The organism is Alteraurantiacibacter palmitatis, assembly GCF_037154115.1.
GTDB classification, from domain to species: Bacteria; Pseudomonadota; Alphaproteobacteria; order Sphingomonadales; family Sphingomonadaceae; genus Alteraurantiacibacter; species Alteraurantiacibacter palmitatis.
In genome coordinates, this window is record NZ_JBANRO010000004.1 from 225,937 (window position 1) to 279,639 (window position 53,703).

Below are 53,703 nucleotides of genomic sequence, written 5' to 3' on the forward strand. Positions count from 1 at the left end.
TGGGCAAGCCTTGCGTCGGCACGGCGGCTTCGGGGCGCGGCCCTTCGACATGGATCACCGTGCCATCCTGCACATTCGATCGCGCGCCCACTTCGATGCGGTGAATATCGCCGCGCAGCACGCAATTGTACCAGATGCTCGCCTCGGCCCCCACGGTCACATCGCCGATGATGCACGCACCGGGCGCGACAAAGGCGCTGTCGTGAATGCGCGGCATCTTGCCGTCAAAGGGCAGGATCGTGGCACCGGGGAAGCGCGGATCGTTCACTGCTGCGCCTCCCACTCCGCGCGCGTGATCGCCCAGGTGATCGCATGGCAGAAGGGCGGATCATACCGCGTCTCGGTGAAATCCAGTTCGCGCCGCCGCACCATTCCCAGCCGTTCCATCAGGCCCCAGCTGGCGGTGTTCTCGATCAGGGTGAAGGCGACAATCCGCTCCGCCCCGAAACGGGTAAAGCCTGCCGCCAGCGCCGCCTCTGCCGCTTCCCTCGCATAACCCTTGCCCCAGGCATCTTCGCGAAAGCGCCAGCCGATCTCGAACTCGCCCGGAACCGAGCATCCGGGCGCATCGGCGCGCTTCAGGCCGCAAAAGCCCAGCATCTCGCCCGACAAATGCCCGCCATCGCCCTTGCGCTCCACCACCCAGAAGCAGAAGCCGTTGCGCGCGGCGCAGGTGGTAACGCGGGCGCGCTGCGCCGCCATGCCATCGGCGTCCAGAACCCCCGCCAGCCAGCGCATCACGCTGGGCGTGTTGGTCAGGCGGAAGAATTCGGGCCAGTCTTCGTCACGCCAGTCGCGCAGGACGAGCCGCGGCGTTTCCAGCCGGAAATTGGCCTGCGGGTCAGCCATTCAGCAGCCGCGCCGCCAGCGGCGCGTGGTAAGTCAGCACCCCCGATGCGCCCGCACGCTTGAACGCCATCAGCGTTTCCAGCGCCAGCGCATCGCGATCTCCCGCGCCGGCCGCCGCCGCCGCCGCGATCATCGCGTATTCGCCGCTTACCTGATAGGCGAACACGGGAACCTCGAACCGCGCCTTCACCCGCGCCACGATGTCAAGATAGGGCAGGCCCGGCTTCACCATCACGCTGTCCGCACCTTCGGCAATATCGAGCGCCACTTCACGAAGCGCTTCCTCGGCATTGGCCGGGTCCATCTGGTAGGTTTTCTTGTCGCCTTTCAACAGGCCGCCGCTGCCCACCGCATCGCGGAACGGGCCGTAGAAGGCGCTCGCATATTTGGCGGCATAGGACATGATCTGGACATTGGTGTGCCCGCCCATTTCCAGCGCCATGCGGATCGCCTTGATGCGCCCGTCCATCATGTCGGACGGGGCGATGATATCGGCCCCCGCCTCTGCCTGCGTCACCGCCTGATCGACCAGCACGGCCACCGTATCGTCGTTCAGCACATATCCGGCGTCGTCCACCAGCCCGTCCTGCCCGTGGCTGGTATAGGGATCGAGCGCAACATCGGTCAGAATGCCCACATCATTGCCGCAGGCATCGCGGATGGCGCGGATCGCCTGGCACATGAGGTTGTCGGGATTGAGCGCCTCGGCCCCGTCGGCGCTGCGCCGGTCAGGCGGGGTATTGGGGAACAGCGCCACACAGGGGATACCCAGCGCGACCGCCTCCTTTGCCCGTGCGGCAATGCCATCGATGGACCAGCGCGAGACGCCCGGCAAGGAGGCGATCGGCTCCTCCACCCCGCTGCCGCTGGTGATGAAGAGCGGCCAGATCAGATCAGCCGGGGTCAGCACGGTTTCGCGCAGGAGGGCGCGGCTCCACGCATGGGTGCGCGCGCGGCGCAGGCGGGTGGCGGGATAGGATGCAGTCATAGCGGCAAAGTCCTGCCGCAAAAGCGCGGACAGGGCAATCTTGGCAAGTGGCGGGCCAATCTCAGCTGACGATCTGCTGGCGCCGTTCCAGCCGGTCAATCTCGCGCGCGGGCTCCTCGTTCGCTGCGGCAGGCGCGGCGAGCGGCGCCAGCGCTGCACCGGGGGCCACCCCTTGCAGGCGGTTCAGCTGGGCGCGGAAATCGGCAAGTTCGCGGCCCGACAATTGTTCGCGGGTTACGAATTTCACGGTCGCCGGATCAATCGCCTGTCCATTGCGGTACATCTCGTAATGCAGATGCGGGCCGGTGGAGAGACCGGTGGAGCCGACATAGCCGATCACCTGCCCGCGCCGCACCTGCTGCCCGTGGCTTACCGCGATGCGGCTCATATGCGCATAGCCGGTGCCAAGCCCGCCGCTGTGCGCCAGCCGCACGAAATTGCCATGCCCGCCATTGCGCCCGGCAAAGGTCACGCGGCCATCGGTCACGGCATAGATCGGCGTGCCGTGCGCGGCGCGGAAATCGAGGCCCGCGTGCATCCGGCGATACCCCAGGATCGGGTGGCGGCGCATACCATAGCGCGAAGTGACCGGGCCGGGCACAGGGGCGAGCAGGCCTTCGCGCTGTTCCCCCACGCCGGCCGTGTCGTAATATTTGCCGTCACGGCCCCAACGCATCAGCTGCTTTACCGGGCGGCCGTTGCGCAGGATCCCGGCATAGAGCAATTCGCCTTCCTCCACTTCGCCGGTTGCGGCGCGCTTGTAATCCACGATCAGGTCGAATTCGTCACCGGGGCGGATATCGCCCGTCAGGCTCATTTCGGTGCCGATCACGCGCAGGAATTGCTGCACGCTGCGCGGCGGCGCGCCCGATGCGCGGGCGGAACGGTACAGGCTGCTGCCCACGGCCGCGCGGATGCGCAGCGGCGTGGTGTCCACCGCGATGGGGCGGGGGTCAAGCACCAACCGCCCATCCTTGCGCTCCACCGCCAGCGCCAGATCGAACCGCGCGCGGAAGGACAGCGCATCCACCGGGCGGCTTGCCCCTTCGGCCGGGCGGCGGCCCAGCGTGATATCGACCTTGGTGCCCGATTCAATCTCGGTCAGCGGAATGGCTGCGCCCACCATGCGGGTGATCTGCGCGGCTTCGGCATCGTCCACTCCGGCGCGGCGCAGCATCCGTTCGAAACTGTCGCCCTGCGCCAGCGTGGCGACCAGATCGAGGCGCGGGCGTTCGGGCGCGCTGGCGAGCGGGATAACCGCCGGCGTTGCGCCCATGCGCCGCCCGCTGTCGGCGCCCAGCGCCAGCGGCATGATCATGTGGCTGCGGAATTCGTCGCGCACATCGGCATCGATGCGCATCGCGGGCGCGGCCTCCACCTCGGAAAAGCCGGGAAAACCCGCAATGGCGATGGCCGACAATCCCACCAGCGTCGCCACCCCCCGCAGCCACCGGCGCGAACCGATGTCACGCGCCAGATCGGGTGCCAGATCAAGGCCCGACAGCCTGAGCGAGGCGTGCTCGCGCCATTCGTGGTAGCGGTCGGCAAAGCTGGCGATGCGCGCCTGCCGATGGGACGAAGGCCGGGGCGAGGAGGCAGCACCGCCGTGATCCACCGCATGGGCGAGCGAAAGCTGCGCGGAAGGCGCATGGCCTGCTCCTGCGGCTTCCATTGCCTCGTCCTTGCGGTCGGTAAACACGCGCGCCCTCCCTTGTCGTTGCTCCCATGCCGCATGGCGCGGGCGCGGGGCAACCCAGTCCGGCTGAATTTCTGGCGTTCTCCCATGCCCGCATAAAGTAAATTCCGCCTTAAGGTCGACCAGACGAGTCTCCTGCACGACGAACCGAATCCGTCAGACCGCGGGTTTTCCCCTACCGCCCCAAAGCCCAAGATTGCGCGGGCAGCCCATGGCCTTACAAGTGCCTGTTCTTGTGAGTTCGCGTGTCTCTGACAGCCGGATTCGCGCGATCCTGGGCCCGACCAATACCGGAAAGACCCATCTGGCGATCGAGCGGATGTGCGGCCATTCCAGTGGAGCAATCGGCTTCCCGCTGCGCCTTTTGGCACGCGAAGTCTATGACAAGGTCTGCAAGCTGAAGGGCGCGGGCCAGGTTGCCCTGATTACGGGCGAGGAGCGGATCGAACCGCCGAACGCCCGCTATCTCCTCTGCACCGCCGAAGCCATGCCGCGCAGCGCGAACGAACGCGCCTTCGTGGCGCTGGACGAGGTGCAATTGGGCGCAGACCGCGAACGCGGGCATATTTTTACCGACCGGCTGCTCAATGCGCGCGGGCGGGAGGAGACGATGCTGCTGGGATCTGCCACGGTGGAGCCGCTGGTGAAGGCGCTCATCCCTGGCGTCACGGTGGAGGGGCGTCCGCGTTTTTCCACGCTCAGCCACGCAGGCTCTGTCAAATTGTCGCGCCTGCCGCCGCGCAGCGCGGTGGTCGCCTTTTCGGTGGAGGAGGTTTACCGCGTGGCCGAATTGCTGCGCCGGTTTCGCGGCGGGGCGGCGGTGGTGATGGGCGCGCTCAGCCCGGAAACGCGCAACCGGCAGGTGGCGCTGTTCCAGTCGGGCGAGGTGGATTACATCGTCGCCACCGATGCGATCGGCATGGGCCTCAACCTCGATGTCGCCCACGTCGCCTTTGCCTCTTTGTCGAAATATGACGGGGTGCGCCACCGGCGGCTGCACCCGGCGGAAATGGCGCAGATCGCAGGCCGCGCCGGGCGGCATCACCAGGACGGCACCTTTGGCACGCTCAGCGGCGGCGGGGGCGGATCGGGCGGGCGCGACACTGCCTTTACCGACGAGGAAATCTACGCGATCGAGCAGCATCGCTTTGCCCCGCTCACCCGTCTCTTCTGGCGCGATGCGGAGCCGCGGCTCGACACACTCGATAATCTGATCGCGGATCTGGAACGCGGGCCGGATCATCCCGCGCTCGCCCCCGCGCCCGAAGCGATCGACCTTGCGGTGCTCAAGCGCCTGTCGGAAGATGCGGATATCGGCGGCGCGGTGCGGGGCGCCGCGCAGCTTCGCCGCTTCTGGGATGTGTGCCAATTGCCCGATTTCCGGCAACAGGGCGCAGAAATGCATTCGCGCTTTGTCGCGCGTCTCTGGCGTGACTTGAAAGACGGGCATCTGGGCGCCGATTTCGTCGCGGCGCGCATTACCGACCTTGGTGATGTGCGCGGCGATATCGATACATTGCAAGGAAGGCTCGCCGCGATCCGCAGCTGGGCCTATATCTGCCAGCGGCCCGATTGGGTGCTGGCGCGGGAGGAGATGGCCGCACGGGCGCGCGGGGTGGAAGCGCGCCTGTCGGATGCGCTGCACCAGCGGCTGACGGAACGGTTCGTCAACCGCCGGACAGCCATATTGATGAAGAGCATGGGGAAGGATGTGGGTTTGTTGCGCGTAGCACTTGAAGAAAACGGCCAGGTCACGGTTGAGGGGCAGGTGATCGGGCATCTGGAAGGTTTCCGTTTCGTGGTGGATGCCGATGCCACGCACGAGGATCGCAAGCTGATGCTGGCCGCCGCTGAAAAGCACCTGCCGCACTTGCTGGCCGCAAAGGCCGCTGCGCTTGTGGCGAGCGAGCTGGGCGAGCTGGAATTGGGCCGCGATGCCACCGGCGCGCCGGCGATCCTGCGCGATGGGCAGGTTGTGGCCCAGCTGGAGCGCACGCGCGAGCCGACGCGGCTGCGCCTTGTTCTTGCGAAAGACCTTGCGCCGCTCGATCCGGCGCACCGCGCGCGGCTGGCCGAAGCGCTGGAGGTGTGGCTCGAAGGCAAGCTCGCCCCGCTCATGCCAATGCGCGCGCTGGAGGAAGCCGCGAAGGATCCCGAGGTGGGCAGCGAGGTGCGCGCGCTTCTGCTTGCCCTGGTGGAGCGCAACGGATCGGTCCGGCGCGAGGAATCGGGCATTGCCGCCATCCCCAAGGAGAAGCGCCCGCTGCTGCGCCAGCTGGGCATTATCATCGGCACGCTCGATGTGTTCCAGCACGCTTTGCTGAAGCCTGGCGCGCGCGCGCTGATGGCGCAGCTCGGGCTGGACACGCGCCCGCTCAATCCCCGCATGGAGGCCGTAATCACTCCCGAAGGCCCGCTTCCTGCCGGCTATTGCCGCGCCGGCACGCAGGCCGTGCGCCTCGACATGGCGGAAAAGCTGTTCCGCAGCGCGCACGAAACGCGCGAGAAGGCGGGCCAGAAGCAGGGCGGCGGCGGCTTCCTGATGGATGCCGGGCTCGCCACCTCGATGGGGCTGGTGGCCGAAAACTACCTGAAGCTGATGCGCGAGGCCGGATTTCGCGCCACCGAGCCGCAACCGCTGGCCGAAGGCGCGCTTGGCCCGCCCGCACCGCGCCTGTGGACCTGGCGCCCTCCGCGCCGCGATAATCCGGCCAGCCGCCCCGCATCGGGCGAGGAACGCAAGCCCCGCCATCCGCGCGGCCCGCGCGGCGCCCACAACTCCGCTGGCAAACCCGCCGGCGCACCGCGGGACGCCAAGCCCGCGGCGCGCGGCACGGTGCGCAAGCTCGATGGCCCACCTCCCGGCGGGGGAGCCTTCGCAGGCCTTGCGGACCTCTTGCGAAAGTGAGGCCCGCGCCATGAGGCTCGACCTGCTGCTGGTGCGGCTGCGCTTTGCCGGCTCGCGGCAATTGGCGCAGGACTGGATCACGGCAGGCCATATGCGGCGCAACGGGCAAAGGGTGGTGAAGGCCAACCAGCCGGTTGCGCCGGGCGATGTGCTGACCCTGCCGATGCGACACTATGTGCGGGTAATAGAAATCCTTGCTTTGCCGCTGCGGCGCGGTCCGCCAAGTGAGGCGCAAGGCTGTTATCGGGTGCTTGACGCTGGCGCGCCAATCGCCATAGCAGGCAATCATGTGCCGCAAGCAATGGAAAGCGCGGCAGACCGGATCGAAGGGAAATCGCTCACATGACCTATGTCGTCACCGACGCCTGCATCAAGTGCAAGTACACCGACTGCGTCGAAGTGTGCCCGGTGGACTGCTTCTATGAGGGCGAGAATATGCTCGTCATCAACCCGTCCGAATGCATCGATTGCGGCGTGTGCGAGCCGGAATGCCCCGCCGAAGCCATCCTGCCCGATACCGAAAGCGGCACCGAGAAGTGGCTGGAGCTGAACGCCCAGTACTCGGCCGAATGGCCCAACATCACGCAGAAGAAGGATCCGCCGGCGGATGCCGATGCCTTCAAGGGCGTGGAAGGAAAGTTTGAAGCGCATTTCTCGCCCGAACCGGGCGAGGGCGACTAAGTCCTTGCCGTATAAGGATTAATTTCCGCTGCTATTGGCGTGGTGAACGCCCTGCGGTTGCTCCGTGGGGCGTTTTGCCATGCCTATGGCAATTTTGTGGCGAATCTGCTATATGATGCCCGGTCGTGCGGATCAGGTGATGATCGGCGCGTGCAGGAAGGCAGGTTTCCCCCACACTCAGCGATAACAGAACCGGGATAAAGGCCGCCGGCGGGTCGTGCGGTCTGCAAATCCCTGTCGCTGGGTTGGAAGCTGCCGGCAGAGAAAGGACACTACATGGCATCCAGTGCCCCCGCCTTCGATGTAGGCGATTATGTTGTTTATCCCAAACATGGCGTCGGACGCGTTATCGAGCTGCAGAGCGAAGAAATCGCCGGAATGCAGCTGGAACTTTATGTGCTCCGCTTCGAAAAGGAACGCATGACGCTGCGCGTTCCGGTCAACAAGGTGGAAGCGATCGGTATGCGCAAGCTTTCCAGCGACAAGACGCTGAAAGAAGCGATGGAAACGCTGAAAGGCAAGCCCAAGGTGAAGCGCACCATGTGGAGCCGCCGCGCGCAGGAATACGAAGCCAAGATCAATTCGGGCGACCTCGTCTCGATTGCGGAAGTGACGCGCGACCTGTTCCGCCCCGAAGACCAGCCGGAACAGTCCTATTCCGAACGCCAGATCTTCGAAGCGGCTTCCAGCCGTCTCGCACGTGAACTGGCGGCGATGGAAAAGACCGACGAACCCACCGCGCTGCGCAAGATTCTGGACGTGCTGAAGGAACACGCTCCGCAATATTACGAGAGCACGCCCGAAGACGCCTGAGGGTAACCCAGGGCGACAGAGCGTAACCAAACGCCACAAAAGGCCGTCCGGTGCGAACCGGGCGGTCTTTTGCTTGCCGTGAACGCACGCCGAGGTCATCATGCGCAGGTTCTCATTTGGGGTGTGCCGCTGATGCGCCTTTTCCGCCTGCTTGCCTGCCTGCCCATCGCCTTGCTGCTGCCCTCCTGCGTCAGCACCGTGGCCGATGTGGTGACCGCCCCGGTGCGCGCGGTGGGCGCGGCGGTGGATCTCGCCACCACCAGCCAATCCGAAGCGGACGAGAACCGGGGCCGCGAAATCCGCCGACGCGAGGAACGCCTGGGCCGCCTCCAGCGCGAATATGACGAAGAGGCCCGCCGGTGCGAGCGCGGGAATGACGAGGCCTGCCGCGAGGCCATCGCCATCCGGCGCGAAATCGACGCGCTCATCCCGACGATCCCGGTCGAGCCGGAACGCCGCCGCGATTAGCGCGCCGCGCGTGTGAGCCGATCGTTGATCGCCGCGCCGATGCCCTCTTGCGGCACCGGGGCCACCGCAATGCGCGGATGCGGCGCGGCGGCGGCCTGGTGCAGGCAGGCGTAAAGCCGCGCCGCTGCCTCGGCCAGATCGCCATGTGACGAGAGCGAGCAATCGCCCGCCACCGGGCCAAAACCGATGTGGAATTCGTCTGCCGCCGCCTCTGGCGCATTCAGCCGCACCGGCTTGCCCGGCGAGTAATGGCGCAGCATCTGTCCCGGAGATTCGATACGGTTGGGCGCGTCGAGACCCTTTGCAATCTCCACAGGCTCGCTGCCCAGCACGGCGGCAATCTGCGCCCGCGTCACCGGCCCTTCGCGCAGGAGGCTCCACCCACCCCCTTCGCGCAGCGCCACAATGGTGGATTCGAGCCCTTGCGCACAGGCGCCGCCATCCCAAATTGCCGCCACGCCTTCGGACAGCGAGGCCGCGACATGGGCGGGCGTGGTTGGGCTCACTCCCATGCTGCGATTGGCCGATGGCGCGGCCAGCGGCAGGCCCAGTTCGGCCAGCAAGGCGCGGGTCAGCGGATGGGCGGGCACACGCAGGGCCACGGTGGGCAGGCCGGCTGTCACCGCCGGCACAAGCCCGCCGCCCTCCCGCAAAGGCAGCACCAGCGTCAGCGGCCCCGGCCAGAATCGCGCCGCCAGCGCCTCGGCCCTCTCGTCAAGCACGGCCAGCTTCCGCGCCGCCGCCAGATCGGCCACATGGACGATCAGCGGATTGAAGTCGGGTCGCCCCTTGGCGCGATAGATGGCGGCCACCGCCGCTTCGCTGTCGGCCCGCGCGGCCAGGCCATAGACCGTCTCGGTCGGCACCGCGACGAGCCGCCCCTCGCGCAGCAGGGCGACAGCGCGGGCCATCCCTTCGGCATCGGGCGACAGGGTGAGAGGCGGGTTGATGGCCATATTCCACTCCCGCTAGGCCCGTCCTCCGCCTTCGCCAAGCCCCCACGCAACCGCAAACGGCTTGACGCCGCGCCCACATCGGGGCGAGTCAGGCGCAATGGATGATACGCTGCACCAGCTTCGCCGCATTGCCGACGCGCTCGACCGGCTCGCCCCGCCCCCGCCCCATGCGGCGGACTGGCACGATGCACCCGCCTATATCTGGAACGGACAGGCGCGCGCGGTGGGCCAGATCGATGCGCCGCCGCTGGATCTCCTGCGCGGCATCGACCAGGCAAAGGAGCGGGTGGCCGCCAATGTCGCCCGGCTGGCGCGCGGGGAGGCGGCGCACGATATGCTGCTGTGGGGTGCGCGCGGCATGGGCAAATCGGCGCTGCTGCGTGCATCGGTGAAGGCCGCGCAGGCCGAAGGCGGCAATATCGCGCTGGTGCAGGTGGCGAGCGGCGCGCTGGACAGCCTGCCGGCCTTGTTCACCGAGCTGGCGCGGGCGGGCCGCAATATGCTGGTGTTTATCGACGATCTGGGTTTTGCCGAAGGCGATGCGGATGGCCCGCGCCGCTTGCGCAGCTGGCTCGATGGCGGGGTGGAGGCGCGGCCTGCCAATGTGCGCCTTGCCGTCACCTCCAACCGGCGCGCGATTGTCGTGCGCCACGGGGCGGAGCAGGACGATCCCATCAACCCGCGCGATGCGGTGGACGATAATCTGGCGCTGGCCGACCGGTTCGGCCTGTCGCTGGGCTTCCACACCTGTTCGCAGGACGATTACCTTGCCATCGTGGCAGGCTATGCCGCCGCGCACAGCCTTGCCTTCGACGAAGGCGATGCGCTGGAATGGGCCAAACGGCGCGGCGCCCGCTCAGGCCGGGTGGCGTGGCACTTTGTTACCGAACTGGCAGGGCGGGCAGGCAAGACGCTCTGAAATCCGTCAGAACGAACCCTGCTAGAACGAACCGGGCATCAGATCGGCGGGCGGCTCCTCGAACGCGCGGGCCGGATCGCCGATCAGATTGCGGCGGGGCGGCAGGCGTTCGCCCCGGTTGCGCTGCGGCGCGGCTCCGGCTTCTGACAACGGGTTGACCACGCGCCAGATGATCCCGGCGGTATCGTCACTGACCAGCAGCGCCCCTGTCGCATCCCAGGCGACCCAGGTGGGCCGACCGCGCGTTTCCTTGTCATTGGCAAGGAAGCTTTCCAGCACCGTCACCGGCTTGCCCGTGGGGTTGCCGCGCTCATCAAACGCCACATAAACAACGTCATAGCCGCCGGGCGGAAAACGGTTCCACGATCCGTGGCGGGCAATAAAGGCCCCGCGCGCGAAGGCATCCCCCATCCGCACGCCTTGCTGCGTGAACACCATGCCCAGCGGCGCGGTATGCGCGCCCAGCGCATATTCGGGGACGCGGGTATAGCTGGTGAGGAAGCGCGGCATCCCCATCTTCACCCGCTCGTCCACCACATCGCCGTAATAGACCCAGGGCCAGCCGTAATGCGAACCCAGCGGCACATTCGTCATGTAATCGGGCACCAGATCGGAACCGAGCATATCGCGCTCGTTCACCGTGGTCCACATCTCGCCGCTCCACGGGTTCCAGGCGAGGCCGTTCGCGTTGCGCAGACCGGCGGCAAAGATGCGGGTCGATCCGGTTTCCAGATTGATCTCGTGTATGGCGGCGCGGCCTTCCTCGATCGCCATGCCGCCTTCGCCAATATTCGAGGCGGAGCCGACTGCGACATAGAGCCGCGTGCCTTCCGGATTGATCAGGATGTTGCGCATCCAGTGATTGCCCGCCGGCGGAAGATCGGCAATCTTCTCACCCTCGCCCGTCAGCGCGGTCGCGCCTTCTTCATAGGCAAAGCGCAGCACCGCATCGTGATTGGCGACATAGAGGGTGCCATCATGCCAGGCGAGGCCCGAAGGCGAGGACAGCCCCTCGCGCAGCGTGTGCCGTTCTTCCGCCACGCCATCGCCATCCCCGTCGCGCAGCAGCACGATCTGATCGGCCGAAGGGCCGCCCGCGCCCGCTTCGCTGAACAGGAAGCCCGCCACCAGATTGGTGAGCCAGCCCCCCGCCACTTCGCCCGGAGGCGCCTTGGTCAGCGTGACGAGCACATCGCCGTTCGGCATGGTGTAGATCACGCGGGGGTGATCCAGCCCTTCAGCGAAGCGTCCAACCGCCAGCCCATCGGCCGCTGTCGGCGCGCCGTCCTTGCCCCAGCCGATCGGCTTGGCAATGCCCACGGTCGGGAAGAATTGCGGCGCAGGTTCGGCCAGCACCGGATCGGTGCCGCTGGTTTCCTCCAGCGTGTGGAGCGCAGGCACCGGCCGCGTGATCCACCACAAGGCGGCACCTGCCACCACGAGGAACACGGCAAGGGCGATGGCGATCTTCTTGAAAGTGGACATGGCTACGCTGAATAGGGCTTTGCCCGCGCGGCGGCAATTGCTTTGCGAGGGGCGCGGGCCGCGCTAATGCATCGTGTATGTTCGATTTTTCCGCCCCCACCCATGCCGACAAGCCCGAACTTTACCGCGAGCTGCTGGCCGCTGCCGATGCGTTGACCGCGGGAGAGAGCGATTCGGTGGCCAATATGGCGAATATCGCCGCACTTGTGGCCGATATGCTGCCCGATCTGAACTGGGCGGGATTCTACCGCGTGGTGGAAACAGAGGGGAAGAAGGAACTGGTTCTCGGCCCGTTCGTGGGGCGGCCTGCCTGCATCCGCATCCCCTTTGGCCGGGGCGTATGCGGCACGGCTGCGGCCAGCGGCGCGGTGCAGGTGGTGGAGGATGTGCACGCCTTTCCCGGCCACATCGCCTGCGACGCGGCCTCCGCAAGCGAGTTGGTGGTGCCCGTGCTGCGCGATGGCCAGGTGATCGCGGTGATCGATCTCGACAGCCCTGCCCTGGCGCGGTTTGACGAACAGGATGCCGCCGGGATCACCGCATTGGCCGCGCTGATTGCGCCCCGGATTCAGGGCCGCATCTGACACGCCGATCAGACCCGTTTCGGGACAAGGGCGCAAAGGCGCTTGGGAATCACCGGCAATTTCGTAGTAAACAGGGGGTTAATGCAGGGATTGCGGTCTGGCGTTCCGGCCCACCCATTCCTGCATCCGCGATTTGTCGAGGGGCCGTTCCATGCCGAAGCGTCTTGCCGTTTGTGCCGCCACCACCGCCCTGCTGGGCCTTTCCGCACCCACCCTGGCGCAACAGGTCTGGGACGGGGAAGGCTATACCAGCGTGGTGGACCGGGCACTGCGCGACCGCGCGGATGTATCTGCTGTGCAGGACGAAGCCGATGCCGGAGTAAGCTGGGCGCGGGACAGCGTTCCAGCGCAGGTTCCGTCCTATGCCGCCCAGACCCATGCCCCGCAAGAGACGGTGGAATGGACACGCACCGAAGTGGCTCAGCCCACTTACCGCCAAACCGCGATCAGCGATGCGGATTACCGCGCAGCGCGCGCAGGCCGCGATGCGCCGGATCATCACCGGGGCGCGGGGCACGGCTATCCCGGCGCGCCCGCAACCACACCGCAGCTCGCCTATGGCCCCGCCGAACGCGCCGAATGGCTCGCCCAGTGCCGCGCCCTGCGCGCTGGCGATGCGCAGCCGGTCTATCATGTCGAGGAAGAACGCCGCAATGGCGGGCTGATCGGCGGCATTCTGGGCGCGGTGACCGGCGGGATCGTGGGCAACCGCGTGGCCGATGGCGACCGTTTGCTCGGCACGGTGATCGGTGCAGGCATGGGCGGCGTGGCCGGTGCGGTGATCGGGTCGGTAATCGACAATGCCGATCGCCGCCGCGACGATCGCCGTGCGGCCGAAGTTGCGGCAGCAAGCTACGCCCCCGCTTTCGACTATTGCGAGGCCTATCTGCTCAATTACGAGCGCGGATATGGCGTGCCCGCACAGATGGCCTATGCACCCGTCGCATTGGTTCCGGTGGCGCAGTACCAGCCGCAGGCGCACCGGCCGCAAGCCATGCATCGCCGCGTGATCGAGGAGGAGGTGCTGGTCGAACCCGCCCCCGCTTCCCGCCGGCAGATCCGCCGCGGGGCGCCCGCGCGGGAACCGGGCAAGCTGCTCCGCGCAAACTAAGCTGTTGACTTAAAACACTTTCGGGTGCGGCTTCAGATGCCGCTGCCTGTCAGGCGTCCGCAGATCAGGTCGAGCTGGTCGAGCGTGCGGTAACGGATCGTTACCGCGCCCGAACGCGGATCGGCATCGGCGGCGATCTTCACCGGCAGGCCAAGAAACTCCTCCAGATGGCTTTCCACCGCCGCGATATCGGCATCATGCGCCGGGTCACGCGGCTCGCGCGCGGTGCGGCGGCGCTGGCCCGGCCCATCCGCCGTGCGGGCGAGCTTTTCCACTTCGCGCACCGACAGCTTGCGCAGGATCGCCTGCGCGGCGAGTTCCGAGGCGTTATCGCGCCCGATCAGTGCGCGCGCATGGCCCATGTCGAGCCGCCCGGCTTCCAGATGATCGAGCACATCGTCGGGCAGGCTGAGCAGGCGCTGGAGATTGGCGACATGGCTGCGCGATTTATCCACCAACCGGGCAATATCCGCCTGCGTCATGTCCTCCAGCTGCGCCAGCCGCTGATAGGCGCGCGCTTCCTCCACGGGGTTCAGGTCTTCGCGCTGGATATTCTCGATCAGCGCCAGCGCCATCACCTCGCGCTCGGCCAGATCGCGGACAATGGCGGGAATTTCGTGCAATTGCGCCTTTTGCGCCGCGCGCCAGCGCCGCTCACCCGCCACCAGCTGATAGCGGCCCTCGCCCAGCGGCCGCACGATAACCGGCTGAATCACGCCGCGCGTGGCAATGGATGCGGCCAATTCTTCAAGCGCAGCCTCGTCAAAATGGCGGCGCGGCTGGTGCGGGTGCGGTTCAATGGCAGCAACGGGGAGGCTGGCCAGTCCCGATCCCTGCGCGGGCAGCGGAGCATTTGCACCACCCGTTTGCGATGGGGCAGCAGGCGCAACCAGCGGCTCTTCGCGGCGGGTTTCCCCCAGCAGAGCACCCAGGCCGCGCCCCAAGGCACGGCGGGGAGCGGGCTTGCCCGCGGCAACAGCTTCGGGCGAGTTATCCTGCGCGCTCATGCCGCAATCCTTTCCTTGGGCAGACGCCCGATCAATTCGCGCGCCAGCGCCATATAGGCCCGGCTGCCAGAGCTCGCATGATCGTAAATCAGCGCGGGCAGTCCATGGCTGGGCGCTTCCGACAGGCGGACATTGCGCGGAATCACCGCCTCGAACACCAGATTGCCGAGGCATTCGCGCACATCGTCGGATACCTGATCGGTCAGGCGGTTGCGCCGGTCGAACATGGTCAGAACGATACCGATTATGCCCAGATCGGGGTTGAAGCGCTGCTGCACCTGTTCAACCGTTTGCAACAGCTGGCTGAGGCCTTCCAGCGCAAAGAACTCGCACTGCAACGGCACGAGCAGCGTGTCTGCCGCGCACAGCGCGTTGAGCGTAAGAAGGCCCAGCGACGGCGGGCAATCGATGAAGCAGATATCGTGCCCGCGCCCACTTCCCTCAGCCGCCGCGGCCTTGTGCGCGGCAAGCGCCTGCGCCAGCCGGTGCGTGCGCCCCTCAACGCCCACCAGCTCCACTTCCGCGCCGCTGAGGTCGACCGTGGCCGGCAGAAGATCCAGCCCCGGAATGCGCGAGGCAACGACGCAATCATCCACCGGCATCTGGTCGACCAGCACGTCATAGCTCGACAATTCGCGCTGCGCCGCCGCCAGGCCGATGCCGGTGGAGGCATTGCCTTGCGGGTCGAGGTCGATCAGCAGCGTCTTCCAGCCGGTTGCCGCCATCGCCGTGGCGATGTTGATGGCGGTGGTGGTCTTGCCCACGCCGCCCTTTTGATTCGCGATGGCGATAGTGATCATCGGACTGGTGGCCTCCCTGTTCCGGTCACGATACCAGCCTGCGGATCGGTGCGCGAGTGTTCCACGTGAAACATGGCGCGGATCGATTCGGGCTGCATCGCAAGTTCTTCGCCCGCAGAGCGCCCCTTGGGCAACAGCCAGACGGTGTCCGGTGTGGAAAAGCGGGCGGATAAGCTGAGGAGCTTGTCCAGTGGAGCAAAGGCGCGCGCGCAGATCACCTGCATCGGCGCGGTCGGCACAGTTTCCAGACGCGACCCATGCACCCGGCATTGCGCGAGCCCGAATTCGCGCGCCACGCTTTCAAGCCATGCCACCCGCTTCTTGCGCGATTCGACCAGGTGAAAGGGAAGTTCCGGTCGTGCAATGGCAAGCACCAAACCCGGCATACCCGCCCCGCTGCCCAGATCCAGCCACGCCCCGCGCCGTTCCAATGTTTCATGTGGAACATAGAGCAGCAATTGCAGGCTGTCGGCGATATGGCGCTGCCACACCTGCGAAAGACTGGAAGCGGAAATCAGGTTCTGCCGTTCATTTTCCTCGGCAAGCATGGCAATGAAGCGCGCCAAACGGTCCATGGCGTCCGCATCGACCAGCGCCGCGCAAAAGCTGCGCGCATCGTCTTCGGAAGCGATCACGCCGCCACCCCTTCGTTGCGCGTGCCCTGCACGCGGCGCGCATAAACCAGCAGAGCGGCCAGCGCGGCCGGCGTAATGCCACGCAACCGCGCCGCGCTGGCCAGCGTATCGGGTTGCGCGCGCGAAAGGCGTTCGATCATCTCGTTCGAAAGACCGGGGACATCGGCATAGGAAAAGTCCGGCCCCAAAGGCACATTGTCGCTCGCGCGCAAATCGCGCAGCTCCGCTTCCTGCCGCTCCAGATAGGGCGCATAGGCGGCATCTTCGGCCAGTTCAGCCGCCATATCGCTTGCCGGATCAAGTTCGGACGGAAGCAGCGGCGCGAGATCGGTCAAGGCAATACCCGGAAAGCGCAGCCATTCGCGCACACTCTTGCGGCCCAGATCAGTCCGCAGATCGAGACCATGGGCAATCAACTGCCCGGCACTCACCGTGCGATCGAGCGCATTGTCCCACTTCGCGCGCGCGGCTTCCCGTCGGGCAAACCAATTCCGGCGCTCTTCCCCGACACATCCCAGTTCCAGCGCCAGCGGCGTGAGCCGGGTGGAGGCGTTGTTGGCGCGCAGCCGCAACCGATACTCGGCCCGCGCGGTGAGCATACGGTAAGGCTCGCTCACCCCGTGCAGCGTCAGATCGTCGATCATCACCGCCATGTAGGAATTGGCACGATCAAGCGCTGGCCCCTCCCGCCCAAGGACAGAGCAGGCCGCGTGAAGCCCTGCAACCAGCCCTTGCGCCGCCGCTTCCTCGTAACCCGTCGTCCCATTGATCTGACCAGCGCAATAGAGGCCGGGGATCGCCTTCACCTGCAAATCGCGGCCCAGCGCACGCGGGTCGATATGATCATATTCCACGGCATAGCCGGGCACCACCATCTCCACCCTTTCAAGCCCCGCCATGCTGCGCAGCAGAGCCAGTTGCACATCGGTGGGCAGCGAGGTCGAAATGCCGTTGGGATAGACGAGATTCGTCGCGAGCCCTTCTGGTTCCAGGAACACCTGATGCCCATGGCGGTCGGCAAAGCGGTGAATCTTGTCCTCGATCGAGGGGCAATAACGCGGCCCTGCCGCCCCGATCGCCCCGGTGAACAGCGGCGAACGGTGAAGATTATCGGTAATGATGGCATGGGTGCGTGGGTTTGTGCGGGTGATCGCGCAGAAGACCTGCGGATTGACGCGGGCAGAGGTGAGCGGCGACATGGTCCACGGATCAGGGTCGCTTGCCTGCTGTTCCAGCGCAGACCAATCAACCGTGCGACCATCGAGCCGCGGCGGGGTGCCAGTCTTGAGGCGCGCCATCGGCAATTCCGCCTCGCGGAGCTGACGGGCCAGATCCTGCGCCGATGCTTCGCCAATGCGCCCGCCGGTGAGCCGTTCTTCCCCGCGAAACAGCGTGCCGCCCAGAAAGGTGCCGGTGCACAGGATGACGGCGGAGGCCGCCAGGCTATGCCCATTGGCCAGTTCCAGTCCGCTTATCCGTCCTTGCCCAAGCGACAGCCGCGCGGCTTCACCCTCGATGACGGTCAACTTGGGCTGCCCCGCCACCATCCGCTGAATCGCCGCTGCAAACAGGCGGCGATCGGCCTGCACGCGAGGGCCTTGCACGGCGCTGCCCTTCGAACGGTTGAGCATCCGGTAATGAATGGCCGCCGCATCCGCCGCCCGCGCAATCAGCCCGTCAAACGCGTCGACTTCGCGCACCAGATGACCCTTGCCCAGCCCGCCAATGGCGGGATTGCAACTCATCGCGCCGATCTTTGCCGCATCAAATGTCACCAGCGCGGTGCGCGCACCCAGGCGCGCCGCCGCAGCCGCAGCCTCGCACCCGGCGTGGCCGGCCCCAATTACGATGATATCGAAACGATCCATGGCTTCTGCCGATAAAGGCCAGCGCGCGTCAGGTCAAAGGGATGGATGGCAGATGCGCTGCGCAGTGTTTCACGTGAAACACTCTACTTGCCGATGCAGAACCGGCCAAACAGCGCGTCGAGCACATCCTCAGTCGATGTGCGGCCCAATAGCGCATCAAAGGCGAGACGCGCCTGCCGCAGATGCTCTGCAAGCAGCAAGGGATCGTCCTGCGCTTCGGCCAAAGCGACCTCCTGCGCCGCCCGCATCACCAGATCGCGCTGCCGCCGGCTCAATGCCAGATCGCCCGGCCCGGGCATATGGCAGCGCGCATGATCGACCAGCGCCTGCTTGAACACGTTCAACCCCTCACCGGTTACGGCTGACACACGGTAGTCGGCACGCTCCTTTGCCGTATGGCCTTCCTCGTCAATCCGCGCATCGATTTCCCACGCGCCCGCTGGCCCCTCGCCTTCTTCGCCAAGCCAGAGCACCAGATCGGCACGCGCAATTTCCGCCTGCGCCCGTTCTATTCCGATCGCCTCGATCGCATCGCCGCCTTCGGCGCGCAGGCCTGCCATATCGACGAAGGAGAACGGCACTCCCCCAATCGCCACCGGGCGCACCAGCACATCGCGCGTGGTTCCGGCGATAGGCGCGGTGATCGCCGCCTCGCTTTCAACCAAGGCATTGAACAAGGTGGATTTGCCCGCATTTGGTGGCCCGGCCAACGCCACGCGGAACCCCTCACGCAAAGGCTCGGCCGATGGGGCAGCCAGCACCGCGCCCAGATCAGCGCGAAACGCTTGCAGGTCAGCCGCGAAGGCAGGCGGAAAACCGCCCCCCACATCGCCCTCGTCTCCGAAATCGAGCACCGCCTCCACCTGAGCAGACAGGCGCAACAATTCGTTGCGCCACGCCTCCACGTGCGCGGACAAAGCGCCAGCCGCATTGCCGATCGCGGCGCGGCGCTGCAATTCGGTTTCGGCGCTGAGAAGATCCGCCAGGCCCTCGGCCTCGGCCAAGTCGATGCGGCCATTGGCAAAGGCACGGCGCGTGAACTCGCCCGCTTCGGCGCGGCGCAAGCCCGGCATGGCGGACAGCGCAGCTTCCACCGCCGCAATGACTGCGCGCCCGCCATGCAGGTGCAATTCGGCCAGATCCTCTCCCGTTACCGAAGCCGGGCCGGGGAAGAACAGCACCAGCCCGTCATCAAGCAGATCGCCCGCCGCGTCCTTCAGCCAGGCGCGCGTCGCCCGGCGCGGTACAGGCAGCTTCCCTGCGAGCAGCTGCAAAGCCTTTCCAGCCGCAGGCCCAGTAATGCGGATGACAGCTAGGCCTGCGGGCGGCGCCCCGCTCGACAGGGCGAAAATCGTGTCCATGGCGGTGGAAAGGTCAATCGTCCTTGGGTGGATCGGTGCGCCGCGAGGAACCCCCCGATGTGGCCGAGCGCGTTGCCCCTTCAACAAAGGACTGAAAAATCTTCAGCCCCATCTGCCCCATCGGGGCAAGTTGCTGGGCAAATTCCTGCAATTGATCTGGATTGGACGCACCCTTCATCGCCTTGGCGATGGCATCGACATACACTGCATTGGCCTTGTCCACATCGGGCAGGCCCATGAACCGCCGCGCCTCTTCAGGCGAGCATTCGATCTCGATATTCACTTTCATGGCCACAAGCCTTTCACGCAACCGGAGCCGTCCCGGTGTTATATATGCGCAAGACGGTGGTGGATTTCCAGTGGTAGAGAGGACAATCAGCCAAACTTCAGCGTCCACCGTCCGTCACGATACATCGAGAAATCGGTTTCGCTGAGAACATCCATTCCGAGAAGGACATCAAAGCCGGACGCTTGATCAATAACAAATCCAATAGTTTCGGCAAAGATTATTGGGATTGCTGTAGGCATTTGATCATCACCTAAGAGTCCCAGACGGAATACATAGGCGGGTCGTTGCCGGATTTCGGTAGCGACGACAACTGGCTTTTTTCCGACGGATACGAGCGAAAAACGTTCGACGATCTTTCGGCTTATCCAGCTCGCAGTAGCGCCAGTATCAAGAAGCGCAGTGTAAATCTCAAAAGATATATCGTTTGGATCCCGCGATGCGAGAACGGCCACTGGTAGGAGAATTCGGCGGTCGTGACGCCGACCTTCAATCGAGCGCAACACTCACTAGCCCGATTTCCGCAGGTCGATCTTCAACTTCCTGAATAGAAAAAATCTGATCAGGAAACTTGGCAAGGCCTGCTCGGTACGCATCGCCTGGGCCAGTATAATACCCAATGATCCGCTTGTGTCGCAGTAGAGCAAATTGCCCTTTATGCCTTTGCAACAACCCTTTCAGCTTACGTTGAAAAAAATCGTAATTCTCGTCAATTTCACAGAGGCGATCTTTGGACATGGGCTGACTCCCTGACATGGTGTCTGCACCCACTTGCGGCAAAGCGAAAGATTCTTGCGACCAGTCGATTCAAACACAAGATAGAACGAATCCTGCCTACTGGTTCATCGTGGCGAAGAAGTCCTCGTTCGTCTTGGAATCCTTCATCTTGTCGAGCAGGAATTCCATCGAATCCACCGTGCCCATCTGCATCAGGATACGGCGCAGCACCCACATCTTGGACAGCTGTTCCTTGGGAACCAGCAGCTCTTCCTTGCGGGTGCCGCTCTTGCCCACATCCAGCGCGGGGAAGATGCGCTTGTCGGCCACCTTGCGGTCGAGCACGATTTCGCTGTTGCCGGTGCCCTTGAACTCTTCAAAGATCACTTCGTCCATGCGGCTGCCGGTATCGATCAGCGCGGTGGCGATGATCGAGAGCGAACCGCCCTCTTCGATATTGCGGGCAGCGCCAAAGAAGCGCTTGGGCCGCTGCAATGCGTTGGCATCGACGCCGCCGGTCAGCACCTTGCCGCTGGAAGGGACAACCGTGTTGTAGGCACGGCCAAGGCGCGTGATCGAATCGAGCAGGATTACCACGTCCTTCTTGTGCTCGACCAGGCGCTTGGCCTTTTCGATAACCATTTCAGCAACTTGCACGTGGCGCGATGCGGGCTCGTCAAAGGTGGAGGATATCACCTCGCCCTTCACGCTGCGCTGCATATCGGTGACTTCCTCGGGCCGTTCGTCCACCAGCAGCACGATCAGAAACACTTCGGGATGGTTGTCGGTGATGGCCTTGGCCATGTTCTGCAGCAGCACCGTCTTGCCCGTGCGCGGCGGCGCGACGATCAGCGCGCGCTGGCCCTTGCCCTGCGGACTGATGAGGTCGATCACGCGGGCGGACTTGTCCTTCACCGTCGGATCAACCGTGTCGAGGATCAGCCGCTCATCGGGGTAAAGCGGGGTGAGATTGTCGAAATTGGTGCGGTGGCGCACGGCATCGGGATCATCGAAATTGACCTTCAGCAGCTTGGTGATCGCGAAATAGCGCTCGCCATCCTTGGGCGCGCGGATTTCGCCTTCCACCGTGTCGCCGGTACGCAGGCCCCATTTGCGGACCTGGTTGGGAGAGACATAGATATCGTCCGGCCCGGCCAGATAATTCGCCTCCGGGCTGCGGAGGAAGCCGAACCCGTCGGACAGCACTTCGATCGTGCCTTCGCCGATGATTTCCTCGCCATCCTCGGCCACTTCCTTGAGGATCGCGAACATCAGGTCTTGCCGGCGCATGGTGCTGGCGCCTTCAACCTCATATTCCTCGGCCATGGCGACCAGCTCTGCCGGCGTCCTCTGCTTGAGTTCTTTCAAATGCATTGTCGTCACATTCCAAAATGCGTGTCCGCAAGGGACCAAAGGGGAAGCCGGCGGGCCGATGGGCTTGGAGAAAGCAGACCCGGTCGCCACAGCGCGACATCAGCCGGATACAGGGCGGCGATATGCCTTTCGCGCCCGAAGGTCAATTCGGATTGGCGGCGATCAGAACGGCTTGATCACCGCCAGCACCACAATCACCGCCGCGGCAATGCCGGGCACTTCGTTGAACAGGCGCAATTGCTTGCCCGTCAGCGCCCGCTCACCACGCTGCAATTTGCGGTGATAGGCGGAAAGGTACAGGTGATAGCCGGTCAGCGCCAGAACCACGGCGAGCTTGAGGTGAAACCACCCCTGGTTCATCGCGCCGCCGGCATAGGCCAATCCCATGCCGAGAATCCAGACGACCGCAACGGACGGATTGAGGATGATTTTCAGCAGCTTGCGTTCCCGATCCAGCCAGATAGTTTCCTCGGCAGAGCCCGGCGCGGCTTCCTGGTGATAGACGAAATAGCGCGGCAGCATGAAAAGCCCCGCCATCCAGAAGATCACGAAGATGATATGGCCCGCCTTCAGCCAGAGATAGATCATCCAGAGAAACCCTTGCATATGGCCTGATTAAGCCGGTGAGCGGACAATTTCCAGCAGCCTTTCGACATGGGCAATCGGCGTGGACTTGTCGATCCCATGGCCCAGGTTGAAGATATGCGGCCGGTCGGCAAAGGCGGCCAGAACCTCGCGCGCGGCCTCTTCCAGCGGCGCGCCGCCCGCAATCAGCAGCAGCGGATCGAGATTGCCCTGCACCGGCAGCCCGGCGGGCAATTCCCGGTTGACCCAGCGCGCATCCTGCGTTTCGTCCACACCCAAAGCATCGACGCCCGTCTCGCGAGCATAGGCGGGCAGTTTCGCGCCCGCGCCCTTGGGAAAACCGATGATCGGCACATCCGGATGGCGGCGACGGATTTCGGCCACGATCTGTGCCGTTGGCGCGATCACCCATTGTTCGAACTGGCGCGGCGAGAGGCTGCCTGCCCAGCTGTCGAACAATTGCACCGCTTCCGCACCCGCTTCGATCTGGCCCGAAAGATAGGTGATCGACGCGTCGCTGATCGCCGCGATAATCTCGGCAAAGGCCGCAGGATCGCGGTAGGCCATGGCGCGCGCCAGATGGTGATCCTTGCTCCCCTCGCCCGCCACCATATAGGTCGCCACGGTCCACGGGCTGCCGATGAAGCCCAGCATGGTGACATCAGCAGGCAGGGCCGCGCGCGTCAGACGCACGGTTTCCCACACGGGGGCAAAATGCTGCGGCTGCGGGGTCAGGCTGCTCAAGGCCGCATCAACCAGCCGGGGCGACAGATGCGGCCCTTCACCAGCGAGGAATTGCAGATCCTGCCCCAATGCGTGCGGCACGATCAGGATATCGGAAAACAGGATCGCCCCGTCAAAACCGAAACGGCGGATGGGTTGCAGGGTAATCTCGGCAGCGGCCGCACTGTCATAAACCAGCGGCAGAAAACCGCCCTTCTGCGCTCTCAACTCGCGGTATTCGGGCAGGTAACGTCCCGCCTGCCGCATCAGCCATACGGGCCGCTTTTCGGTGCGCTGGCCGCGCAGATTATCGAGGAGAAGGCCGGGCATCGCGAGGTCCAAACAATATAAATAAGAGTCTTTAAAGAGGATTCAGTTGTCTGTTGGCCCTGTGGATAGCGGGGACAGCGCGCCTCTGCCCGATTTCTCCCCCGCTGAACAGGGGGCAATGGGCCATGCGACTCTGCAGCCATGCGTCGTCAAACGGAATCTCTGCCCGCAATCCACAGCCTGTCGATAAGCGCCCTGCCCTGTCCAGAACTGCGGGCAGCAATCGCCTGTCAGCGGGGGTGAAAAGCCATCCCGTGCTTGTCCACGGCGCCATCCCGTGGTTTATGCTGGCACTTGTCCACATGGCCCGGCTCAACCTTCACCTCCTGTCGGATTCCACCGGCGAAACGCTTGAGATGATCGCCAAGGCGGCGCTCGCGCAGTTCGACGATCCCGATGTGACGCGCCATTTCTGGCCCATGGTCCGCTCGCGCCAGCATCTTGACCGGGTGATGGAGGAGTTCAAGGCCAATCCCGGCCTCGTCCTGTTCACGCTCGCCAATCCGGAAACCCGCGCCCGGCTGGAGGAGCAGTGCCGCCTGCTGGGACTGCCGCATATCGCCGCGCTGGATGCGGTGACGCACGCCTTGCAGGATCGGCTGGGGCAGGAAGCGCACGCGCGGCCCGGCGCGCGGCACGTGATGGACCAGGCCTATTTCGACCGGGTGGACGCGATCCAGTTCACCATCGCGCATGATGACGGGATCGGGTGGGAGAACTGGGAAGCGGCCGACATCGTCCTGGCGGGCGTGTCGCGCACTTCCAAGACGCCGACGAGCATTTACCTTGCCAATCGCGGATTCAAGGTCGCCAATATCCCGCTGGTGGTGGAAAGCCCGCCGCCGCCGCTGCTGTTCTCGCTGCAGAAGCCGATGGTCGTGGGGCTGACCACGGCGCCGCGTCGCCTGATCGAGATTCGCCGCAACCGCCTGCTCTCGCTCAACGAACGGACCGAAACCGCCTATGTCGACGGGGAACGCGTGGAAAAGGAAGTGGCCTTTGCCCGGCGGATGTTTGCCGATAACGGCTGGCCGGTGATCGATGTCACCCGCCGTTCGATCGAGGAAACCGCTGCCGCCGTGATCAAGCTGTATCAAGAGCGCGCCGCGCGCGGCGGTGATCAGGCAGGCATCAAGCCGATATGAAGTGGCCGATATGATCATTCTCGCATCCAAGAGTGCCTCGCGCCAGGCCATGCTGAAGGCGGCAGGGGTGCCGTTCGAAGCCATGCCTGCGGCCGTGGACGAGCGTGCGGTGGAAGCGGCGCTGGGGGATGCGGCTGCCCCTCATATCGCGCTGGCGCTGGCGGAGGCCAAGGCGCTGGCCGTTGCCGCGCCCGGTCGGCTGGTGTTGGGCAGCGATTCGCTGGTGGTGGTGGAAGGCCGCCGGTTCGACAAGCCTGCCAGCCGGGAAGACGCGGCTGACCATCTGCGATTCTTCTCGGGCAAGCCGATGGAGCTGCATTCGGCGGCCGCATTGGTGCGCGATGGCAAGGTGGTGTGGCGTCATGCGGCGCTTGCCCGCTTGCAGGTGCGCCTGCTGTCCGATGATTTCATCGCCGCCTATCTCGATGCCGAATGGCCCGAAGTCAGCTCTTGCGTGGGCGTGTTCCGGATCGAGGGGCCGGGCGTGCAATTGTTTGAAGCGATTGAGGGGGACCAGTTTACTGTGCTGGGAATGCCCTTGCTGCCTGTGCTGGGCGCGCTGCGCGATTGGGGGGAGCTGCCCGCGTGACAAAACCCTATGCCGAGGTGATTGGCGACCCCATCGCGCAATCCAAAAGCCCCGCGATCCACGGTTACTGGCTGCGCCAACTGGGCATGGATGCCGAATACCGCGCGGCCCATGTGACGGCCGAGGGATTGGCCGATTATCTAGCCGCCCGGCGCGAGGATCCGCTGTGGCGCGGCTGCAATGTCACCATGCCGCACAAGCAGGCGGTGATGCCCCACCTCGACAGCATCGAAGCGCAGGCCGCGGCAATTGGTGCGGTCAATACGATCTATCCGGCGTTCGACCGGCTTCTGGCGGGGACCAACACCGATGTCGCGGGCTTTCTGGAGCCGCTGCTCCCTCTGCTCGAAACCCCGCATTATTTCCGCATGGCGCGCGTGCTGGGCACGGGCGGCGCAGCGCGGGCGATCATTGCGGGCCTTGCCGAACATGGGCTCACCATTGTGCTGGCAGGGCGCGATCCGGCCAAGGCGCGCGCGCTGCTGGATGAGATCGACCCCGAGGGCGAGCATCACGCGGTCGACATCGCACATTTTGCCGATGCAACCGATTTTGCCTTTGACGACCGCGAGGGGTGCTTTGACCTGGTGGTGAATGCCAGCCCGCTGGGGATGGTGGGTCAGCCGCCGCTCGCCTATGATTTCAGCCATACGCCGCCCGGTGCGGTGATTTACGACATTGTTACCGCCCCGCTCGACACGCCTTTTCTCCAAGAGGCGCGCGCGCGCGGTTTCCGAACGGTGGACGGGCTTTCGATGTTGATCGGGCAGGCGGCCATCGCCTTTGAACGCTTCTTCGGGCAGCCGCCTCCGCGCGAAGATGGCGACGCCGAATTGCGGGCGCTGCTGGTCGCATGAATCGGCCTCTCATTCGCCCGCTGATTTTGGGCCTCACCGGCTCCATCGGCATGGGCAAGAGCACGGTGGCGGCGATGTTTGCCGAGGCGGGCGTGCCGGTATTCGATGCCGATGCCGAGGTGCACCGGCTGCAAGGGCCGGGCGGGGCGCTGGTTCCGGCGATAGAGGCCGGATTCCCCGGCTCGACCGGGCCGCAGGGCGTGAAACGCGCCGAACTGGGCGCCACGGTCTTTGCCGATCCGGCGGCCCTCGCCCGGCTGGAAGCGATTGTCCATCCGGCGGTGCAGGCCGCCCGCGCCGATTTCCTTGTCGCCCATGCCGATGCGCCGCTGGTGGTGTTCGACATCCCGCTGCTGTTCGAAAAGGATCTGCTGCACGAGGTGGACAAGGTGGCGGTCGTCTCCGCCCCGGCCGATGTGCAGGCCGCGCGCGTGCTCGCCCGGCCCGGCATGACGGCGGAAAAGCTGGCCGCTATCCGCGCGCGCCAGATGCCCGACGCGGAAAAGCGCGCCCGCGCGCATTTCGTGATTGCCACCGGCACATCGCTGGAGGAAACTCGCCGGCAGGTTGCCCGGCTGGTGGAGAAGCTGCGCGCAGGGCTTGCCAGCGGGCACGCGGAAACGGAACAGGCCTGATCATGCGGGAAATCATTTTCGACACCGAAACCACCGGGCTTGATCCGCTGAGCGGAGACCGGCTGGTGGAAATCGGCTGTGTCGAAATGGTCAACCGGGTCACGACGGGCCGCACCTTTCACGCCTATTTCAACCCGCAGCGCGATATGCCGCTGGAGGCCGAGCGGGTGCATGGCCTGTCCGCCGCGTTCCTTTCCGACAAGCCGTTGTTTGCCGATATGGCGGGCGAATTGCTCGCTTTCCTCGGCGACAGCCTGCTGGTGGCGCATAACGCGCAATTCGATTTCGGCTTCCTCAACGCCGAACTTGTCGCCTGCGGGCGCGAGGCGATTGTCATGGAGCGGATGGTGGACACGCTGGCGATTGCCCGCCGCCGCCATCCGGGCGCGAAACATTCGCTTGATGCGCTGTGCGCCCGGTATGGCGTGGATCGCAGCCACCGCGTGAAGCACGGGGCGCTGCTCGATGCCGAATTGCTGGCGCAGGTTTATGTCGAATTGATGGGCGGGCGGCAGATCGGGCTGGAACTGGCGGGCGAAGTGGTTGAGGCCGTGGCTGAGGTGCGCAGCTTCACCCCGCGCACCGGGACATTCCGCCCTGCGCGCCCGCATTCCGCCTCGGCCGAGGAACTAGAGCGGCACCGCGCCTTTCTTGAATCGCTGAAGGCGCCGTTATGGCTTAATTAGGTCCCAATCGGGTCCTATATGAGGAGAGGCGGGTCGACCGGCCCGCACCAGGAAGGAGAAAATATCGATGGAAATCCGCGTTTCGGGCCATCAGATGGACACTGGCGCAGCCTTGCAGGATCATGCGGCGGAACGGTTGGGCAGTATCATCGAAAAATATTTCAGCCGGGCGCTTTCCTCCGCCGTTACCTTTGGCAAGGCACCCAGCAATGCCTTTGATTGCGACATCGTGCTCCACGTCAATCATGGCCTGATCCTGAAAAGCCACGGCAGCGCGCACGATGCGCACCAGGCGCTGGAACAGGCGGCGGACAAGATCGAAAAGCAGCTGCGCCGCTACAAGCGCCGCCTCAAGGACCGTCACGAACAGGCGGCCCATGCGCAGGCGCAGGAAGAAGCGGCCTATACCATCTTCGCTTATGAGGAGCCGGAGGTCGAGGCGGAGGACGAAGTGCTGGTTGATGCCCCGCCGGTGATCGCGGAAACGCGGGTGGACATTCCCGAAGTCACCGTTTCGGATGCGGTCATGATGCTCGACCTGCGGCACACCAACGCGCTGTTCTTCAAAAATGCTGGCACGGGACGGCATAATATGGTCTACCGCCGCCACGATGGATCGATCGGCTGGGTCGAACCGTCCTGACCGTGCGGGACTGCGACAGGCCCGGTATCGGCAGTCTGCGCGAAGTGGCGCAGTGTTTTTGCCATATATCAAGGTCTTTGGCGGATAATTGATAATTGCCGCTGATCCGGGCCTAACTCCCCCCTGCCCCCCTCAAGAGAATGTGACATGGATGCACTCTTCGCGATCAAGCCCGAATCGGTGGCGATCATCAGCGCCGATTCAAAGCAGGCGATCCTCGATAAGCTGAGCCAGCTTTTCGCGGCAGCCTGGGGCCTCGATGCCGGGCAGGTGCTCGAACTGCTGGAGGAGCGGGAAAAGCTGGGCAGCACCGGCTTTGGCCGCGGCGTGGCTATTCCCCATGCGCGGATTTCCGGCATATCGCGCCCTGTGGTCGCCCTGATGCGCCTGCGCCATCCGGCCGATTTCAACGCCGCCGACGGCTTGCCTGTCGATCTTGTGGTCGGCCTTCTGTCCCCTGAAAACAGCGGCGCGGGCCATCTGCACGCGCTGGCGGCGATTTCGCGCATGATGCGCGACGAGGATATGCGCGACGCGCTGGCCGATGCGCCCGACGAGGAGGCCATTTACGGCCTGCTCACCAATGTGTCCGACCGCGATGTGGCCTGATCCGGGCCTCCGGTTCGCCTAGCAAGGCCAGCATGGACGAGGCACGGCTTCCCGCGCACCTGGAAGTTTCCGGCCTGATCCGGGCGGTGGATGCCGCTGGCGGCTTTGGCACGGTGATCGCCAAGGGAGAGCGTGACGCCGGCACATTGCTGGTCATCTGTTGCGAAAGGGGCACAAATGCCCAGGCTTTCGAGCGTATGCCGCAGGTTGACGGGACGCGCAAATGGACCCGCGTGAAGGTTCAAGACCCTGAAAATCCGGACGAATTTTCTGCCTATTGCGAGCGCCGCCGCGCGCAGGATCCGGATCTGTGGGTGATTGAACTGGATATCGCGAATGCGGAACGTTTCATCCTTGCGAATGAAACCAATGGTTGACTTGCCAATTGTGGCGGTTATGTGGCCGGCGACTTCCCAAGCGTAGGCCATCGCGCCAAGGAGCAATTCCGCTCTTTGCGATGGCACGTAGACGGGGGGCAAACCGGCAGGTTCCCTGTTTCAGGGTTCACGCGCTTCGGGCTGTGCTCATATCAGCGCGCCCGTCCGGCCTGTGTCAGGTTTCCCACCGCCCTGAGCATTTTCATGGATGGCTCGCTTTACCCCCCGCGCCGGGGCCTTTGCTGCGGCTGCGTTTCTGATTGCCCTTGGTTCGGGCACCGGCCTTTCGGGCGCTTTCGCCCAGGACCGCATGACCTCCCTTCCCGCCCCCAGTGCCAGCGCGCTGCCGGAACCAGATGGATCCGCCGCCGATACAGGGCCGGATATTCGCCAGGATATTCGTTTCGTATCCGAAACCGTGGTGCAGCCTTTGCCCGCTTCGGACACGGGCATGGCGCCTGTCGCGCGCATCGATGCCCCCTCGCTCGATGCTCTGGTGGCACGCATCCCGGCCGAGGACGCGCTTTCCGCTGAAATGACCTGCCTTGCGCAGGCCGTCTATTTCGAAGCGCGCGGCGAGCCGCTGCACGGCCAGCTTGCCGTGGCCCGCGTGGTCATCAACCGCGCCGCCTCGCCCCGCTTCCCGGATGATTACTGTGCGGTGGTCAAGCAGCCGGGTCAGTTCTCCTTCGTGCGCGGCGGTGCGATTCCCGCGCCCAACGCATCCACGCTCGCCTGGTCGCGCGCCAAGGCGATTGCCCGCATCGCGCATCAGGATCTGTGGGACAGCCAGGTGGGCGAATCGCTGTTCTTCCATGCCAGCCATGTGCGCCCTTCATGGGCTGGCCGGCGGGCCAGCGTCGCACGGATCAGCCGGCACATCTTCTACAAGTAAGGGGGCGGCGGGCTGCGGCCCGCTCGCCCTGCGCCGGTCAGTCGCGCAAGTTCACCCAGACAGGCGCGTGATCGCTGGCCTTTTCCCGGCCGCGATATGCCTTGTCGACGCCGGCCGCCACCAGCCGGTCGGCGCAGGCGGGGGACAGCAGCAGGTGATCGATGCGAAAGCCGTGATCGCGCTGCCACGCGCCCGCCTGGTAATCCCAATAGGTCCACACGCCCCCGCGCGGGTTGAGCGTGGCAATGGCATCGGTCCACCCGTCATTCAGCAGGCGGGCATAGGCATCGCGCGATTGCGGCTGCATCAGCGCATCGTCGGCCATGGCCTTGACTGACCAGACATCCTGATCGGTAGGGATGACGTTGAAATCGCCCAGCACCACAGCCGGAATTTCCGCCGCCAGATGCGCGGCGCAGCGTTCGCGCAGGCGCTCCATCCAGGCCAGCTTGTAATCGAATTTGGGGCCGGGCTGCGGATTGCCGTTGGGAAGATAGAGATTGCAGATACGTATCCCCTGCACCTCGGCCTCGAGATAGCGCGCCTGTTCGTCCGCTTCGTCGCCCGGCCACTTCATTTCTGGCAGGCCGCGCTGCACCTCCACTGGCACCTGCCCGCGTGCCAGAATGGCGACGCCGTTGAAGCTTTTCTGCCCGTGCCAGATGGCGTGATAGCCGATGGCTTCGAAATCGGCGGCGGGAAAGCCATCGTCCTGCGTCTTGATTTCCTGCAGGCAGGCAATATCGGGCCGGGTTTCGTCCAGCCATTCCAGCAGGCGCGGCAGCCGCGCCTTGATGCCGTTGATGTTGAAACTGGCGATTTTCACCCGATCAGATGCCGAAGCTGGAACCGCAGCCGCAACCCGATGCCGCCTGCGGATTTTCCACGCGGAATGCCGCCCCGCCCAGCGATTCGACGTAATCGACCTGTGCACCGGCCACCAGATCGAGGCTGACCGGATCGACCACCAGCTGCACCCCGTCGGTTTCGCTCACCAGATCGTCGGGCGCGGGGCCATCGTCCAGTTCGAACTTGTATTGAAAGCCCGAACAGCCACCGCCTTCCACCGCGAGGCGCAAGATGGGCGGCTTGCCCTGCCGCGCGGCAATCACCGCCACGCGCGCGGCGGCGTTCTTCGTCAAGGTCAGTTCCTGTGCCATAGGCGAGATGTAGGGCGTCACGCGTCCCGGCTCAAGCGATCCGGCTCAGGCGTGGGTGATATATTCGCGCATCGCTTCGGCCTCGGCCTCGATCTGTTCGATGCGGTGCTTTACCAGATCACCGATCGATACGAAGGCCAGCAGCCGCCCGTCTTCCACCACGGGCAGATGGCGGATGCGCCGCCGTGTCATCAGCGCCATGGCCGACAGGGCATCCTCATTCTGGCCGATGGTAATGGCGGGCGCGGTCATCACTTCGCCCACGCTGAGATCAAGCGCGTCCCCGCCGTGCTTCGCCACGCAGTGGAGCAGATCGCGTTCGGAAAAGATTCCCGCCACGCGGCTGCCATCCATTACCGGCATGGCCCCGATGCGCTTTTCTGCCAGCAAGGCGGCCGCCTTGCGCACGCTGTCCTTGGCGGTGCAGCTGACGATTTCCTGTTCGCGGCCTGCGATGATTCGTCCGATAGACATTGGCCTTTCTCCTCATTCCCGCAGCCATCATGCCACGCTTTGCCGAGTCTGGCCAAATCGCAGCGCACAAGGGCGCCCGCCGCAGTTCCTTTGTGCTGCGTTGCATCCGCGCGCGCAGGAGTGCATGGGAGGCGGATGCCCTACCGTTCGCCCCTCGACGATCCGCACACAGCCGCCCATGCCTGGGCCCGCTACCGGCGGTTGATGCGCGGTATGTTCATGCTCACCACCGCCACCGTGATCGTGGCGCTGGCCTTGCTTTACCGCGAAGTGGGCATGGTATCGGTGCACTTTTTCATCGCCACCGCGCTGGGAATTGGCGCGGCGATGCTGTTGATGAGCGCGCTGATGGGGCTGGTGTTCCTCTCCAGCGGCACCGGGCACGACGAGGCGGTGGAACAGGCGGATGAGGCCATCCATCCCAAACCCGAGGATTTTCAGTAGATTTCTAGAGCCCGTCCGGGGCCTTTCGCGGGCTGTGCAGGCGGTATTGCTCCACCGGCTTGCCGCCAATCAGATGCTGCTGGATGATCTCTTCCAGCACGGCCGGCGTGCACGAATGGTACCAGACGCCATCGGGCCAGACCACGGCGATGGGGCCGCCCACGCAGATTTGCAGGCAATCGGCCTTGGTGCGCTGCACCGTTCCGCGCGGGCCGACCAGCCGCAGTTCCTTCAGTCGGGTTTTCAGGAAGGCCCAGCTTTCCTCCCCCCGCGCCCGCGAGCAGCATTTCTGCTTTTCCGACAGGGCGCACAGGAAGATGTGGCGGGCAATGCCGTCGCCGCCGATCAGGCCATAGGCGCGCGCGGCCTGCGCGGCCGCGGCCTGCGTTCCGCTTTGGGGGAGTGAATCGTTCAGCGTTGCTTGCCGGCGATGCGGGCGATTTCCGCTTTGACCAGCCGCTCCACAATGCCGGGCAGGTGCGTATCCAGCCATTGCGCCAGCATGGGGCGGAGCATTTCGCGCACCAGCCCTTCGAGCGAGGTTTCACCCGAACGCACAATGCGCGGCGCGGCACCGGGTTCGGCCAGCATCGAAAGCGCGGCGAGCGACTGGCGCATGGCATTGGCGGCTTCGGATGTGGTCAGAGCTTCCTCTGCCTCCTCCGCCAGCGCGGACAGATCGAGCACGTCGTCATCATCCTGTTCCGCCAGCGAGGCGGCCGCGCGGGGGGTGACGCCGTCATTCTCGCGCCGGCGGCGCACGGCCTCGGCGCTGTCGCGGTTGTCGCGCGCGATCACCTTCTTGATCGATTCGAGGATTTCCTCGACCGAGGGTTCGCCTTCGTGCCGCATATTGCCTTACCCCCCCTCTCGAACCTGTCTTGGCCCCACACTCGATCAGTTGGCGGAGATTTCGCCGTCCTGCGGGCCGATGTCAACGGTGCGCGTGGCGCGGGGCAGCGGTTCGGGATCGCGCTGCCAGTCCCACACCTGCCCGCGCACCCGGTCGTAATTCACCACCGGATCATACAGCGGGCCATTGGCATCAAGACCCAGATCGCGCGCTTCGGCCCGGCCCATTGCGGCGAGCAGGTTGAAGCCCGCCACATATTCGTTGCGGCGCGCCGTTACCAATTGCACGCGGGCGGCCAGCAATTCCTGCTCGGCATTCAGCACGTCGAGGATCTGGCGGTTGCCGATGGTGTTTTCGGCGCGCACGCCTTCGAGGCTGAGTTCAGCCGCATCAACCGCGGCCTGCGTGGATGCGATGATGGCATTGGCCGCGCGCCAGTTCTGCCAGGCGGCGCGCACCTGTGCGAGCACCTGCCGTTCGGTGCCGATGGCCTGTTCCAGCGCGGCGAGCGCCTGCTGCTGCGCCTGCCGCTGCTGCGCGGCCACGCGCCCGCCCTGAAACAGCGGCACGGTCACGCGGATGCCGGCCTGCGCGCTGGTGTTCACCTGTTGTGCCGTGCCTGCGCCGGGAATGGCGCCCAGCGTGCCCAGAAAGTTCTGATAGCCGCCGGTGGCAAAGGCTTCGAGACGGGGAAGTCGTCCGGCCCCGGCGACGCGCACGTCAAAGCCCGCAGCCTCGGCCCGCTCGCGCGCGGCGATGAGGTCAGGATTGCTCGCCAGCGCCAGCTCTTCCGCGTCGTCCACGCTGGCGGGCAGGCCCGGAAGCGGCGGCGGGGGTTGCAGATCGGACGGAGCCTGCCCCACCAGCGCAATGTAATTCTCGCGCGCGATCGCCAGATTGGCCTGCGCCGTGCGCAGATCCGCGCGCGCCAGTGCCAGCCGGCTGGCCGATTGCGCAACATCGGTGCGCGTCAGGTCGCCGATCTCGAACCGGTCGCTGGTGGCTTGCAGATTGACTTCGAGCACGGCGACATTGCCCGCCGAAAGCGCTGCAACCGCCTCGCCCCGGATCACGTCCATGTAAGCGGCCACGACCTGTGCGAAGATTGCGCTTTCGGTGCTGCGCAGATCGGCGCGGCCCGCCTCGATGCGGTTTTCCGCCGCCAGAATGCCGTTGCGCACGCTCCCGCCCGAAAACAGCGGCACGCCAAGGTTGAGATTGGCCGAGAGCGAGCGTTCGGGGGCGATGAAGCTGGCCGAACTCTGCTTCAGGAACTCGGTCAGATTGCCCGAAAGATCGGCCGAAGGCAGGCCCGCGGCGCGCTGGATCACCACGCTTTCATCGGTGGCGCGCAATTGCGCGCGGGCGGCCTGCAATTGCGGGTTGCTGGCATAGGCCTGCGCCAGCGCCTCGCGCAGCGTATCGCCCATGGCAGGCGGCGTCACCAGCAGCGAAGCGCAGGCAAGGGCGGCCGCCTTCAGGCCCGTGATCGCTGCCTTGCGGGCCATGCTCAGAAGCTCCAACCCTTGGGTTTGTCAAATTCAGGCAGGCGCGGAACGCCCATTTCGGCCAGCTTGAGGAACACGATCTGTCCGCCCGCCTTGCGTCCGCGCGCAACGCTGGTGATGCCGTTTTCGACAAGCCCCGTTACCACGCGACCATTATCCGCCAGCCGTTTTGCCAGCGAATCGGGCATCTGCTCGATCGCGCCGTCGATTACGATCAGATCGGCCTTGCCTTGCCCTCGTGGTGTGGCCAGCGCCTCGGCCGGGGTCAGCACCGTCAGCTTCGCAACCAGCGGGCGCAGCACTTCGGCCATGTAGCCGCTGCCGCCATCGACCAGAATGGCGGTTTCGTGGGGCTGCGGCGCGGCTTCCTGCACCATCGTGCCATTGACCAGCGGCGCGGCGAGGAAGCGGCCATCGCCCAGCGGCACGGCGCGGTCCATATAGGCGAAATCGCGGGCTGCGGCGGGCACGAAATCCTCGCGCGGGACGGCGCGCATCCGGGCGATCGTGTTCACTTCGGTCACGCCGCTGGTGCGCAGCTGGCTGTCGATCATCGCCTGGCGTGCAGCAGCAAAACCTTCAGCGGTAGTCTGGGGGGATTCGAGCAGGGTCACCGTTTCGTTTCTCTCGTCTCTCTTGCCGGAGCGTGCCTTAAGCGTAAGAGGGCCTGTCGCCAAGGGAACTTTCGCGTATGGCCCTACCCGGCATTGGCACAGGGCAATAGCAGGCCAAAGGGCCAAGGCGTGTCGAAAATTGTATCAGCAGGAGTCAGGCTTCGATGAACGGCATCACCATCATCCGCGAGGACGACATTATCGCCAGCGTGGCCGATGCGCTGCAATACATCTCCTATTACCACCCGATGGATTACATTCAGGCGCTGGGCGAGGCGTACAAGGCGGAGCAGGGCCCGGCGGCCAAGGACGCGATCGCGCAGATCCTGACCAACAGCCGGATGTGCGCCGAAGGGCACCGGCCGATCTGCCAGGACACCGGCATCGTCAATGTCTTCATCAAATGGGGGCAGGATTGCCGGCTGGAATCGGACCGCGATCTGCAGGACGTGGTCGATGAAGGGGTGCGCCGCGCCTATAATCTGCCGGAAAACAAGCTGCGCGCCTCGGTTCTGGCCGACCCGGCCTTCACCCGCCGCAACACGCGCGACAACACGCCCTGTGTGCTGAGCGTCGAAATGGTGCGCGGCAACACCGTGTCGATCGATGTCGCGGCCAAGGGCGGCGGCAGCGAGAACAAGAGCAAGTTCAAGATGATGAACCCGTCGGACAATATCGTCGACTGGGTGCTGGAACAGATTCCATTGATGGGCGCGGGCTGGTGCCCGCCGGGTATGCTGGGCATCGGCATTGGCGGCACGGCGGAACATTGCATGAAGCTGGCCAAGCTTTCGCTGATGGAGCCGATCGACATGGCGCAGCTGAAAGCTCGCGGGCCGCAAAACGATATCGAAAAGCTGCGGATCGAGATCTACGACAAGGTCAATGCGCTGGGCGTGGGCGCGCAGGGGCTGGGCGGGCTGTCCACCGTGCTCGATGTGAAAATCCTCGATTGGCCGTGCCATGCCGCGGGCAAGCCGGTGGCGATGATCCCCAATTGCGCCGCCACGCGCCACGCGCATATCACGCTCGACGGCAGCGGCCCCGCTTTCCTGCCGCAACCCGATCTCGACGCCTGGCCCGATGTGCAGTGGGAACCCGATGTGGCGGCCAAACGCGTCGATCTCGACAATCTCACGCGCGAGGAAGTGACCAGCTGGAAGCAGGGTGACCGCTTGCTGCTCAACGGGCGGATGCTGACCGGGCGCGACGCGGCGCACAAGCGCATTCAGGATATGCTGGCGCGCGGAGAGGAACTGCCGGTCGATTTCCGCGGCCGCGCAATCTATTATGTCGGCCCGGTCGATCCGGTGATGGGCGAAGTGGTCGGCCCTGCCGGCCCTACCACCGCCACGCGGATGGACAAGTTCACCGACATGATGCTCGATCTCGGTCTGCTGGCGATGATCGGCAAGGCGGAGCGCGGGCAGGGCGCGGTCGATTGCATTGCCAAGCACAAGGTTGCCTATCTGATGGCAACAGGCGGCGCGGCCTATCTGGTGGCGCGCGCCATCCGCGAATCGCGCGTCGTCGCGTTCGAGGATCTGGGCATGGAGGCGATCTACGAATTCACGGTGAAGGATATGCCGGTGACCGTGGCCGTGGACAGCGAGGGCAATAATGTCCACCGCCTTGCCCCGCTGCATTGGCAGCGGCGCATCGCGGAGGAAGGGCTATTGAACTGACCTTCTCGATCAAGCGCTGATACGGCCCGACAAGTGCCGGTGCGGCTCTGGAATTGCCGCGCCGCTGCGGGCATGGTGGCGCGATGGAGGATGGGGCCACACCGCAGGATCACGCACGCGTGCCGTTTCGCACGGTGCTTGCCTCGATTCTGGGCCTGTGGCTCTGCTATGTCATCCTCACCACGCTGCGCGGCGAGCTGGTGGATTTGGGCTTCACCACCGAAGCCTTCTGGCGACGCGTGCTGGCATCGGGCGCGGGCGCGGTGATTACGCTGGGCCTGTGGCTCATCCTGCGGCTGTTCGATGCGCGCGCGCTGTGGGTGAAGATCGGCGCGGCGCTGATCCTGTCGCTGCCCGTCGCGCTGCTGATCGCGCAGGCGAACCAGCTGGTCTTTGCCTCGATGGAGCAGCGCGTCTTTGCCCGCGCGGCCGAGCAGCGCGGCTTTTATGTCTACCGCGACCAATCGGGCGATCTGCTGGTGGACATTCCCGCCAGTTCCATTCCCGGCCCGCCCGCAGGAAGCGGCGGCGGAACGGTCACCGTGCCGGCCGAGCGGCTTCAGGCGACCTATTGGCAGGAGGTGATCGAGGTTGCCTATGGCCGCTATTTCATGATGCTGGCCTGGTGCGCGCTCTATCTGGCGCTGCTGACGGGGGAGAAGGCCCGCGCGGCGGAACGGCGCGAGCAGGAGTTCCGCAATGCCGCGCGCGCGGCGGAACTGCGATCCTTGCGCTATCAGGTGAACCCGCATTTCCTGTTCAATACGCTCAATTCGCTCTCCGCGCTGGTGCTGACCGGCAAGATCGACAGCGCCGAACGGATGATCCAGATGCTGAGCCATTTCTACCGCCGCAGCCTGGCGAACGATCCCACCGCCGATGTGCCGCTGGCCGAGGAAGTGGCCCTGCAACGGCTCTATCTCGATATCGAGGCGGTGCGCTTTCCGCAGCGTCTGGTGGCCGAATATGCGATTCCTGCCGATCTGGAGAACGTGCTGGTGCCGGGCATGATCCTGCAGCCGCTGGTCGAGAATTCGGTGAAACACGCGGTGGCACCCAGCTCTGCCCCGGTGCGCATCACGATCACCGCGCGCGAGGAATACGGGCGTCTGGTCTTGAGCGTGGCCGATAACGGACAGGATGCGGAACACAGCGCGACGCAGCGCAAGGGTTTTGGCATCGGTCTTGCCAATGTGCGCGAACGGCTGGCGGCGCGGTTCGGGCGCGCGGCGACAGTGGTATCCGGGCCCCTTGGCGCTGATGCGGGCAGCGGTTACGCGACCCAGCTGCGCCTGCCGCTGATCCGCAAGGCGGCGCCAATCCCGGCAATTCATCCCGCCCAACTGCTGGAAACAGCCAAATGAGTGACGCCGCATTGTCTTTGCGCACGCTGATTGTCGATGACGAGCCGCTGGCGATCGAGCGGATGCAGGTGCTCTGCGCCGAACTGCCGGGATTGCAGGTGGTCGGCACCGCCAGCGACGGGCGCGCGGCCCTGCGTCTGGTGGAGAAGCTGGCGCCCGATCTGCTGCTGCTCGACATGACCATGCCAGACCTCGATGGCCTCGGCGTGGCGCGCGAACTGGCGGCCGCGGCTGCGGGGCAAGGGCGCGCCCCCGCCGTCATCTTCGTCACCGCGCACGAGGATTTTGCGGTCGAAGCCTTCGACCTTGATGCGGTGGACTATGTGCTCAAGCCGGTGGGGGCGGAGCGGCTGGAACGCGCCATTGCCCGCGCCCTGGAACGGCGCAGCGCCCGGCCGGCAACCCCCGCACCCGCACCCTGGCAGTCCGAATTCTGGGTGCCGCACCGCTCCGAATTGCTGCGCATTGATGTGGGCGATGTGCACCGCATCGATGCCGAGCGCGATTATGTGCGCCTCTATGTGGGCGCTTCGTCCTATCTGCTGCTGCAGACGATTGCCGGGCTGGAGGCGCGGCTTGATCCTGAACGCTTCATCCGCATCCACCGCTCCACCATCCTGCGGCGTGACATGATCCGTTCGCTTCGTCACGAAGGGCTGGGCGTCTGGTGCGTGGAATTGCCCGATGGCGACGCCTTGCGCATTGGCCGCACCTATCTGCGCCGCGTGAAAGCGATGGCCGGACGCTGAGCGGGGCCGGGCCTCCAGCGGGCGCTGGACACCAAGAAGGGCGCCCTTCGAAAAGAGCGCCCTTCCCCCGTCGGCAGGCTGCGGCTTGGGGGCAATCAGCCCGCGCGGGTATTGTCTGCAATGATCTGCGCGAAATGTTGTTCCATCTCGCGCTTGGTTGAACGGTAGCATTCGCGCGATTCGCGGGTCATGATGTTCGAGCCGAGCTGGCGTTCGCCCACGCCGCAGACCTGGCGCGCGGCGTTGTCGATGCGGCGACCGAGTTCGGCGCGGCCTTCCACGCTCGACAGGTCGAGATCGCGGTGAGTGACGGCGGTGCTGCGCGTATCCCGCTGCTGCGCGGCGGCGGGGCTGGATATGGCGAGCATGGCGGCAAGTGCGGCGCAAAGGCTGATCGATGCGGTCTTGAACATGGGTTTCTCCTTCTTGAATTCTCCCCCCTTCCAAGAAAGGGCATCCGCGAAAATCCATTCGCGAAAAGGTTGCGCCGCAACCGGTGGGACTGGTGCGGCGGCGGCGCAGATGGAGGAATAGGGAGCCGCGCGCCGTGACGCGCGGGCCGCTCGACCGGGTGCGCGCGCGGGTCGACAAGCGCGGTGTGCGCCCGACAAACTGCTGCATTCTGCCCGACGAATGACTTTCCCGGCGCAAGGATTTGCCAGATGCGCCGCCGGACGGCATGGCTGCGCGATGGCCGTTGCAATCGTCTTCCTTCTCGGCATCGCCAATTTCGCCCTGCACCGTGCCGTGCTGGACAGCGACCACCCGGCCGTGCGCGCCTTTACCGGCGGGCGCGGCACTGCGGGCCGGGGCCGCGTGACCTTGCTGCTGGAATTTGCAGTGCTGGTGGTGGCGATGGCGGCCACCTGGCGCAGTGGCGCCTGGGCCTTTGCCTATGCACTCTACACCGCCTGCAATGCGGGCAGCGCCTGGGCCATCCTGACGCGCCGGATGTAAGAGGGGCCGGATGTGAGAGGGGCTGCGGGTAGCGCACAGCCGCCGCTTTCTGCTAACGCCCATGTTGCATGACCCGCCCGCTTTGCCTGTTCCACCTCAGCGATGTCCATTTCGGGCTGGAGGACGCGCGGGCGCTTGAATGGGTGAAGGCCGAGATTGCCGCGCGGCGTCCTGATGCCGTGGCGATTACGGGCGACATCACCATGCGTGCACGGCCCCATGAATTCGCGGCGGCGGAGCGCTGGATCCACAGCCTGGATGTGCCGGTGACGGTGGAGCCGGGCAATCACGATCTGCCCGGCTATCACCTGCCCTCGCGCTATCTCAACCCGCTGGGCCGATTCCGGGCCTTTCGTGAAGTGGTGGAGCGCCGGATTGAGCTGGCCCGGCCCGGTATTTCCGGCATTGCGCTGGTGCCGCTCAACAGCAATGTGCCCGCGCAGCCGCGCTTCAACTGGTCGAAAGGCTGGATCAGCGGCCGCGCGCTGGCGGATTGCCTGGCGCAGATCGATGCGCTTCCGGCGGGGATGCGCGCGCTGGTCACCGTGCACCATCCCCTGCGCGAGGCGGGAACCCACGGCACCGCCTTGACCCGCGGCGGGGCGGCGGCGCTGGCCGCGCTGGCGCAGCGGAAGGTCGTGGGCGTGCTTTCGGGCCATGTCCACGATGCCTTCGACCTCATGGAACCAACGCCGCACGGGCCTGTCCGCATGATTGGTGCGGGCACGCTGTCACGCCGCCTGCGCACAACCCCTGCCAGCTTCAACGAACTGGCGTGGGATGGGGCGCAGCTCACGGTGACCGTGCGCAATCTGGCCGGTCTCGACAGCGCGGCCATGCAGATTGGCGAGGTGCCTGCTGATGCGGAGCCGCCCGGTGCTGCGAGGGGCGATGCGTCCTCGGCATAAGTAACGCTGCGGAGGCGGGCACCTTTTCCGAAACCGTGCGTTGAAGCGCGCATGGCCCACAAAATTCTGGTGGTCGAGGACGACCTGCTCAACCGGATGTTCTATTACGAGGCGCTGTCCGCCCGGGGCCATGAGGTGTGCCTGGTGGATGACGGCGCGCGCGTAATGGCCGAAGCGTCGCGCTTTGCGCCCGACCTCATCACCATGGATATCCAGCTGCCAAGCATTTCGGGCCTGCGCCTGATCCGTCTGCTGCGCCGGGATGTCCAATTGTCGCAGATCCCCATCGTCGCGATCACCGCCTTTGTCGGGCAGGAGGAGGAAGCGCGGGTGCGCGGGGCTGGCGCCTCCGCCTTTCTTACCAAGCCGGTCAGTATGGACCAGCTTGTCGGCACGGCAGAGACGCTGCTGGCAGACAGCGCGGCCACGCGTCCCTGAACAGGCGCGGCCTGATGCAAAAAGGGGCGGCCCTTGGTGGACCGCCCCCTTGTGCCTGGCCTGAAAGGAAACGCCTTAACGCTTCGAGAACTGGAAGCTGCGGCGTGCCTTGGCGCGGCCATACTTCTTGCGTTCCACCACGCGGCTGTCGCGGGTGAGGAAGCCGGCGGCCTTGATGACGCCGCGCAGCGCGGGTTCATACTTGGTCAGCGCCTGGCTGATGCCGTGCTTGACTGCACCGGCCTGGCCCGAAAGACCGCCGCCCTTGACGGTGGCGATCACGTCATACTGGCCTTCGCGTTCCGAAATGGAGAAGGGCTGGTTGATGACCAGGCGCAGCGTGGGGCGTGCGAAATAGGTTTCCTGGTCGCGGCCGTTCACGGTCACCTTGCCGGTGCCGGGCTTCAGCCACACACGGGCCACGGCGTCCTTGCGGCGGCCGGTGGCATAGGCGCGGCCCTGCGCGTCCAGTTCCTGCTCGCGCAGGGGGGCAGCGGAGGCAGCGGGGGCAGCCGGGGTATCGACCGCAAGCGAGCTCAGATCCGACAGGTCGGACACGGTGTTGGTTTCATCGGCCATTATGCGGCAGCCTTGTTCTTGCGGTTCATCGAGGCAACATCGAGCACTTCGGGCTGCTGGCCCGCATGGGGATGCTCGGTGCCGTTATAGAGGTGGAGCGCCTTCATCTGTGCGCGGCCCAGCGGCCCGCGCGGGATCATGCGTTCCACGGCCTTTTCCAGCACACGCTCGGGGAAGCGGCTGCCCAGCACCTTTTCAGCGGTGACCGCCTTGATGCCGCCGGCATAACCGGTGTGCTTGTAATACACCTTCTGGCCCAGCTTGTTGCCGGTGAAGCGCACCTTGTCGGCGTTGAGGATGATCACGTGATCACCGCAATCGACGTGCGGGGTGTAGCTCGGCTTGTGCTTGCCGCGCAGGATATTGGCAACGATCGTGGCGAGGCGCCCAACGACCAGCCCTTCGGCATCGATCACGTGCCACTTCTTTTCGACCTCGGCCGGCTTGATCGACCGGGTCTGCTTGGAGAGAGCCTTCATGGCCTGGATTTCCTTGTTACGCGAATCTGTCGCGCGCAGGGCAATGTGCCCCGAGCGAAGGCGCGTCCTTTGTCGGCAGGGCCACGATAAGTCAAGCAATTGTGCGGGTTTGCGGAGAGGTAAAATAATACCTTTGCCAAGCCTGCGGGCTTGTCTGCGCCTATTCCAGCGGGAACAGCGCCCACATTTCGACGCTGCGGCGCTCATCTCCGGCAAGGCTGGTGACCACTTCGCGCCGTGCCTCGCGCATCAATCCCGTGCCGGGATCGCGCGCGGCTTCGAAAAGGGTGCGCACTTCTCCGGCATCACCCCAGGGAAGGGTGATCGTCTCGCGCGCCTCGCGCCTGCCATTGGCGGGGGCAAACAAGTCCCGGGGCAGTTGCGAAGTGAGGCTGGCGCCCGCCGCTTGAATTGCCCCCAGCGCGAGGCCGGCTTCTGCGGCGTCCTGCGGCAACTGCGCGTGCGCCTCCCTCAGGCTCCTCACAAGCTGCTCGTTTTCCGCAATGCTCGCGCCTTCCTCGATGAAGCCGGCGTGATTGAGCAGGAGCGGGAACAGGGTGTTGTCCACCCGATCCTCCTCCAGCGCGGCAAAACGGGCGAGTGCCGCAGGGGCGCTGGCGCGGACCGCCACCTGCTCGCCAGCCACTTCGAATCCGGTGCCACGCGGCAGGAAGTGCACCGCGTATTCGCGCGTCACCGTGAAGATCGCCCCGCCCGCCATCTGCCGCTCCAGTGTGCGACGGTAGAGCATGGTGCACGAAGGCGGGGCAATCGCAGCCGCGATGCTATCGGTCTGGGCTGCCAGAGCGGGGGAGCGGCTGGCCAGCACGGGAAGAATCGCTGCCGCTGCGGCCAGCCTCAGCATCCCGCGCCGATCGCTGCTGAACCCTCGTCCCCCCGTCATATCCCGGCTCATCGCCCTTTGGCTTTCATATCAGGCAGAACGCCTGCCGCATCCGTTGCTGTTCAAGACCCCCCAAGATCCGCCAGCCAGCTTGCCGTGGCCGGGGGAAACGCATCGGCTTCCCATATCATGATCGCAGGGCTTGTATAGGAATGCAATTGGGCAAGCCGCGCGGTCATATCGGCCCGCAGGCGCGGGTGTGTCTTGAACAAGACGCCCATTTCGGTCGATTCCTGCCGCTCGCCCTCCCACCGGAACAACGAGGTCATCGGACCGATCAGATTGGCGCAGGCAACCAGTTCTTCGTCCAGCAGCGCGCCGGCCACTCGCCGCGCCTCCTCCTCAGCGGGGAAAGGGCACCAGACCAGCAGCCCCCCGCTCATTGCCGCAACGGCGCGGGAGCTGCGAGAACCTCGCGCTGGCCCAGGCGGTGCGCACCCCAGGCAAAGGATGCCACCAGCAGGGCGCCCACCACCTGATGCGCCACCGCCAGCCACAGCGCCACCCCGCTCATCACCGTGGCGATGCCCAGCAACACCATCGTTCCGAAAGCCGAATGGATATAGACCGAAGCGCGCCGATCGCCCGACCGTTTCACCGCGCGCGCCAGCACGATCAGCGCGGCGACCGCGACCCACGCCCACCAGCGATGCAGCCAGTGCAGCAGGAAGGGATCATGCGTGAGCGTATAGAGAAATCCCGCATCCCAGCTCAATTGCGGCAGGAACTGCCCGCTCATCAATGGCCAGGTGTTCGAGGCGTGCCCGGCATTGAGGCCCGCCACCCAGGCGCCCAGCAACATCTGCACGAACACGACTGCCAGCACAGCCAGCGTCAGCCCGGTCAACCGCGCGGGCCGGGCGCCGGGATTGCGATGCAGCACCAGCAGGTCGCGCGCGGTCCATACCAGCCCGCCTAATGTAAACAAGGCGGTCAGCAGGTGGATCGAGAGCCAGAAATGCGACACATCGGTCATCTCCTCGTTCAGGCCGGAGCGAACCATGAACCAGCCAAACGCCCCCTGCAGGCAGACCAGTGCGAACAGCGCGACAAAGCGCGGCTTGTAGCCTTGCGGGATCGCCCCCTTGGCCCAGAAAAACACCATCGGCACCAGCAAAGCGAGGCCGATCACGCGGCCCAGCAGGCGGTGAACCCACTCCCAGAAATAGATGAACTTGTAATCGTCCAACGTCATGCCGCGCGGGCCGGCTTCGTGCATATATTCGCCGATCTGCTGGTAGGCTTCGAATTCGGCCTGCCATTGCTCCTCGCTGAGCGGGGGGAGCGTTCCAGTCACCGGACGCCAGTCGGTGATCGACAGGCCGCTTTCAGTGAGCCGGGTGATTCCGCCCACGGCCACGATGAAGGTGACGAGCGCGGCCACCGCGAACATCCAGCGCGCCAGCGTCAGCGGGGTGTAACGGCGGGCCTGGGCAACCGGGGGAGAAGAGAGCGAAGCTGTCGACATAGGCGCGATGTGCGCCCAGCCTGCCTGAATCGCAAGATGGCTTTTCGCCTGCACACTGCCGGAAATCGGTCTGCGCGGCCGGAAAAACCTTGCGCCATGTTACAGCATTACATACATCGGCGCGGATGCTCGGATCACTCTTTCCCCGGATTCGCGACCAGGTGCAGACCTTCGCGCAAGACCGCCTCGACCGGGTGGGCGTGTTGCTGTCGTGCCTGTGCCTGGTGCATTGCGTGCTGGGACTCGTGCTGGTGGCCGGGCTGGGGATGGGGGCGACCTTCCTGCTCGATCCTGCGATTCACAAGGTGGGCCTCTTGCTGGCAACGCTTGTGGCAGGCGTGGCGATCGGCGTGGGCGCGGTGCGCCACCGGCGGCCCGGCCCCTTTGTCGTGGCGATGACCGGGCTCAGCTTCATGGGCGCCGCCGTGGCGGTGGGTCACGGCTATGAAGAAGCGGTGCTGACCGTGATCGGCGTGGTGCTGGTCGCGGCGGGGCATATCCTGAACTTGCGAAAAGCCTGACGCACGCTATCTCCCGCCCATCATGAGCGATGCGGCCGTCCTTTCCATCACTGTCAACGGCGAACCACGCCGCACCACCGCGGCCACGATTGCCGATTTCGTGCGCGAACTGGGACTGAAAGTCGCCAAGGTGGCGGTGGAGCATAACGGCGTGATCGCGCCGCGCTCCACGCTGGAGGATGTGCGCCTCGCCGAGGGCGACGTGCTGGAGATCGTGCATTTCGTGGGCGGCGGCTGAACGCTCCTTCCCCGAACACCCTTGTCCTGCCGCGCCGCTGCCGATACCGCCAATGCCATGACCGATTCTGCAACCGACAGCTGGACCGTGGCCGGCCGCACCTTCACCTCGCGCCTGATCGTGGGCACAGGCAAATACAAGGACTTTGCGCAGAACGCGGCGGCGGTGGAAGCCAGCGGGGCCGAAATCGTGACCGTGGCGGTGCGCCGGGTGAACATCTCCGATCCGACCCAGCCGGTGCTGATGGATTACATCGATCCCAAGAAGATCACCTATCTGCCCAACACCGCCGGATGCTTCACCGCCGATGACGCGATCCGCACCTTGCGCCTGGCGCGCGAGGCGGGGGGCTGGGATCTGGTCAAGCTGGAAGTGCTGGGCGAGGCGCGCACGCTCTATCCCGATATGCGCGAAACGCTGAAGGCCTGCGAGGTGCTGGCGAAGGAAGGCTTCAAGCCGATGGTCTATTGCGTGGACGACCCCATCGCGGCGAAGCAATTGGAGGATGCGGGCGCGGTGGCGATCATGCCGCTGGGCGCGCCGATTGGCAGCGGCCTTGGCATCCAGAACAAGGTGACGATCCGCCTGATCGTGGAAGGCGCGAAAGTGCCCGTGCTCGTCGATGCAGGCGTGGGCACCGCATCCGAAGCAGCCGTGGCGATGGAGCTGGGTTGCGATGGCGTGCTGATGAACACCGCGATTGCCGAAGCGCAGGATCCGGTGCGCATGGCCCGCGCCATGCGCCATGCGGTGATTGCCGGGCGCGAGGCCTATCTGGCTGGCCGGATGAAAACGCGCAAATATGCCGATCCTTCCAGCCCGCTTGCCGGATTGATCTGAATCGCGGCTTCTGCGCCCCGCCCGATTCCGACGGGCGGGCGCGTAAACCGGTCTTTAACCATGTTCGCGCGATGATCGGCCCCGCAACCCGCAGGAGGCCGCTCATGGCTCGTTCGCAGACAACCTCGCCCAGCATTTGCGAAATGCGCGAATTTGCCGGTTTTGCGCCGGCGGAACAGCGCTACATCACCCGCGCGCTCGATGTGTTCATGGGCCGGGGTGATGCGTTTCGGGATTGGTCTGGTGAATCAGGTGGCAGCGCGGCGATCCGCGCGCAATACATCGCCTACCGCGAATTGCGCGGCCTGGGCGCAGCGATACCCGCCGAGGCGGCGATCGATACGGCCCTGGGCAATTTCATGGGCGTGCTGGTGAAAATCACCGCGCAGGATCTGGCGCAGGAGCAGATCGAAAGCTTTTCTGCTTACCGCTTCTTGTACGAACGAATGCTGGGCGCGGGCGTGCGTCCGTTCCTGCCGGCCGCCTTCTGCGGTGCTGCCGCGCTTCCGCAGATCCGCCCCTGTCGCCGCAAGATGCTGCTCCAGTCGCTGAGCGAGGCGGCGGCCACCGCGCCCGCCTGGTCGGACCGGCAGCCCGCCTTCTTTCCCGAACGCATTACCGACGAGGCCGCCTGATAGGCCGATCAGCGCGGCAGGACATTCAGGATTGCACGGGCAATTTCGCGTTCGCCCATCACCACATGATTGGCGCCGGTCTGTTCCAGATGGGCGACTTCGGCGTCCGAGTGGGCGCGGGCAATGATGGTGAGGGCAGGGTTCAGCTCGCGGGCAAGCTGCGCCACTGCTCCGCCTTCGAAGCCTTCGGGAATGGCGATGATCAGGCTCCGCGCCTCAGCAATTCCGGCGCTTGCCAGAACGGTTGGATCGGCGGCGTTGCCATGGATTGCCACGCGGCCCGATGCGCGCGCGGCGGCCGCATTGTCGCTGTCATCCTCGATAACCACGATCTCGCCCTTGTGCTCGGCGGCAATGCGGCTTCCCACGCGCCCGTGACCGACCAGAATCGTATGGCCGGGCCTGGGTTCGACGGCGGGCGCGATTTCCTTCACCGCCTCGCTTAGCCGGGCGGAACCTTTTCGTCCCGCCACCGCGCTGAAGATGAAGGGGTTGATCAGGATCGACAGGATCGCGCCCGCCAGAATCAGGTCGCGTCCTTCGCTGGGCAGGATGTTCAGCTGTGTGCCCAGCCCGGCAAGGATGAAGGAAAACTCCCCGATCTGCGCAAGGCTTGCGGCAATGGTCAGCGCAGTGGTGTTATCATGCCCGAATGCGCGCACGATGGCCCAGGCCGCGATCGATTTGCCCACCACGATGATCAGCACCGTCAGCAGCACGGGCAGCGGCTGCTCCAACACCGTATTGGGATCGAACAGCATCCCCACCGATACAAAGAACAGCACGGCAAAGGCATCGCGCAGCGGCAGAGTTTCCTCGGTCGCGCGGCGGCTGAGATGCGTCTCGCCCAGGATCATGCCCGCGAAGAAGGCACCCAGCGCAAAGGACACATCGAAGATCAGCGCCGCACCATAGGCGACCCCCAGCGCGATGGAGAGCACGGCAAGCCGGAACAATTCGCGCGATCCGGTATGCGCGGTCCAGTGCAGCGCGGCGGGGATCACCCGTTTGCCGATTACGAGCATCAGCGCGATGAAGCCGCCCACCTTGGCGATTGTCAGGCCCAGCCTTGCCACCACATTCGCTTGTGCATCGGGATCGCCCGAAAACAGACCCGCCAATGTGGGCAGCAGCACCAGCGCCAGCACCATGGCAAGGTCTTCCACGATCAGCCAGCCGATCGCGATGCGCCCGCGCTGCGTCTCCACCAGATTGCGCGCCTGCATCGCGCGCAGCAGCACCACCGTGCTGGCAACCGAGAGGGCAAGACCAAACACCAGCCCCGCCGCCAGCGACCAGCCGAGCCACAGCGCCAGCGCCGTTCCCAGCGTGGTGGCGGTCGCAATCTGGAGAATGGCGCCAGGCACCGCGATGCGGCGGACGGACAGCAGATCGCGAAGCGAGAAATGCAGCCCCACGCCGAACATCAGCAGGATCACGCCGATTTCGGCCAGTTCGTTGGCAAGCGCCGCATTGGCGACATAGCCCGGCGTGAACGGCCCCACCAGTACGCCGGCAAACAGATACCCCGCCACCGGCGATACGCGCAGGCGATGCGCAATCGCGCCCATGATGAAGGCGGCAACCAGGCCAGCGACAATGGTGCCGATCAGCGGCGTGTGATGGGGCATTGATCCTCTATTGGCAGAAAACTCCCTGCCAATATGGAAGAAAATCGGTGCTTGTCACCCGCGCATCTGGCCGAAACTGCCAGAAAAGGGGGCGATCAATACAGCGCGTCGAGCCTTTGCTGATAGACCGCGCGGATAGGGTTGCGGCGGATCTTCATTGTCGGGGTCATCTGCCCGTTATCGACGCTGAACGGCTCATCCGCCACCACGAAGCGGCGCACCTTCTCGATCACGCTGAGTTCCTGGTTGGTGCGGTCAACCGCCGCCTTCAGCGCCTTCACGAAAGCCGGATTTTCGCGCAAGGCGGCGATGTCGCCTTCTGCCCCGTTATCCTTGGCCCATTGTTTCATCCACTCGGCATCGGGCACGATGAGGGCCACCATATGCGGCCGCTTGTCGCCGCTGACCATGGCCTGCGCGATTTCGGGCTGGAGCGTGAGCATCCCTTCCAGCTTTTGCGGGGCGATATTGTCGCCCTTGTCGTTGACGATGATGTCCTTCTTGCGGTCGGTAATGACGATGCGGCCCTTGGCATCGATATGCCCGATATCGCCGGTGTGCAGCCAGCCATCGGCCAGCGCGGCGGCGGTCGCTTCGGGATTCTTCCAATAGCCTTTCATCACCAGTTCGCCGCGCACCAGGATTTCCCCGTCATCGGCGATCTTCACCTCCACCCCGCGCAGAGGGGGACCGACGGTGTGCAGAGCGATGCCGGCGCCCGGATAATTGCACGAGACGACCGGCGCGCTTTCGGTCTGGCCATAGCCTTGCAGCATGGTGAGGCCCATCGCCTGGAAAAAGCCGCCGACTTCGGGATTGAGCGGTGCGCCACCCGATACCAGCGCCTTGATCCGCCCGCCAAAGCGCGCGCGCACCTTGGGACGGATCGTGGCATTGAGCAGCAGGCCAACCAGCCCGTCCTTCAGCGATTTGCGGCCCGCAATCTGCCGTTCGCCCAGATGGATCGCGCGTTCGAGCAGGAATTGCGCGGCAGCACCCTGCTTTTCGACGCCCTTGATGATCTTTTCGCGCAGGATTTCAAACAGCCGCGGCACCACGATCATGAAAGTGGGCCGCGCTTCTTCCAGATTGCTCGACAGCTTGTCGAGCCCTTCGGAAAACCAGATATCCGCGCCAAGGCCCAGCGGCAGATAGAGGCCGGCGGTGTGCTCCAGCGCATGGCTGAGCGGCAGGAAGGAGAGGAAGCGCTCCTCCTCCCAGCCGAAATCGTCCGCCAGCACATGGCCCGCCGCATCGACATTGTGCAGGATCGCGCCGTGGTGCAGCATCACGCCGCGCGGGGAACCACTGGTGCCGCTGGTGTAGATGATGCAGGCGATATCGTCGCGCGTGACCGCAGCGAGCCGCGCCTCCACCGCGCCGCGCGCGGCCACCGCATCGCCTTCCATCAAGGCGGGCATCTGGTGGATGGCGAAACTGCCGCTTTGCGATGTGGCAATCGGATCGATGGCGAGCAGATGTTCGGCCTGCCCCGATTTCAGCATGGCCGCGATCAGCGGTTTCGACAGCTTGTCTGTGGATACGATCACCATCCGCGCGCCGCTGTCATCCAGAATGTGGCAATGGTCGCCTTCGGTATTGGTGGTGTAGGCAGGCGTGGTGATGCCGCCCGCCGCCATGATGGCGAGGTCGGCCAGCGCCCATTCGGGCCGGTTCTCGGAAACCAGCATCACCCGGTCGCCAGGCCGGAGGCCCAGCTTCACCAGATTTTCGGCCAGCACGCAGACACGCCGCGCGGCTTCGGCATAGCTGATCGATTGCCATGCGCCGCCGGCCTTGGCGGTCAGGAAGGGCTTGTCGCCCTGTTCGTCGGCGCGCTGGAGGAACAGGCCCACCAGGCTCTTGGCATTCTCGATGTCCTGCAACTGCACCCTGGCGCACTCCCGTAAGGCTGCCGGATATTTCCGGTCCTGCGTTTCGGCAAGGAAACTAGGGAGGGGAAACGCTTAGGGCAAGTTTCCCGAAAGGATCATGGATGCACCGCTGCGCCTTCACTGCGCGGATCGGCCGCGCCTTGCCATGTGCCGCCCACAAACTGCGCGGCATTGGCCTTGAACGGCAGGCGGCGCGTCTGGAGGGTGTGGCCCAGCGCCTCTAGTTCGGCGCGGAAGGCCAGCAAGGGCGAATCCTCCTCCACCACAATGTCCGAACCCGGCGCATAAAGACCCGGCAGGCCGATCGCCTGTTCCACCGGCAGGCCCCAGTCGAGCACGCCGATCAGCGCCTTGGCCACCTGCACCGGGATCGTTGCTCCGCCCGCTGCGCCAACGGCCAGCACCAGCGCGCCATCGGGGCCATAGACCAGCGTAGGCGCCATCGAGCTGCGCGGCCGCTTGCCGCCTTCGACGCGGTTGGCAACCGCCACCCCGTCGCGCGCGGGGACCATGCTGAAATCGGTCAGTTCGTTGTTGAGGTAGAAGCCGCCATACATCAGGCCCGATCCGAACGGCCCTTCGATGGTGGAGGTATAGGATACCGCCGTGCCCCACTGGTCCACCGCGACGAAATGGCTGGTGCCATTTTCTTCAGGGCCAAAGCCGTCGGCGGCAATCGCCCGCATACCGGGCGGAGTGCCGGCCGCCACGCTCGCCATCCGCGCGGTGGCGGATATCAGCGCGCCGCGCTCGGCCAGATAGTTTGCGTCCATCAACCCCGCCATCGGAACGGAAACGAAATCGCCATCGGCCAGATACCGTTCACGATCGGCATAGGCGAGGCGCTGGCTTTCGGCGAAAAGATGCCAGCTGACTGGCGAATCCGGCCCCAGCGCGGCGAGATCGAAACGCTCCAACTGCTTGAGCACGGCAAACACCGTGGTCGCGCCGGAAGAGGGCGGGCCCATCCCGCAGATGCGGTATTGGCGGTAGGTTCCGCAGGGACTTTCGCGCCACACGGCGGAATAGCTGGCGAAATCAGCCGGGGTGACTGCGCCTTCGTGCGGCGTGGCCTCGGCCATCACCGCCGCCATCCCGTCGGCCATCGGCCCTTCGTAAAAGGCGCGCGGGCCTGCGGCGGCTAGCTGTTCCAGCGTGGCGGCGAGTTCGGGCATGGTCACGCGCGCGCCAACGGGCAGTGGGTCGCCTGCCGCGTCATAGAACATGGCCCGGCCTTCGGGTGTGTAGGCGGCGCGGTTCTGCGCCGAAACCAGAAATTCGCGGAAGCGCGGGGTGATTTCCCACCCCTCCCGCGCCAAAGCGATGGCGGGCTGGAACAGGGCAGCCCAGGGCAGTGTGCCGTAACGGTCATGCGCCTCTGCCGCGAGGGCGATATTGCCCGGAACGCCCACCGAAAGCCCGCTCATCACTGCTTCCATGAAGGGGCGGGGCGTCCCTTCGGCGGTCAGGAACCATTCGGGCGTGGCGGCGGCAGGCGCTGTCTCACGCCCGTCGAGTGTGATGACCGCACCATCAGGCGTGCCGCGCACATAGAAGCCGCCCCCGCCAATGCCGCTGCTTTGCGGTTCCACCACGGTCAGCGCCAGCATGGTGGCAATCGCCGCATCGGTGGAGGTGCCGCCCATGCGCAGCATCGCCGCTCCGGCTTCAGCCGCGCGCGGATCGGCGGCGCTGACCACACCGGCAAAGGGCGCGGTTGTGGCCGTTTGCAGCGGGGTTTGGGTAGTCGCGGCGCAGGCGGCCAGCGCGAGCGGGGCAAACAAGAGGGCCAGTTGGCGGGCAAAACGCATCGAAAAACCGCTATTCGGTGCCGACGGCGTCGGCAATGCTGCCATAACCGTATTGACTTAAGCGCTGTTCCAGCCCTCGGCAGATCGCCCGCGCAATCCCTGGCCCGGCATAGATCATCGCGGAATACAGCTGCACCAGCGAGGCACCGGCGCGGATGCGGGCAAAGGCATCGTCCGCCGTGGCGATGCCGCCTACGCCCACAAGCGGAAGCGCGCCGCCAGTGGCGCGGCGGAAATCGCGCAGGCGCTGGAGCGCGGCATCCTTCAGCGGCGCGCCGGACAAGCCGCCCGCCTCGCCCGCATGGGCCGATCGCAGCGGCGGGCGGGCAATCGTGGTGTTCGATACGATCAGCGCGGCCAGCCCCTTGTCCAGCGCGATGCGGGAAATCGCATCCACATCGGCGGGTTCGAGATCGGGCGCGACTTTCAGGAATACGGGCACCTGCGCATCACCGCGCGCCTCCATCACCGCGTCGATCAGTTCGGTCAGCGCGCCTTCATCCTGCAGCGCGCGCAGGCCCGGCGTGTTGGGGCTGGAGATATTGACCGCCAGATAATCCGCCAGCGGGGCCATCAGGCGCGTCATGTGCGCGTAATCGGCGATACGGTCGGCGCTGTCCTTGTTCGCGCCGATATTGATGCCGACAATGCCTGTCCTGAGCGAAGTCGAAGGGCCCCGCCGCCTGCGGGAAGCGAGACGCGCCGCCGCCTCGTCACCACCGTGATTGTTGAATCCCATGCGGTTGATGACCGCCTCGTCCTCCACCAGCCGGAACAGCCGGGGCCGGGGATTGCCTTCCTGCGGGCGCGGTGTGATCGATCCGACCTCGGCAAAGCCAAACCCCAGCGCCAGCAGCGCATCGGGCACTTCGCCATCCTTGTCGAAACCCGCCGCCATGCCCACGGGATTGGGGAAACGCAGTCCCGCAACAGTGGTCGCCAGCGGTCCCGCCGCAGGGGAGGCTGGCGCATCGGGCGCCCAAATCTTGAGCGCGGCAACGGTGAGGCGGTGCGCGCGTTCGGCGTCGAGCGCGAAAATGGCGGGGCGGATGAGGCGGTAAAGCATGGCGGCCCTATGGCAAAGACGCGGGGCCGTGTCGATTCGCGCGATCGGCCGATCGCGGCGCATTGGTTGCAGCCGAAATCATCCAAAATGGCGCAATCAGGCCGATTTTGCGCGTGGCTTGTCGCTTTCATACAAGTGGTGGCGCAACCATTCTGCTAGTTTGCAGCCGCGACCCGAAGGGCTCGCCGCGACAACGCGACGGGTTCTCGACTATGAGGGCGGCCAATCTTGCACCAGGTGCAGGGCGGGCCGCCCCTTTTTTATGCCGCTTAGATGCTAACGACTCGCAACAGGCAATCGGGCGTTGAAAGCGCGGATTCGCGTCACTAGGTGAAATCGGAACGAATCAGTCCGATTAGGCGGACTGACCAGCCGGTGGAGCCTTATGCGTCTGTCGAGTATGGCCGATTATGCCGTGGTCACCATGTGTGCCGCCGCGCGCCATTGCGGGACGCTGGCAGCAGCCGGCTCACGCATTTCCGCCGCGGATCTGGCGGCCGAAACCGCCTTGCCGCTGCCCACGGTGCAGAAACTGGTGACTATCCTGTCCAAGGCAGGCCTGATCAAGGGCCAGCGCGGGGCGGGCGGCGGCATCCAGCTGGCGCGCCCGGCGGCTGCTATCACGCTGGCCGACATTATCGAGGCGGTCGAAGGCCCTATTGCGCTGACGGCTTGCGTGGATGCGGGCAAGCAGGATTGCGCGCTGGAAGGCACCTGCAATGTGCGCCCGCACTGGCCGGTCGTGAATGATGCGCTGCGCGGCGCGCTGGCGCAGGTGCGCCTGTCCGACCTTGCGCGGCAAAAGGAAGTAGCCACGGCATGAGCGAGAATATGCAGACCGAAGACGTGCACGACGCTGAACTGCAAGACCGTGAGGCGCGCGAAGCCGCCGCGCGCGTGGC

At 65.3% G+C, this 53,703-nt stretch carries 64 protein-coding genes (2 of these 64 cut by a window edge); 30 read left to right on the top strand and 34 right to left on the bottom strand.

What is annotated here, in order from left to right; genetic code table 11:
• The 4 genes from WFP44_RS06340 to WFP44_RS06355 form a co-directional block, all read right to left on the bottom strand.
• A protein-coding gene (locus WFP44_RS06340; protein WP_336925568.1) for a gamma carbonic anhydrase family protein crosses the window boundary here: on the bottom strand, nt 1–268 show its beginning. The gene continues 317 nt to the left of window position 1, outside the view; 268 of the gene's 585 nt are visible here — the first part of the coding sequence; its start codon is at nt 266–268; its stop codon lies beyond the left edge, outside the window.
• Complete coding sequence (locus WFP44_RS06345) at nt 265–849, bottom strand: GNAT family N-acetyltransferase (RefSeq protein ID WP_336925569.1); 585 nt, start codon at nt 847–849, stop codon at nt 265–267. Before WFP44_RS06345 ends, WFP44_RS06340 begins: the two co-directional genes overlap by 4 nt.
• A complete protein-coding gene (hemB, locus tag WFP44_RS06350; protein WP_336925570.1) occupies nt 842–1,837 on the bottom strand; it encodes a porphobilinogen synthase in 996 nt (331 codons plus the stop codon). The genes WFP44_RS06345 and hemB overlap by 8 nt, the downstream gene beginning before the upstream one ends.
• Nucleotides 1,838–1,898: 61 nt before the next feature.
• On the bottom strand, nt 1,899–3,536 hold the full coding sequence (locus tag WFP44_RS06355; RefSeq protein WP_336925572.1) for a M23 family metallopeptidase: 1,638 nt from the start codon (nt 3,534–3,536) through the stop codon (nt 1,899–1,901).
• A gap of 208 nt (nt 3,537–3,744) precedes the next feature.
• Between WFP44_RS06355 and WFP44_RS06360 the strand changes: the two genes are divergently transcribed.
• The 5 genes from WFP44_RS06360 to WFP44_RS06380 all read left to right on the top strand — a co-directional run bounded on the left by WFP44_RS06360 (nt 3,745) and on the right by WFP44_RS06380 (nt 8,403).
• Nucleotides 3,745–6,441 (top strand): helicase-related protein, encoded by a 2,697-nt coding sequence (locus WFP44_RS06360; RefSeq protein ID WP_377922590.1) that lies wholly within the window; start codon nt 3,745–3,747, stop codon nt 6,439–6,441.
• Between the two features lie 10 nt (nt 6,442–6,451).
• Nucleotides 6,452–6,787: a S4 domain-containing protein gene (locus WFP44_RS06365; protein WP_336925573.1), complete on the top strand. Its 336-nt coding sequence runs from the start codon at nt 6,452–6,454 to the stop codon at nt 6,785–6,787.
• Nucleotides 6,784–7,122 carry a ferredoxin FdxA gene (gene fdxA / locus WFP44_RS06370; RefSeq protein ID WP_336925574.1) on the top strand — a complete coding sequence of 113 codons (339 nt, stop codon included), beginning with the start codon at nt 6,784–6,786 and terminating at the stop codon, nt 7,120–7,122. Before WFP44_RS06365 ends, fdxA begins: the two co-directional genes overlap by 4 nt.
• Before the next feature lie 276 nt (nt 7,123–7,398).
• On the top strand, nt 7,399–7,935 hold the full coding sequence (locus WFP44_RS06375; protein ID WP_336919744.1) for a CarD family transcriptional regulator: 537 nt from the start codon (nt 7,399–7,401) through the stop codon (nt 7,933–7,935).
• Nucleotides 7,936–8,067: 132 nt separating this feature from the next.
• Complete coding sequence (locus tag WFP44_RS06380; RefSeq protein WP_336925575.1) at nt 8,068–8,403, top strand: hypothetical protein; 336 nt, start codon at nt 8,068–8,070, stop codon at nt 8,401–8,403.
• On the opposite strand, the gene WFP44_RS06385 is transcribed toward WFP44_RS06380, so the two are convergent.
• Nucleotides 8,400–9,359, bottom strand: a complete 960-nt coding sequence (locus WFP44_RS06385) for an L-threonylcarbamoyladenylate synthase (RefSeq protein WP_336925576.1) — start codon at nt 9,357–9,359, stop codon at nt 8,400–8,402. The genes WFP44_RS06380 and WFP44_RS06385 overlap by 4 nt on opposite strands.
• A gap of 97 nt (nt 9,360–9,456) precedes the next feature.
• Here WFP44_RS06385 and WFP44_RS06390 point away from each other — a divergent pair, with 97 nt between their 5' ends.
• A complete protein-coding gene (locus WFP44_RS06390; RefSeq protein ID WP_336925577.1) occupies nt 9,457–10,278 on the top strand; it encodes an ATP-binding protein in 822 nt (273 codons plus the stop codon).
• A 21-nt stretch (nt 10,279–10,299) separates the two neighbouring features.
• Here WFP44_RS06390 and WFP44_RS06395 read toward each other — a convergent pair whose 3' ends face one another.
• Entirely contained in the window at nt 10,300–11,763 is a 1,464-nt protein-coding gene (locus WFP44_RS06395) for a PQQ-dependent sugar dehydrogenase (RefSeq protein WP_336925578.1), read from the bottom strand.
• Between the two features lie 77 nt (nt 11,764–11,840).
• Between WFP44_RS06395 and WFP44_RS06400 the strand changes: the two genes are divergently transcribed.
• Nucleotides 11,841–12,347 (top strand): GAF domain-containing protein, encoded by a 507-nt coding sequence (locus tag WFP44_RS06400; RefSeq protein WP_336925579.1) that lies wholly within the window; start codon nt 11,841–11,843, stop codon nt 12,345–12,347.
• Nucleotides 12,348–12,498: 151 nt separating this feature from the next.
• Nucleotides 12,499–13,458 carry a YMGG-like glycine zipper-containing protein gene (locus tag WFP44_RS06405; protein WP_336925580.1) on the top strand — a complete coding sequence of 320 codons (960 nt, stop codon included), beginning with the start codon at nt 12,499–12,501 and terminating at the stop codon, nt 13,456–13,458.
• A gap of 32 nt (nt 13,459–13,490) precedes the next feature.
• Here WFP44_RS06405 and WFP44_RS06410 read toward each other — a convergent pair whose 3' ends face one another.
• From WFP44_RS06410 to hemE, 11 genes are all read right to left on the bottom strand, one after another.
• Nucleotides 13,491–14,465, bottom strand: a complete 975-nt coding sequence (locus WFP44_RS06410; protein ID WP_336925581.1) for a ParB/RepB/Spo0J family partition protein — start codon at nt 14,463–14,465, stop codon at nt 13,491–13,493.
• A complete protein-coding gene (locus WFP44_RS06415; protein ID WP_336925582.1) occupies nt 14,462–15,265 on the bottom strand; it encodes a ParA family protein in 804 nt (267 codons plus the stop codon). The genes WFP44_RS06410 and WFP44_RS06415 overlap by 4 nt, the downstream gene beginning before the upstream one ends.
• Nucleotides 15,262–15,900: a 16S rRNA (guanine(527)-N(7))-methyltransferase RsmG gene (gene rsmG, locus WFP44_RS06420; RefSeq protein WP_336925583.1), complete on the bottom strand. Its 639-nt coding sequence runs from the start codon at nt 15,898–15,900 to the stop codon at nt 15,262–15,264. The genes WFP44_RS06415 and rsmG overlap by 4 nt, the downstream gene beginning before the upstream one ends.
• A complete protein-coding gene (gene mnmG / locus WFP44_RS06425) occupies nt 15,897–17,768 on the bottom strand; it encodes a tRNA uridine-5-carboxymethylaminomethyl(34) synthesis enzyme MnmG (RefSeq protein ID WP_336925584.1) in 1,872 nt (623 codons plus the stop codon). Before mnmG ends, rsmG begins: the two co-directional genes overlap by 4 nt.
• Nucleotides 17,769–17,851: 83 nt before the next feature.
• Entirely contained in the window at nt 17,852–19,129 is a 1,278-nt protein-coding gene (gene mnmE / locus WFP44_RS06430) for a tRNA uridine-5-carboxymethylaminomethyl(34) synthesis GTPase MnmE (protein ID WP_336925585.1), read from the bottom strand.
• 13 nt (nt 19,130–19,142) lie between these two features.
• Nucleotides 19,143–19,418: a DUF6489 family protein gene (locus WFP44_RS06435; protein ID WP_336925586.1), complete on the bottom strand. Its 276-nt coding sequence runs from the start codon at nt 19,416–19,418 to the stop codon at nt 19,143–19,145.
• An 86-nt stretch (nt 19,419–19,504) separates the two neighbouring features.
• Nucleotides 19,505–19,870: an aspartyl protease family protein gene (locus WFP44_RS06440; protein ID WP_336925587.1), complete on the bottom strand. Its 366-nt coding sequence runs from the start codon at nt 19,868–19,870 to the stop codon at nt 19,505–19,507.
• A gap of 34 nt (nt 19,871–19,904) precedes the next feature.
• Nucleotides 19,905–20,153 (bottom strand): hypothetical protein, encoded by a 249-nt coding sequence (locus tag WFP44_RS06445; protein ID WP_336925588.1) that lies wholly within the window; start codon nt 20,151–20,153, stop codon nt 19,905–19,907.
• A gap of 96 nt (nt 20,154–20,249) precedes the next feature.
• Nucleotides 20,250–21,506: a transcription termination factor Rho gene (gene rho / locus WFP44_RS06450; protein ID WP_336925589.1), complete on the bottom strand. Its 1,257-nt coding sequence runs from the start codon at nt 21,504–21,506 to the stop codon at nt 20,250–20,252.
• 162 nt (nt 21,507–21,668) lie between these two features.
• A complete protein-coding gene (locus tag WFP44_RS06455) occupies nt 21,669–22,094 on the bottom strand; it encodes a CopD family protein (RefSeq protein WP_336925590.1) in 426 nt (141 codons plus the stop codon).
• Nucleotides 22,095–22,121: 27 nt separating this feature from the next.
• Complete coding sequence (hemE, locus tag WFP44_RS06460; protein WP_336925591.1) at nt 22,122–23,144, bottom strand: uroporphyrinogen decarboxylase; 1,023 nt, start codon at nt 23,142–23,144, stop codon at nt 22,122–22,124.
• A 302-nt stretch (nt 23,145–23,446) separates the two neighbouring features.
• Between hemE and WFP44_RS06465 the strand changes: the two genes are divergently transcribed.
• The 9 genes from WFP44_RS06465 (at nt 23,447) to WFP44_RS06505 (ending at nt 29,580) form a co-directional block, all read left to right on the top strand.
• Complete coding sequence (locus tag WFP44_RS06465; protein ID WP_336925649.1) at nt 23,447–24,289, top strand: pyruvate, water dikinase regulatory protein; 843 nt, start codon at nt 23,447–23,449, stop codon at nt 24,287–24,289.
• A gap of 10 nt (nt 24,290–24,299) precedes the next feature.
• Nucleotides 24,300–24,878, top strand: coding sequence for a Maf family protein (locus WFP44_RS06470; RefSeq protein WP_336925592.1), 579 nt, complete (start codon nt 24,300–24,302; stop codon nt 24,876–24,878).
• Nucleotides 24,875–25,735: a shikimate dehydrogenase gene (aroE, locus tag WFP44_RS06475; protein WP_336925593.1), complete on the top strand. Its 861-nt coding sequence runs from the start codon at nt 24,875–24,877 to the stop codon at nt 25,733–25,735. Before WFP44_RS06470 ends, aroE begins: the two co-directional genes overlap by 4 nt.
• A complete protein-coding gene (gene coaE, locus WFP44_RS06480; RefSeq protein ID WP_336925594.1) occupies nt 25,732–26,370 on the top strand; it encodes a dephospho-CoA kinase in 639 nt (212 codons plus the stop codon). The genes aroE and coaE overlap by 4 nt, the downstream gene beginning before the upstream one ends.
• Nucleotides 26,371–26,372: 2 nt before the next feature.
• Entirely contained in the window at nt 26,373–27,056 is a 684-nt protein-coding gene (gene dnaQ / locus WFP44_RS06485) for a DNA polymerase III subunit epsilon (protein WP_336925595.1), read from the top strand.
• Between the two features lie 67 nt (nt 27,057–27,123).
• Nucleotides 27,124–27,699 carry a ribosome hibernation-promoting factor, HPF/YfiA family gene (gene hpf / locus WFP44_RS06490; RefSeq protein WP_336925596.1) on the top strand — a complete coding sequence of 192 codons (576 nt, stop codon included), beginning with the start codon at nt 27,124–27,126 and terminating at the stop codon, nt 27,697–27,699.
• A gap of 147 nt (nt 27,700–27,846) precedes the next feature.
• Nucleotides 27,847–28,308: a PTS sugar transporter subunit IIA gene (locus tag WFP44_RS06495; RefSeq protein WP_336925597.1), complete on the top strand. Its 462-nt coding sequence runs from the start codon at nt 27,847–27,849 to the stop codon at nt 28,306–28,308.
• 32 nt (nt 28,309–28,340) lie between these two features.
• Nucleotides 28,341–28,685, top strand: a complete 345-nt coding sequence (locus tag WFP44_RS06500) for a DUF1491 family protein (RefSeq protein WP_336925599.1) — start codon at nt 28,341–28,343, stop codon at nt 28,683–28,685.
• A 208-nt stretch (nt 28,686–28,893) separates the two neighbouring features.
• Complete coding sequence (locus tag WFP44_RS06505; protein ID WP_336925600.1) at nt 28,894–29,580, top strand: cell wall hydrolase; 687 nt, start codon at nt 28,894–28,896, stop codon at nt 29,578–29,580.
• 37 nt (nt 29,581–29,617) lie between these two features.
• Here WFP44_RS06505 and xth read toward each other — a convergent pair whose 3' ends face one another.
• The 3 genes from xth to WFP44_RS06520 are packed head-to-tail and all read right to left on the bottom strand — an operon-like array spanning nt 29,618 to nt 31,214.
• Nucleotides 29,618–30,406 carry an exodeoxyribonuclease III gene (gene xth / locus WFP44_RS06510; protein WP_336925601.1) on the bottom strand — a complete coding sequence of 263 codons (789 nt, stop codon included), beginning with the start codon at nt 30,404–30,406 and terminating at the stop codon, nt 29,618–29,620.
• A 4-nt stretch (nt 30,407–30,410) separates the two neighbouring features.
• The gene (erpA, locus tag WFP44_RS06515; RefSeq protein ID WP_336925602.1) at nt 30,411–30,740 is read right to left on the bottom strand and encodes an iron-sulfur cluster insertion protein ErpA; all 330 of its coding nucleotides are present in this window, start codon (nt 30,738–30,740) and stop codon (nt 30,411–30,413) included.
• Between the two features lie 45 nt (nt 30,741–30,785).
• Complete coding sequence (locus tag WFP44_RS06520) at nt 30,786–31,214, bottom strand: CBS domain-containing protein (RefSeq protein WP_336925603.1); 429 nt, start codon at nt 31,212–31,214, stop codon at nt 30,786–30,788.
• Between the two features lie 135 nt (nt 31,215–31,349).
• On the opposite strand from WFP44_RS06520, the gene WFP44_RS06525 reads away from it, so the two are divergent.
• Nucleotides 31,350–31,658 carry a hypothetical protein gene (locus tag WFP44_RS06525; RefSeq protein ID WP_336925604.1) on the top strand — a complete coding sequence of 103 codons (309 nt, stop codon included), beginning with the start codon at nt 31,350–31,352 and terminating at the stop codon, nt 31,656–31,658.
• 4 nt (nt 31,659–31,662) lie between these two features.
• On the opposite strand, the gene WFP44_RS06530 is transcribed toward WFP44_RS06525, so the two are convergent.
• Genes WFP44_RS06530 through WFP44_RS06545 form a run of 4 tightly spaced genes read right to left on the bottom strand, consistent with a single transcriptional unit; the run spans nt 31,663 to nt 34,633 of the window.
• Entirely contained in the window at nt 31,663–32,073 is a 411-nt protein-coding gene (locus tag WFP44_RS06530) for a (2Fe-2S) ferredoxin domain-containing protein (protein ID WP_377922614.1), read from the bottom strand.
• Complete coding sequence (locus tag WFP44_RS06535; RefSeq protein WP_336925605.1) at nt 32,070–32,510, bottom strand: DUF2497 domain-containing protein; 441 nt, start codon at nt 32,508–32,510, stop codon at nt 32,070–32,072. The genes WFP44_RS06530 and WFP44_RS06535 overlap by 4 nt, the downstream gene beginning before the upstream one ends.
• Before the next feature lie 45 nt (nt 32,511–32,555).
• Entirely contained in the window at nt 32,556–34,019 is a 1,464-nt protein-coding gene (locus WFP44_RS06540; RefSeq protein WP_336925606.1) for a TolC family outer membrane protein, read from the bottom strand.
• A gap of 2 nt (nt 34,020–34,021) precedes the next feature.
• Nucleotides 34,022–34,633, bottom strand: coding sequence for a protein-L-isoaspartate O-methyltransferase family protein (locus WFP44_RS06545; RefSeq protein ID WP_336925607.1), 612 nt, complete (start codon nt 34,631–34,633; stop codon nt 34,022–34,024).
• 164 nt (nt 34,634–34,797) lie between these two features.
• Here WFP44_RS06545 and WFP44_RS06550 point away from each other — a divergent pair, with 164 nt between their 5' ends.
• From WFP44_RS06550 to WFP44_RS06560, 3 genes are all read left to right on the top strand, one after another.
• The gene (locus WFP44_RS06550) at nt 34,798–36,318 is read left to right on the top strand and encodes a fumarate hydratase (protein WP_336925608.1); all 1,521 of its coding nucleotides are present in this window, start codon (nt 34,798–34,800) and stop codon (nt 36,316–36,318) included.
• A gap of 83 nt (nt 36,319–36,401) precedes the next feature.
• Nucleotides 36,402–37,682 (top strand): sensor histidine kinase, encoded by a 1,281-nt coding sequence (locus WFP44_RS06555; protein WP_336925609.1) that lies wholly within the window; start codon nt 36,402–36,404, stop codon nt 37,680–37,682.
• Nucleotides 37,679–38,431 carry a LytR/AlgR family response regulator transcription factor gene (locus WFP44_RS06560; protein WP_336925610.1) on the top strand — a complete coding sequence of 251 codons (753 nt, stop codon included), beginning with the start codon at nt 37,679–37,681 and terminating at the stop codon, nt 38,429–38,431. The genes WFP44_RS06555 and WFP44_RS06560 overlap by 4 nt, the downstream gene beginning before the upstream one ends.
• Nucleotides 38,432–38,526: 95 nt before the next feature.
• Here WFP44_RS06560 and WFP44_RS06565 read toward each other — a convergent pair whose 3' ends face one another.
• Nucleotides 38,527–38,844, bottom strand: coding sequence for a UrcA family protein (locus tag WFP44_RS06565; protein ID WP_336925611.1), 318 nt, complete (start codon nt 38,842–38,844; stop codon nt 38,527–38,529).
• A 277-nt stretch (nt 38,845–39,121) separates the two neighbouring features.
• Between WFP44_RS06565 and WFP44_RS06570 the strand changes: the two genes are divergently transcribed.
• From WFP44_RS06570 to WFP44_RS06580, 3 genes are all read left to right on the top strand, one after another.
• Nucleotides 39,122–39,388: a hypothetical protein gene (locus WFP44_RS06570; RefSeq protein ID WP_336925612.1), complete on the top strand. Its 267-nt coding sequence runs from the start codon at nt 39,122–39,124 to the stop codon at nt 39,386–39,388.
• A 68-nt stretch (nt 39,389–39,456) separates the two neighbouring features.
• Nucleotides 39,457–40,296, top strand: coding sequence for a metallophosphoesterase family protein (locus WFP44_RS06575; RefSeq protein WP_336925613.1), 840 nt, complete (start codon nt 39,457–39,459; stop codon nt 40,294–40,296).
• A 51-nt stretch (nt 40,297–40,347) separates the two neighbouring features.
• Entirely contained in the window at nt 40,348–40,734 is a 387-nt protein-coding gene (locus tag WFP44_RS06580; protein WP_336925614.1) for a response regulator, read from the top strand.
• Between the two features lie 75 nt (nt 40,735–40,809).
• Here WFP44_RS06580 and rpsI read toward each other — a convergent pair whose 3' ends face one another.
• The 5 genes from rpsI to WFP44_RS06605 form a co-directional block, all read right to left on the bottom strand.
• A complete protein-coding gene (gene rpsI / locus WFP44_RS06585) occupies nt 40,810–41,313 on the bottom strand; it encodes a 30S ribosomal protein S9 (RefSeq protein ID WP_336925615.1) in 504 nt (167 codons plus the stop codon).
• Nucleotides 41,313–41,792, bottom strand: a complete 480-nt coding sequence (gene rplM / locus WFP44_RS06590; protein WP_336925616.1) for a 50S ribosomal protein L13 — start codon at nt 41,790–41,792, stop codon at nt 41,313–41,315. Before rplM ends, rpsI begins: the two co-directional genes overlap by 1 nt.
• A 160-nt stretch (nt 41,793–41,952) precedes the next feature.
• Entirely contained in the window at nt 41,953–42,696 is a 744-nt protein-coding gene (locus tag WFP44_RS06595) for a hypothetical protein (RefSeq protein ID WP_336925617.1), read from the bottom strand.
• A 62-nt stretch (nt 42,697–42,758) separates the two neighbouring features.
• The gene (cutA, locus tag WFP44_RS06600; protein ID WP_336925618.1) at nt 42,759–43,079 is read right to left on the bottom strand and encodes a divalent-cation tolerance protein CutA; all 321 of its coding nucleotides are present in this window, start codon (nt 43,077–43,079) and stop codon (nt 42,759–42,761) included.
• Entirely contained in the window at nt 43,076–44,164 is a 1,089-nt protein-coding gene (locus WFP44_RS06605) for a COX15/CtaA family protein (protein WP_336925619.1), read from the bottom strand. The genes cutA and WFP44_RS06605 overlap by 4 nt, the downstream gene beginning before the upstream one ends.
• 125 nt (nt 44,165–44,289) lie before the next feature.
• On the opposite strand from WFP44_RS06605, the gene WFP44_RS06610 reads away from it, so the two are divergent.
• From WFP44_RS06610 to WFP44_RS06625, 4 genes are all read left to right on the top strand, one after another.
• Complete coding sequence (locus tag WFP44_RS06610; protein WP_336925620.1) at nt 44,290–44,685, top strand: MerC domain-containing protein; 396 nt, start codon at nt 44,290–44,292, stop codon at nt 44,683–44,685.
• Nucleotides 44,686–44,707: 22 nt separating this feature from the next.
• Nucleotides 44,708–44,923, top strand: a complete 216-nt coding sequence (thiS, locus tag WFP44_RS06615; RefSeq protein WP_336925621.1) for a sulfur carrier protein ThiS — start codon at nt 44,708–44,710, stop codon at nt 44,921–44,923.
• A 57-nt stretch (nt 44,924–44,980) separates the two neighbouring features.
• On the top strand, nt 44,981–45,763 hold the full coding sequence (locus WFP44_RS06620) for a bifunctional sulfur carrier protein/thiazole synthase protein (RefSeq protein WP_336925622.1): 783 nt from the start codon (nt 44,981–44,983) through the stop codon (nt 45,761–45,763).
• A gap of 104 nt (nt 45,764–45,867) precedes the next feature.
• Complete coding sequence (locus WFP44_RS06625) at nt 45,868–46,398, top strand: hypothetical protein (RefSeq protein ID WP_336925623.1); 531 nt, start codon at nt 45,868–45,870, stop codon at nt 46,396–46,398.
• Between the two features lie 8 nt (nt 46,399–46,406).
• On the opposite strand, the gene WFP44_RS06630 is transcribed toward WFP44_RS06625, so the two are convergent.
• The 4 genes from WFP44_RS06630 to WFP44_RS06645 form a co-directional block, all read right to left on the bottom strand.
• Nucleotides 46,407–48,029, bottom strand: coding sequence for a cation:proton antiporter domain-containing protein (locus tag WFP44_RS06630; RefSeq protein ID WP_336925624.1), 1,623 nt, complete (start codon nt 48,027–48,029; stop codon nt 46,407–46,409).
• Nucleotides 48,030–48,124: 95 nt separating this feature from the next.
• On the bottom strand, nt 48,125–49,921 hold the full coding sequence (locus tag WFP44_RS06635) for an AMP-dependent synthetase/ligase (protein ID WP_336925625.1): 1,797 nt from the start codon (nt 49,919–49,921) through the stop codon (nt 48,125–48,127).
• 98 nt (nt 49,922–50,019) lie between these two features.
• The gene (ggt, locus tag WFP44_RS06640; protein WP_336925626.1) at nt 50,020–51,735 is read right to left on the bottom strand and encodes a gamma-glutamyltransferase; all 1,716 of its coding nucleotides are present in this window, start codon (nt 51,733–51,735) and stop codon (nt 50,020–50,022) included.
• A gap of 10 nt (nt 51,736–51,745) precedes the next feature.
• Entirely contained in the window at nt 51,746–52,801 is a 1,056-nt protein-coding gene (locus WFP44_RS06645) for a quinone-dependent dihydroorotate dehydrogenase (protein ID WP_336925627.1), read from the bottom strand.
• Between the two features lie 385 nt (nt 52,802–53,186).
• On the opposite strand from WFP44_RS06645, the gene WFP44_RS06650 reads away from it, so the two are divergent.
• Together WFP44_RS06650 and sufB are read left to right on the top strand one after the other, a co-directional pair.
• On the top strand, nt 53,187–53,624 hold the full coding sequence (locus tag WFP44_RS06650) for an SUF system Fe-S cluster assembly regulator (protein WP_336925628.1): 438 nt from the start codon (nt 53,187–53,189) through the stop codon (nt 53,622–53,624).
• Nucleotides 53,621–53,703 carry the beginning of a Fe-S cluster assembly protein SufB gene (sufB, locus tag WFP44_RS06655; protein ID WP_336925629.1) on the top strand. The gene runs 1,423 nt beyond the window's last position, so only the first 83 of its 1,506 coding nucleotides appear in the window; the start codon lies at nt 53,621–53,623; the stop codon falls past the right edge of the window. Before WFP44_RS06650 ends, sufB begins: the two co-directional genes overlap by 4 nt.

Bases quoted from the DNA above. Each gene is read 5' to 3' on its own strand.
- WFP44_RS06595 (WP_336925617.1), bottom strand. From the start codon at position 42,696: ATGACGGGGGGACGAGGGTTCAGCAGCGATCGGCGCGGGATGCTGAGG.
- WFP44_RS06375 (WP_336919744.1), top strand. From the start codon at position 7,399: ATGGCATCCAGTGCCCCCGCCTTCGATGTAGGCGATTATGTTGTTTAT.
- WFP44_RS06525 (WP_336925604.1), top strand. From the start codon at position 31,350: ATGCCCTACCGTTCGCCCCTCGACGATCCGCACACAGCCGCCCATGCC.
- WFP44_RS06500 (WP_336925599.1), top strand. From the start codon at position 28,341: ATGGACGAGGCACGGCTTCCCGCGCACCTGGAAGTTTCCGGCCTGATC.
- WFP44_RS06445 (WP_336925588.1), bottom strand. From the start codon at position 20,153: ATGTCCAAAGATCGCCTCTGTGAAATTGACGAGAATTACGATTTTTTT.
- WFP44_RS06395 (WP_336925578.1), bottom strand. From the start codon at position 11,763: ATGTCCACTTTCAAGAAGATCGCCATCGCCCTTGCCGTGTTCCTCGTG.
- WFP44_RS06360 (WP_377922590.1), top strand. From the start codon at position 3,745: ATGGCCTTACAAGTGCCTGTTCTTGTGAGTTCGCGTGTCTCTGACAGC.
- WFP44_RS06385 (WP_336925576.1), bottom strand. From the start codon at position 9,359: ATGGCCATCAACCCGCCTCTCACCCTGTCGCCCGATGCCGAAGGGATG.
- fdxA (WP_336925574.1), top strand. From the start codon at position 6,784: ATGACCTATGTCGTCACCGACGCCTGCATCAAGTGCAAGTACACCGAC.
- WFP44_RS06560 (WP_336925610.1), top strand. From the start codon at position 37,679: ATGAGTGACGCCGCATTGTCTTTGCGCACGCTGATTGTCGATGACGAG.
- WFP44_RS06470 (WP_336925592.1), top strand. From the start codon at position 24,300: ATGATCATTCTCGCATCCAAGAGTGCCTCGCGCCAGGCCATGCTGAAG.
- WFP44_RS06390 (WP_336925577.1), top strand. From the start codon at position 9,457: ATGGATGATACGCTGCACCAGCTTCGCCGCATTGCCGACGCGCTCGAC.
- WFP44_RS06415 (WP_336925582.1), bottom strand. From the start codon at position 15,265: ATGATCACTATCGCCATCGCGAATCAAAAGGGCGGCGTGGGCAAGACC.
- WFP44_RS06550 (WP_336925608.1), top strand. From the start codon at position 34,798: ATGAACGGCATCACCATCATCCGCGAGGACGACATTATCGCCAGCGTG.
- WFP44_RS06610 (WP_336925620.1), top strand. From the start codon at position 44,290: ATGCTCGGATCACTCTTTCCCCGGATTCGCGACCAGGTGCAGACCTTC.
- WFP44_RS06625 (WP_336925623.1), top strand. From the start codon at position 45,868: ATGGCTCGTTCGCAGACAACCTCGCCCAGCATTTGCGAAATGCGCGAA.
- erpA (WP_336925602.1), bottom strand. From the start codon at position 30,740: ATGGCACAGGAACTGACCTTGACGAAGAACGCCGCCGCGCGCGTGGCG.
- WFP44_RS06565 (WP_336925611.1), bottom strand. From the start codon at position 38,844: ATGTTCAAGACCGCATCGATCAGCCTTTGCGCCGCACTTGCCGCCATG.
- WFP44_RS06540 (WP_336925606.1), bottom strand. From the start codon at position 34,019: ATGGCCCGCAAGGCAGCGATCACGGGCCTGAAGGCGGCCGCCCTTGCC.
- hemB (WP_336925570.1), bottom strand. From the start codon at position 1,837: ATGACTGCATCCTATCCCGCCACCCGCCTGCGCCGCGCGCGCACCCAT.
- WFP44_RS06465 (WP_336925649.1), top strand. From the start codon at position 23,447: ATGGCCCGGCTCAACCTTCACCTCCTGTCGGATTCCACCGGCGAAACG.
- ggt (WP_336925626.1), bottom strand. From the start codon at position 51,735: ATGCGTTTTGCCCGCCAACTGGCCCTCTTGTTTGCCCCGCTCGCGCTG.
- WFP44_RS06555 (WP_336925609.1), top strand. From the start codon at position 36,402: ATGGAGGATGGGGCCACACCGCAGGATCACGCACGCGTGCCGTTTCGC.
- rplM (WP_336925616.1), bottom strand. From the start codon at position 41,792: ATGAAGGCTCTCTCCAAGCAGACCCGGTCGATCAAGCCGGCCGAGGTC.
- WFP44_RS06380 (WP_336925575.1), top strand. From the start codon at position 8,068: ATGCGCCTTTTCCGCCTGCTTGCCTGCCTGCCCATCGCCTTGCTGCTG.
- rho (WP_336925589.1), bottom strand. From the start codon at position 21,506: ATGCATTTGAAAGAACTCAAGCAGAGGACGCCGGCAGAGCTGGTCGCC.
- WFP44_RS06645 (WP_336925627.1), bottom strand. From the start codon at position 52,801: ATGCTTTACCGCCTCATCCGCCCCGCCATTTTCGCGCTCGACGCCGAA.
- WFP44_RS06650 (WP_336925628.1), top strand. From the start codon at position 53,187: ATGCGTCTGTCGAGTATGGCCGATTATGCCGTGGTCACCATGTGTGCC.
- cutA (WP_336925618.1), bottom strand. From the start codon at position 43,079: ATGAGCGGGGGGCTGCTGGTCTGGTGCCCTTTCCCCGCTGAGGAGGAG.
- WFP44_RS06570 (WP_336925612.1), top strand. From the start codon at position 39,122: ATGGCCGTTGCAATCGTCTTCCTTCTCGGCATCGCCAATTTCGCCCTG.
- WFP44_RS06580 (WP_336925614.1), top strand. From the start codon at position 40,348: ATGGCCCACAAAATTCTGGTGGTCGAGGACGACCTGCTCAACCGGATG.
- dnaQ (WP_336925595.1), top strand. From the start codon at position 26,373: ATGCGGGAAATCATTTTCGACACCGAAACCACCGGGCTTGATCCGCTG.
- thiS (WP_336925621.1), top strand. From the start codon at position 44,708: ATGAGCGATGCGGCCGTCCTTTCCATCACTGTCAACGGCGAACCACGC.
- WFP44_RS06520 (WP_336925603.1), bottom strand. From the start codon at position 31,214: ATGTCTATCGGACGAATCATCGCAGGCCGCGAACAGGAAATCGTCAGC.
- WFP44_RS06605 (WP_336925619.1), bottom strand. From the start codon at position 44,164: ATGTCGACAGCTTCGCTCTCTTCTCCCCCGGTTGCCCAGGCCCGCCGT.
- WFP44_RS06630 (WP_336925624.1), bottom strand. From the start codon at position 48,029: ATGCCCCATCACACGCCGCTGATCGGCACCATTGTCGCTGGCCTGGTT.
- WFP44_RS06455 (WP_336925590.1), bottom strand. From the start codon at position 22,094: ATGATCTATCTCTGGCTGAAGGCGGGCCATATCATCTTCGTGATCTTC.
- WFP44_RS06575 (WP_336925613.1), top strand. From the start codon at position 39,457: ATGACCCGCCCGCTTTGCCTGTTCCACCTCAGCGATGTCCATTTCGGG.
- WFP44_RS06410 (WP_336925581.1), bottom strand. From the start codon at position 14,465: ATGAGCGCGCAGGATAACTCGCCCGAAGCTGTTGCCGCGGGCAAGCCC.
- mnmG (WP_336925584.1), bottom strand. From the start codon at position 17,768: ATGGATCGTTTCGATATCATCGTAATTGGGGCCGGCCACGCCGGGTGC.
- WFP44_RS06535 (WP_336925605.1), bottom strand. From the start codon at position 32,510: ATGCGGCACGAAGGCGAACCCTCGGTCGAGGAAATCCTCGAATCGATC.
- coaE (WP_336925594.1), top strand. From the start codon at position 25,732: ATGAATCGGCCTCTCATTCGCCCGCTGATTTTGGGCCTCACCGGCTCC.
- rpsI (WP_336925615.1), bottom strand. From the start codon at position 41,313: ATGGCCGATGAAACCAACACCGTGTCCGACCTGTCGGATCTGAGCTCG.
- WFP44_RS06505 (WP_336925600.1), top strand. From the start codon at position 28,894: ATGGCTCGCTTTACCCCCCGCGCCGGGGCCTTTGCTGCGGCTGCGTTT.
- WFP44_RS06365 (WP_336925573.1), top strand. From the start codon at position 6,452: ATGAGGCTCGACCTGCTGCTGGTGCGGCTGCGCTTTGCCGGCTCGCGG.
- WFP44_RS06400 (WP_336925579.1), top strand. From the start codon at position 11,841: ATGTTCGATTTTTCCGCCCCCACCCATGCCGACAAGCCCGAACTTTAC.
- hpf (WP_336925596.1), top strand. From the start codon at position 27,124: ATGGAAATCCGCGTTTCGGGCCATCAGATGGACACTGGCGCAGCCTTG.
- WFP44_RS06345 (WP_336925569.1), bottom strand. From the start codon at position 849: ATGGCTGACCCGCAGGCCAATTTCCGGCTGGAAACGCCGCGGCTCGTC.
- WFP44_RS06405 (WP_336925580.1), top strand. From the start codon at position 12,499: ATGCCGAAGCGTCTTGCCGTTTGTGCCGCCACCACCGCCCTGCTGGGC.
- WFP44_RS06435 (WP_336925586.1), bottom strand. From the start codon at position 19,418: ATGAAAGTGAATATCGAGATCGAATGCTCGCCTGAAGAGGCGCGGCGG.
- WFP44_RS06495 (WP_336925597.1), top strand. From the start codon at position 27,847: ATGGATGCACTCTTCGCGATCAAGCCCGAATCGGTGGCGATCATCAGC.
- WFP44_RS06620 (WP_336925622.1), top strand. From the start codon at position 44,981: ATGACCGATTCTGCAACCGACAGCTGGACCGTGGCCGGCCGCACCTTC.
- mnmE (WP_336925585.1), bottom strand. From the start codon at position 19,129: ATGGACACGATTTTCGCCCTGTCGAGCGGGGCGCCGCCCGCAGGCCTA.
- hemE (WP_336925591.1), bottom strand. From the start codon at position 23,144: ATGCCCGGCCTTCTCCTCGATAATCTGCGCGGCCAGCGCACCGAAAAG.